This window comes from Brevundimonas sp. (assembly GCF_035626535.1).
In the GTDB taxonomy this organism is placed as follows: Bacteria; Pseudomonadota; Alphaproteobacteria; order Caulobacterales; family Caulobacteraceae; genus Brevundimonas.
In genome coordinates this window covers 55377-111301 of sequence record NZ_DASPNO010000058.1, presented here as the reverse complement: position 1 = coordinate 111301, position 55925 = coordinate 55377, and the positions used below count along the sequence as shown (strand labels likewise).

General features: G+C 71.1%; 52 protein-coding genes and 1 riboswitch (1 of these 53 only partly in view). Of the genes, 26 read left to right on the top strand and 26 right to left on the bottom strand.

The window, feature by feature from the left end; all coding sequences use genetic code 11:
• Positions 1-398 precede the first annotated feature (398 nt).
• On the bottom strand, positions 399-1538 hold the full coding sequence (locus VEC04_RS09020) for an MltA domain-containing protein (RefSeq protein WP_324775993.1): 1140 nt from the start codon (positions 1536-1538) through the stop codon (positions 399-401).
• Complete coding sequence (timA, locus tag VEC04_RS09015; protein ID WP_324775992.1) at positions 1535-2173, bottom strand: TIM44-related membrane protein TimA; 639 nt, start codon at positions 2171-2173, stop codon at positions 1535-1537. The genes VEC04_RS09020 and timA overlap by 4 nt, the downstream gene beginning before the upstream one ends.
• Before the next feature lie 237 nt (positions 2174-2410).
• Here timA and secB point away from each other — a divergent pair, with 237 nt between their 5' ends.
• The gene (gene secB, locus VEC04_RS09010; RefSeq protein WP_324775990.1) at positions 2411-2920 is read left to right on the top strand and encodes a protein-export chaperone SecB; all 510 of its coding nucleotides are present in this window, start codon (positions 2411-2413) and stop codon (positions 2918-2920) included.
• 15 nt (positions 2921-2935) lie between these two features.
• On the opposite strand, the gene dnaQ is transcribed toward secB, so the two are convergent.
• Genes dnaQ through VEC04_RS08985 form a run of 5 tightly spaced genes read right to left on the bottom strand, consistent with a single transcriptional unit; the run spans position 2936 to position 6567 of the window.
• Positions 2936-3667 (bottom strand): DNA polymerase III subunit epsilon, encoded by a 732-nt coding sequence (gene dnaQ, locus VEC04_RS09005; RefSeq protein WP_324775988.1) that lies wholly within the window; start codon positions 3665-3667, stop codon positions 2936-2938.
• Positions 3668-3672: 5 nt separating this feature from the next.
• Positions 3673-4314, bottom strand: coding sequence for a dephospho-CoA kinase (gene coaE, locus VEC04_RS09000; RefSeq protein WP_324775986.1), 642 nt, complete (start codon positions 4312-4314; stop codon positions 3673-3675).
• Positions 4311-5108, bottom strand: a complete 798-nt coding sequence (locus tag VEC04_RS08995; RefSeq protein ID WP_324775984.1) for a shikimate dehydrogenase — start codon at positions 5106-5108, stop codon at positions 4311-4313. Before VEC04_RS08995 ends, coaE begins: the two co-directional genes overlap by 4 nt.
• A complete protein-coding gene (locus tag VEC04_RS08990) occupies positions 5105-5701 on the bottom strand; it encodes a Maf family protein (RefSeq protein WP_324775982.1) in 597 nt (198 codons plus the stop codon). The genes VEC04_RS08995 and VEC04_RS08990 overlap by 4 nt, the downstream gene beginning before the upstream one ends.
• Positions 5698-6567, bottom strand: coding sequence for a pyruvate, water dikinase regulatory protein (locus tag VEC04_RS08985; RefSeq protein WP_324775980.1), 870 nt, complete (start codon positions 6565-6567; stop codon positions 5698-5700). Before VEC04_RS08985 ends, VEC04_RS08990 begins: the two co-directional genes overlap by 4 nt.
• 515 nt (positions 6568-7082) lie before the next feature.
• Between VEC04_RS08985 and hemE the strand changes: the two genes are divergently transcribed.
• From hemE to VEC04_RS08925, 12 genes are all read left to right on the top strand, one after another.
• Positions 7083-8126, top strand: coding sequence for a uroporphyrinogen decarboxylase (gene hemE / locus VEC04_RS08980; protein ID WP_324775978.1), 1044 nt, complete (start codon positions 7083-7085; stop codon positions 8124-8126).
• Positions 8123-9181, top strand: a complete 1059-nt coding sequence (gene hemH / locus VEC04_RS08975; protein ID WP_324775976.1) for a ferrochelatase — start codon at positions 8123-8125, stop codon at positions 9179-9181. Before hemE ends, hemH begins: the two co-directional genes overlap by 4 nt.
• Positions 9178-9657: a CopD family protein gene (locus VEC04_RS08970; RefSeq protein ID WP_324775974.1), complete on the top strand. Its 480-nt coding sequence runs from the start codon at positions 9178-9180 to the stop codon at positions 9655-9657. The genes hemH and VEC04_RS08970 overlap by 4 nt, the downstream gene beginning before the upstream one ends.
• A 228-nt stretch (positions 9658-9885) precedes the next feature.
• Complete coding sequence (gene rho, locus VEC04_RS08965; RefSeq protein WP_324775972.1) at positions 9886-11304, top strand: transcription termination factor Rho; 1419 nt, start codon at positions 9886-9888, stop codon at positions 11302-11304.
• 42 nt (positions 11305-11346) lie between these two features.
• On the top strand, positions 11347-11586 hold the full coding sequence (locus VEC04_RS08960) for a DUF6489 family protein (RefSeq protein WP_324775970.1): 240 nt from the start codon (positions 11347-11349) through the stop codon (positions 11584-11586).
• A 136-nt stretch (positions 11587-11722) separates the two neighbouring features.
• Positions 11723-13027, top strand: a complete 1305-nt coding sequence (gene mnmE / locus VEC04_RS08955) for a tRNA uridine-5-carboxymethylaminomethyl(34) synthesis GTPase MnmE (protein ID WP_324775968.1) — start codon at positions 11723-11725, stop codon at positions 13025-13027.
• A gap of 69 nt (positions 13028-13096) precedes the next feature.
• Positions 13097-14953: a tRNA uridine-5-carboxymethylaminomethyl(34) synthesis enzyme MnmG gene (mnmG, locus tag VEC04_RS08950; protein WP_324775966.1), complete on the top strand. Its 1857-nt coding sequence runs from the start codon at positions 13097-13099 to the stop codon at positions 14951-14953.
• On the top strand, positions 14950-15579 hold the full coding sequence (gene rsmG / locus VEC04_RS08945) for a 16S rRNA (guanine(527)-N(7))-methyltransferase RsmG (protein WP_324775964.1): 630 nt from the start codon (positions 14950-14952) through the stop codon (positions 15577-15579). Before mnmG ends, rsmG begins: the two co-directional genes overlap by 4 nt.
• Positions 15569-16375 (top strand): ParA family protein, encoded by an 807-nt coding sequence (locus VEC04_RS08940; protein WP_324776027.1) that lies wholly within the window; start codon positions 15569-15571, stop codon positions 16373-16375. The genes rsmG and VEC04_RS08940 overlap by 11 nt, the downstream gene beginning before the upstream one ends.
• Before the next feature lie 28 nt (positions 16376-16403).
• A complete protein-coding gene (locus VEC04_RS08935) occupies positions 16404-17297 on the top strand; it encodes a ParB/RepB/Spo0J family partition protein (RefSeq protein ID WP_324775962.1) in 894 nt (297 codons plus the stop codon).
• A gap of 1 nt (position 17298) precedes the next feature.
• Complete coding sequence (locus VEC04_RS08930; RefSeq protein WP_324775960.1) at positions 17299-17931, top strand: class I SAM-dependent methyltransferase; 633 nt, start codon at positions 17299-17301, stop codon at positions 17929-17931.
• A 4-nt stretch (positions 17932-17935) separates the two neighbouring features.
• Positions 17936-18121, top strand: coding sequence for a hypothetical protein (locus VEC04_RS08925; protein WP_324775958.1), 186 nt, complete (start codon positions 17936-17938; stop codon positions 18119-18121).
• Positions 18122-18124: 3 nt separating this feature from the next.
• Here the strand turns inward: VEC04_RS08925 and holA are convergent, their stop codons facing one another.
• The 4 genes from holA to VEC04_RS08905 all read right to left on the bottom strand — a co-directional run bounded on the left by holA (position 18125) and on the right by VEC04_RS08905 (position 22745).
• Positions 18125-19177, bottom strand: a complete 1053-nt coding sequence (holA, locus tag VEC04_RS08920; RefSeq protein WP_324775956.1) for a DNA polymerase III subunit delta — start codon at positions 19175-19177, stop codon at positions 18125-18127.
• Between the two features lie 10 nt (positions 19178-19187).
• Positions 19188-19673, bottom strand: a complete 486-nt coding sequence (lptE, locus tag VEC04_RS08915; protein ID WP_324775954.1) for an LPS assembly lipoprotein LptE — start codon at positions 19671-19673, stop codon at positions 19188-19190.
• On the bottom strand, positions 19673-22240 hold the full coding sequence (gene leuS / locus VEC04_RS08910; RefSeq protein ID WP_324775952.1) for a leucine--tRNA ligase: 2568 nt from the start codon (positions 22238-22240) through the stop codon (positions 19673-19675). Before leuS ends, lptE begins: the two co-directional genes overlap by 1 nt.
• A gap of 64 nt (positions 22241-22304) precedes the next feature.
• Positions 22305-22745, bottom strand: a complete 441-nt coding sequence (locus VEC04_RS08905; RefSeq protein WP_324776025.1) for a DUF3576 domain-containing protein — start codon at positions 22743-22745, stop codon at positions 22305-22307.
• Between the two features lie 331 nt (positions 22746-23076).
• On the opposite strand from VEC04_RS08905, the gene VEC04_RS08900 reads away from it, so the two are divergent.
• Complete coding sequence (locus VEC04_RS08900) at positions 23077-23478, top strand: NtrZ family periplasmic regulatory protein (protein ID WP_324775950.1); 402 nt, start codon at positions 23077-23079, stop codon at positions 23476-23478.
• Between the two features lies 1 nt (position 23479).
• Here VEC04_RS08900 and VEC04_RS08895 read toward each other — a convergent pair whose 3' ends face one another.
• Positions 23480-24133: a thiamine phosphate synthase gene (locus VEC04_RS08895; RefSeq protein ID WP_324775948.1), complete on the bottom strand. Its 654-nt coding sequence runs from the start codon at positions 24131-24133 to the stop codon at positions 23480-23482.
• On the opposite strand from VEC04_RS08895, the gene VEC04_RS08890 reads away from it, so the two are divergent.
• Positions 24132-24851: a YggS family pyridoxal phosphate-dependent enzyme gene (locus tag VEC04_RS08890; protein WP_324775946.1), complete on the top strand. Its 720-nt coding sequence runs from the start codon at positions 24132-24134 to the stop codon at positions 24849-24851. The genes VEC04_RS08895 and VEC04_RS08890 overlap by 2 nt on opposite strands.
• Positions 24852-24913: 62 nt before the next feature.
• Entirely contained in the window at positions 24914-25600 is a 687-nt protein-coding gene (locus tag VEC04_RS08885; RefSeq protein ID WP_324775943.1) for a response regulator transcription factor, read from the top strand.
• Here the strand turns inward: VEC04_RS08885 and VEC04_RS08880 are convergent, their stop codons facing one another.
• A complete protein-coding gene (locus VEC04_RS08880) occupies positions 25601-26449 on the bottom strand; it encodes a hypothetical protein (RefSeq protein ID WP_324775941.1) in 849 nt (282 codons plus the stop codon). It lies immediately after the preceding gene.
• A 91-nt stretch (positions 26450-26540) separates the two neighbouring features.
• On the opposite strand from VEC04_RS08880, the gene VEC04_RS08875 reads away from it, so the two are divergent.
• Complete coding sequence (locus VEC04_RS08875) at positions 26541-27950, top strand: SLC13 family permease (RefSeq protein WP_324775939.1); 1410 nt, start codon at positions 26541-26543, stop codon at positions 27948-27950.
• 98 nt (positions 27951-28048) lie between these two features.
• Here the strand turns inward: VEC04_RS08875 and VEC04_RS08870 are convergent, their stop codons facing one another.
• The 3 genes from VEC04_RS08870 to VEC04_RS08860 all read right to left on the bottom strand — a co-directional run bounded on the left by VEC04_RS08870 (position 28049) and on the right by VEC04_RS08860 (position 32404).
• Positions 28049-28843 carry an exodeoxyribonuclease III gene (locus VEC04_RS08870; protein WP_324775937.1) on the bottom strand — a complete coding sequence of 265 codons (795 nt, stop codon included), beginning with the start codon at positions 28841-28843 and terminating at the stop codon, positions 28049-28051.
• 357 nt (positions 28844-29200) lie between these two features.
• Entirely contained in the window at positions 29201-29845 is a 645-nt protein-coding gene (locus VEC04_RS08865) for a LolA family protein (protein ID WP_324775935.1), read from the bottom strand.
• Positions 29846-30043: 198 nt separating this feature from the next.
• Positions 30044-32404, bottom strand: a complete 2361-nt coding sequence (locus VEC04_RS08860; protein ID WP_324775933.1) for an FtsK/SpoIIIE family DNA translocase — start codon at positions 32402-32404, stop codon at positions 30044-30046.
• Between the two features lie 123 nt (positions 32405-32527).
• On the opposite strand from VEC04_RS08860, the gene VEC04_RS08855 reads away from it, so the two are divergent.
• Positions 32528-33781, top strand: a complete 1254-nt coding sequence (locus VEC04_RS08855; protein WP_324775932.1) for a UbiH/UbiF/VisC/COQ6 family ubiquinone biosynthesis hydroxylase — start codon at positions 32528-32530, stop codon at positions 33779-33781.
• A gap of 7 nt (positions 33782-33788) precedes the next feature.
• Here VEC04_RS08855 and VEC04_RS08850 read toward each other — a convergent pair whose 3' ends face one another.
• The 5 genes from VEC04_RS08850 to rpe form a co-directional block, all read right to left on the bottom strand.
• A complete protein-coding gene (locus tag VEC04_RS08850; protein WP_324775930.1) occupies positions 33789-33983 on the bottom strand; it encodes a Trm112 family protein in 195 nt (64 codons plus the stop codon).
• A 7-nt stretch (positions 33984-33990) separates the two neighbouring features.
• Complete coding sequence (locus tag VEC04_RS08845; RefSeq protein WP_324775928.1) at positions 33991-34650, bottom strand: LON peptidase substrate-binding domain-containing protein; 660 nt, start codon at positions 34648-34650, stop codon at positions 33991-33993.
• Between the two features lie 10 nt (positions 34651-34660).
• Complete coding sequence (gene trxA / locus VEC04_RS08840) at positions 34661-35557, bottom strand: thioredoxin (RefSeq protein WP_324775926.1); 897 nt, start codon at positions 35555-35557, stop codon at positions 34661-34663.
• Between the two features lie 64 nt (positions 35558-35621).
• Positions 35622-37433: a heparinase II/III family protein gene (locus VEC04_RS08835; RefSeq protein WP_324775924.1), complete on the bottom strand. Its 1812-nt coding sequence runs from the start codon at positions 37431-37433 to the stop codon at positions 35622-35624.
• The gene (rpe, locus tag VEC04_RS08830) at positions 37430-38089 is read right to left on the bottom strand and encodes a ribulose-phosphate 3-epimerase (RefSeq protein ID WP_324775923.1); all 660 of its coding nucleotides are present in this window, start codon (positions 38087-38089) and stop codon (positions 37430-37432) included. Before rpe ends, VEC04_RS08835 begins: the two co-directional genes overlap by 4 nt.
• A 112-nt stretch (positions 38090-38201) precedes the next feature.
• Here rpe and VEC04_RS08825 point away from each other — a divergent pair, with 112 nt between their 5' ends.
• The 3 genes from VEC04_RS08825 to VEC04_RS08815 all read left to right on the top strand — a co-directional run bounded on the left by VEC04_RS08825 (position 38202) and on the right by VEC04_RS08815 (position 41570).
• A complete protein-coding gene (locus VEC04_RS08825) occupies positions 38202-38663 on the top strand; it encodes an OsmC family protein (RefSeq protein ID WP_324775921.1) in 462 nt (153 codons plus the stop codon).
• A gap of 44 nt (positions 38664-38707) precedes the next feature.
• Positions 38708-40576: a DNA helicase RecQ gene (gene recQ, locus VEC04_RS08820; protein WP_324775919.1), complete on the top strand. Its 1869-nt coding sequence runs from the start codon at positions 38708-38710 to the stop codon at positions 40574-40576.
• Positions 40577-40664: 88 nt separating this feature from the next.
• Positions 40665-41570, top strand: a complete 906-nt coding sequence (locus tag VEC04_RS08815; RefSeq protein ID WP_324775917.1) for an aldo/keto reductase — start codon at positions 40665-40667, stop codon at positions 41568-41570.
• Here the strand turns inward: VEC04_RS08815 and VEC04_RS08810 are convergent.
• Both VEC04_RS08810 and VEC04_RS08805 read right to left on the bottom strand, forming a co-directional pair.
• The gene (locus VEC04_RS08810; protein ID WP_324775915.1) at positions 41554-43389 is read right to left on the bottom strand and encodes a TonB-dependent receptor plug domain-containing protein; all 1836 of its coding nucleotides are present in this window, start codon (positions 43387-43389) and stop codon (positions 41554-41556) included. The genes VEC04_RS08815 and VEC04_RS08810 overlap by 17 nt on opposite strands.
• 136 nt (positions 43390-43525) lie before the next feature.
• Positions 43526-43723, bottom strand: a riboswitch (cobalamin riboswitch).
• Between the two features lie 27 nt (positions 43724-43750).
• On the bottom strand, positions 43751-44431 hold the full coding sequence (locus VEC04_RS08805; RefSeq protein ID WP_324775913.1) for a DUF4328 domain-containing protein: 681 nt from the start codon (positions 44429-44431) through the stop codon (positions 43751-43753).
• Between the two features lie 130 nt (positions 44432-44561).
• On the opposite strand from VEC04_RS08805, the gene mutS reads away from it, so the two are divergent.
• A complete protein-coding gene (gene mutS, locus VEC04_RS08800; protein ID WP_324775911.1) occupies positions 44562-47252 on the top strand; it encodes a DNA mismatch repair protein MutS in 2691 nt (896 codons plus the stop codon).
• Here the strand turns inward: mutS and VEC04_RS08795 are convergent.
• Positions 47249-47896 carry a CAP domain-containing protein gene (locus VEC04_RS08795; RefSeq protein WP_324775909.1) on the bottom strand — a complete coding sequence of 216 codons (648 nt, stop codon included), beginning with the start codon at positions 47894-47896 and terminating at the stop codon, positions 47249-47251. The genes mutS and VEC04_RS08795 overlap by 4 nt on opposite strands.
• 66 nt (positions 47897-47962) lie before the next feature.
• Here VEC04_RS08795 and glnD point away from each other — a divergent pair, with 66 nt between their 5' ends.
• The 4 genes from glnD to VEC04_RS08775 all read left to right on the top strand — a co-directional run bounded on the left by glnD (position 47963) and on the right by VEC04_RS08775 (position 54381).
• On the top strand, positions 47963-50704 hold the full coding sequence (gene glnD, locus VEC04_RS08790; protein WP_324775907.1) for a [protein-PII] uridylyltransferase: 2742 nt from the start codon (positions 47963-47965) through the stop codon (positions 50702-50704).
• 9 nt (positions 50705-50713) lie between these two features.
• Positions 50714-52420, top strand: a complete 1707-nt coding sequence (gene murJ, locus VEC04_RS08785; protein ID WP_324775905.1) for a murein biosynthesis integral membrane protein MurJ — start codon at positions 50714-50716, stop codon at positions 52418-52420.
• Positions 52421-52571: 151 nt separating this feature from the next.
• On the top strand, positions 52572-53609 hold the full coding sequence (gene trpS / locus VEC04_RS08780; RefSeq protein ID WP_324775903.1) for a tryptophan--tRNA ligase: 1038 nt from the start codon (positions 52572-52574) through the stop codon (positions 53607-53609).
• 70 nt (positions 53610-53679) lie between these two features.
• The gene (locus VEC04_RS08775) at positions 53680-54381 is read left to right on the top strand and encodes a GNAT family N-acetyltransferase (protein ID WP_324775901.1); all 702 of its coding nucleotides are present in this window, start codon (positions 53680-53682) and stop codon (positions 54379-54381) included.
• Here VEC04_RS08775 and VEC04_RS08770 read toward each other — a convergent pair.
• Complete coding sequence (locus tag VEC04_RS08770) at positions 54378-55715, bottom strand: RsmB/NOP family class I SAM-dependent RNA methyltransferase (RefSeq protein WP_324775899.1); 1338 nt, start codon at positions 55713-55715, stop codon at positions 54378-54380. The two genes, VEC04_RS08775 and VEC04_RS08770, sit on opposite strands and share 4 nt — an antisense overlap.
• Before the next feature lie 47 nt (positions 55716-55762).
• Positions 55763-55925 carry the final stretch of a potassium transporter Kup gene (locus VEC04_RS08765; RefSeq protein ID WP_324775897.1) on the bottom strand. It continues 1823 nt past the right edge of the window, so 163 of the gene's 1986 nt are visible here — the last part of the coding sequence; its start codon lies beyond the right edge, outside the window; it ends in the stop codon at positions 55763-55765.

Below are 55925 nucleotides of genomic sequence, written 5' to 3'. Positions count from 1 at the left end.
GATGGGCCGTCGGCCAGTTTGCGTCCGACATCCCCCTCATCCGTCTCGCTTCGCGAGCCACCTTCTCCCCCGGAGGGAAGAAGGAAACCGTGACGCTCTGCTGGCAATCCGCGGAATTATAGTCCGATAGCGCGGAAAACTTCCCGCCTTCTCGGCCACATCGCCTTTTCTCAAACCGATCTTCCCGCCGCACAAACCAGCGGGCGCATAATGCCGCTTGTCCCGCCGCTCCGGCAGGGCGCCGGTCTTTGCCAACCGAATCCCCGCCGCACCGTCGCAGGCGCGCCGATGTAGACTCTGCCGACTCTGCCACTGCGAATTTCTGCAGACGGGCGCCGACTCTGCCGACGGCGCCACACTGATTTTCCAGATTTCACCCGGGTAAAACCCGGCAGCCGCTACGGCCGCGGAACCAGCCGCCACATCCTCAGCGGGTGGCGCACCGCCCCGGCTTCCTCGCCCGCCGCCGCGCCGCGGCCCATGTAGAGGTCGGCCCGCACCGGTCCGCGGATGGCCGAGCCGGTGTCCAGCGCCACGACCAGCCCCTGATAGCTGCCGCGCGCGCCGACCAGGTCGCCGCCGTCCGCGCTGATCCACACCAGATCGCCATAGCGCCAGTGGCCCGGGTCGACGGCGATGGCACGCCGGGCGGGCAAGGGAATCCCCGCCGCCCCGTTCGGATCGCCGCCGTCGTCCGGGTCCAGTTCGAAGAAGATGTAGCGCGGGTTCAGCGCCATCACCGCCCGCGCCTCCGGCCCGCGATGCGCCGCCAGCCACGCCCGGATGGCCTCGCCGGAGGTGCCGTTCGGCGGCAGCAGCCCCTGTTCCGTCATCGGTCGGGCGATGCCGGTGAACGGCCGCCCGTTGTCGGCGGCGTAGGCGGCTCGCGCCTTCGACCCGTCCTCGAAGGTCAGATAGCCCGACCCCTGGATCTGCATGAAGAACAGGTCCTCGGCCCGCATCCACGCCAGCGGAGCGGCGCCCGACACCGCCTCCGGGTTGGCTTCGATCTCCGCCCGCTCCGGCAGGACCTGGCCGCGCGTCCATCCGGCCGGCGGCGCCAGCACCGGCATGTCGAAGTCGCCGCCGGGGCTGCGCCGGGCCGCGTACTCCGGCGCGAAATAGGCGGTGAGCAGCCCCGGACGGCCGTCCGGCGTCTCCGCCTGCAGCACCAAAAAGCCGCTTTCGAAGAACGCCCGCGCCAGCGACGGCGTTACCGGTTTCGAGGTCCGCCGGATCTGCATCGCCCGGGCGCACTGCACCTGCGCCGCCGGCTCGCGGGCGACGTGGCAGCTGTCGGTCCAGGCGTTGAAGGCCGCCAGATGATCCTCATGATCCCAGCCCTGCAGGGCCGTCGGGCTCAGTCCGGCGGGCGGGGCGGGCGTCGGAGGGACGGGGACGGCCGGGCCCGGCCGGGGCGCCGGCGGCTGCGAGGGGAAGGGCGCAGGCGAGGGCGGGGTGGCGCAGGCGGCCGCGAACAGCGTCAGGCCGAGAGCGAGGATCGCGCCGCCGGCCCGGACGCGAAACCCGCGGCTCATGCGGTCGCCGGCTCCGTGCGGGCCAGCAGCCAGTTGGGATCGCTGGCCCCGAGGGTGCGCTCGAAGGTCCACACCTCGGCGACGCGGCGCTCCTCGACCTGTTCCTCGGCCGTGGCGTCGGCGGGCTTCACCCGGTTGCGCAGCTCGGCGAGGAAGCGGACCTTGGCCACGGCGCGGTTCTCCTCGGCGGTGGCCAGCTCCAGGTCGGCCCGGGCCGGATGCAGGAACTCAGCCTCCTCGGTCTCGCCCCGCGCCTCGCGCGCGGCGATGCCGGCCTCGAACGAGGCCATGACGTGCGGCGTGAGCAGCGGCTTCAGGGTCTCGCGGTCGCCGGCGGCGTAGGCGCGGACGATGGTCTCGTGCGCCTGGCGCGCGCCCTCGAGGAAGCGGACCGGATCGAAATTCGGGTCTCTCGCTCGCAGTCCGGCGATGGAGGACAGGGTCACGGCGTCGAGCGCGCCGGGCCGCTGGGCGCCGCCGTCCGCGGCGGGGGCGGCCGGAGCCGGCGGCTGGGCGCGGGCATCCTCCTCGGGCTGCCTCCCGACCTTCTTGCCCAGCACATTGTAGAGCTGGAACAGCACGATGGCCGCGATCACGGCGAAGATGACGATCTGGACCTGGACCGGCACGGGCATTCCCTGACTGGCGCCCATGAACGCCGGGCGCGGCGAAACGACGATTAGGGGCTGATATGGGGGCGCGCAAGGCGAACGGCGCCCCGGGTTCGCTGCGGCCGATCGCCCTCCGGTCCGGGCGACGGCCTCCGCCCCTTGGGCGAGCGTCGTTGCCGCAACCGGCGGTGCATGCTAGTCGCCGCGCCTTCCGGGCCGGACGCCGCGCCCCTCACGCCATTCCAGACAAGACGACCCGCCATGACCGACGCCACGCCGCCCGCCGACGCCAACGCCGCCGCGCCCGCCGAAAACGGCGCCGCCGGCCCCGGCTTCCGCATCCTGGCCCAGTACGTCCGCGACCTGTCCTTCGAGAACCCCAAGGCGCCGGACTCGCTGCGCGTCGACGGCAAGCCGGCCATCGACCTCGGCGTCGAGATGAACGCCCAGGGCCGCAAGGACGGCCTGTTCGAGGTCGAGCTGCGACTGACCGTCAAGGCCTCGACCGACGCCATGACGGTGTTCAACGTCGAGCTGCTCTACGGCGGCCTGTTCGCCCTGCACGGCGTGCCCGAGCAGGACATCGAGCCGATGCTGCTGATCGAGTGCCCGCGCTACCTGTTCCCCTACGCCCGCGAGATTATCTCCCGCGCCACGGCCGACGGCGGCTTCTACCCCCCCTTCATGCTCGACCCGATCGACTTCGCCGGCATCTACATGTCGCGCCAGCAGCAGATCGCCCGCGGCCCTGCCGAGCCGGCCCAGGCCTGATCCGCAGAGGCGGCCTCAGGCCGCCTCCGACGTCCCCTCGACGTCCAGCCCGTAGGCCGCCCACAGCGAGCGGTCCTTCAGCGTCTCGCGCAGGAAGGCCCGGTGCGCCGCCTGCTCGGCCTCGGTCGAGCGCGGCGCCAGCGGCCGCGGGCGAGGGCCGTATCCGCCCGCCGCGGCGTCGCCGGCGACCTGCGCCTTGACCGTTCGCGCCAACGACAGATCCAGCCGCCGCTCCTTTCCGCCCTTCAGCTCCAGATAGACCTCGGCCAGCAGCCGGGCGTCGATCAGGGCGCCGTGCAGGGTGCGCTCGACCAGGCTGATCTTGAACCGCTTGCACAGGGCGTCCAGCGAGTTGGCCATGCCCGGGAACCGGCTCTGGGCCAGCTTCAGCGTGTCGATCCAGCGCGTCTCCTCGAGCAGCGGATGGCTGCACAGGCCGCACTCGTGGTCGATGAACGAGCGGTCGAAAGCGGCGTTGTGGGCGATCACCGGCGCATCCCCGATGAAGCCCATCAAGTCCTTGACCACCTCGCGGAATTTCGGCGCGTCCCGCACCTTTTCGTCAGTGATGCCGTGCACCCGGATCGCGTCCGGCGGGATCAGCCGCTCGGGATTGACCAGGGTGTGGAAGGTCCGCCCGGTCGGCAGAAGATCCTCGATCTCGATACAGCCGACCTCAATCAGCCGGTCGCCGGTCTTCGGGTCGAAGCCGGTGGTTTCGGTGTCGAGAACGATTTCGCGGGCCATGGCCCTTATTGAATCGGTTTGCCGTCCGGCGAAAGCCCGCGCCGGGGAGATGTCCAGCCCGGGGCCAGAACCGTCCCCACGATTTCGCGCACCCGCGCCCGCGCCGCCTCCAGCCCGTGGCCGGTGTCGACGATGAAGTCGGCCCGGCGCCGCTTCTCCGCGTCGGGCAGCTGCCGCGCCTGAATGGCCTCGAACCGCTCCCGCGTCATGCCCGGCCGGGCCAGCACCCGCGCCGCCTGCACCTCCGGATCGGCCGTGACCACGACCACCGCATCGACCGCCGCCTCTCCCCCGGTCTCGAACAGCAGGGGAATGTCCAGCACCGCCAGCCGCACCCCGCGCCGCTCCGCCTCGGCCAGATCCTGCAGCCGCCCCCTCACCACCAGCGGGTGCACGATCGCCTCCAGCCGCCGGAACGCCGCCTCGTCCTGCCCAAGCGCCCCGGCCAGCCGCGTCCGGTCGACGGCGCCGTCCACGACCACGCCCGGAAAGGCCCCGCCCACCGGACCGACCGCGGCCCCGCCCCTCGCGTAGAGCCGGTGCACCGCCTCGTCGGCGTTCCAGACCAGCGCGCCCTCGTCGGCGAACATCGCCGTGGTGGTCGTCTTGCCCATGCCAATCGAGCCGGTCAGTCCGAGGACGATCATGACGTCTCTCCCAGCGCGGCGAGGGCGAGGGCCCGCACATCGATCTCCGGCGGCTCGACACCGAACAGCGCCTCGAACGACGGTCGCGCCTGCCCGATCAGCATGGCCAGGCCGTCGACGGTCGTCAGACCCCGCGCCCGGCCGGCGGCGAGGAAGGGCGTCAGCAACGGCCGATAGGTCATGTCCATCAGCACGGCGTCGGGCCGCAGCCTTCCGACTTCGATCTCGGGCGCCACGCTCAGGGCGTTGACCACCAGAGCGGCCTCCGGGAGAGCAGCGGGTCCCGCCACATGGACGCCGAGATCGGCGGCCAGCGCCTCCGCCCGCGCCGGCGTCCGGTTGAGCACGCCGGCCTCCGCGCCCGCCGCCTTCAGCGCCGCCGCCGCCGCCCGCGCCGCGCCGCCCGCGCCGAGGATCAGCACCGGCCGCCCGGCCACGGCGAGACCCGGCGCCTGCTCCGCCAGAGCCGCCATCAGCCCTTCGCCGTCGGTGCTGTCGGCCCTCGCCCGTCCGTTCTCGAACACCAGCAGATTGGCCGACCCGCACGACCGCGCGGTCTCGCTGACCTCGTCCGCCATCCCCAGCGCCGCCGCCTTAAACGGCGCGGTGACGTTCAGCCCGCGCAGGGCGCCGGTCCGTCCTTCATTCACCAGCGCCTCGAACCCCGCCTCGTCCGCCGGCCCGAAGGCGCGGTAGTCGGCGGCCAGTCCGGCGGAGGCGATCCAGGCCCTGTGGATCAGCGGGCTCAGTGAATGCGCGATCGGCTGGCCCGCCACGCCCGCCACCACGGTCATGTCGACAGCACTCCCGCCCGCCGCAGTTCGGCCAGCACCGGCCATAGCGGCAGGCCCAGCACGGTGAAATAGTCGCCCTCGACCGCCTCGAAGAGCTGCGATCCCATCCCCTCGAGCCGATAGGAGCCGACGGACGCCAGCAACCCCTCGCCCTCCGCGGCCAGATAGGCGTCGAGAAAGGCGTCGGAGAAATCGCGAACCTTCATCGTCACCGTATCGACCCCGGACCAGACCACCTGCCCGTTGCGCGCCAGCGCGGCGCCCGAATGCAGTTGGTGGCTCCGCCCGCGCATGGCCGCCAGCCGGGCCCGGGCCGCGCCCAGCGAGGGCGCCTTGGACACCAGGCCGCCGGCGAAGGCGAGGGTCTGATCCGCGCCCAGCACCCAGGCCTCAGGGTCGTGGCGCGACACGGCCAACGCCTTGACCTGGGCCAGTTCGACGGCAAGCCCCGCCGCGTCGGCCGGATCGTGGGTCGCCTTGACGGCGTCCTCGTCGACGTCGGCGACCTGCACCGAAAAGGGCACGCCCGCGCCGGCCAGCATGGCTCGCCGGGCGGCGCTCTTCGACGCCAGGATGAGCCGTTCGCAGGTCACCAGCTCGCCCCCACCCGATGGGTCCGGCGTTCGTTGAGCACGTTGATGATCGCCGCCGCGGTCTCCTCGACCGAACGGCGGGTCACGTCGATGACCGGCCAGCCCCGCCGTTCGAAGGCCCGGCGCGCCTTGACCGTCTCCTCGCGCACCGCCTCGTGATCGGTATAGGCCGAGGCCCGGCTGGCGTTCAGCCCGTCCAGCCGGTTGCGGCGGATCTGCACCAGCCGGTCCGGCGAAACCGTCAGGCCGATGATCAGCGGGTTCTTCAGCCCGACCAGCCGCTCGCCGTCTTCCTGTCCCGGCACCAGCGGCACGTTCGCGGCGCGGATGCCTCGATGGGCCAGATAGATGCACGTAGGAGTCTTGGACGTCCGGCTGACCCCGCACAGCACCACGTCGGCGCTCTCCAGCTGCTCCGTCGTGCCCTGACCGTCGTCGTGGGCCATGGCGTAGTCGAGGGCCGCGATGCGATTGAAATAGTCGGTGTCCAGGGCGTGCTGAGCGCCCACCCGCGTCGACAGGGCGGCTCCGAGATAGCGCGACAGGGCGCCGACCAGAGGGTCCAGCGCCGCAATCTGCGGCATGTCCAGCCGCCGGCAGCCCTCTTCCAGCTGCTCGCGCAACTCGCGATCGACGAGGGTGTGCAGCACCACGCCCGGCGAGGCGGCGATTTCTTCCAGCACCCGGTCCATCTGCTTGGCCGAACGGACGAGGGCGTAGATGTGCTCGATCGGAATGACGCCGTCGAAGCGCGCCACCACCGCCTTGGCCATGGCGTTCAGGGTCTCGCCGGTCGAATCCGACACGAGGTGGACGTGAAAATAGGTCGCCAGGCGGGAAGCGCCGGCGGGGCGGGCCGGACTCATCGGGCGCACCCGGTGGATCGGCTCATCGGAAGCTGTCCATGACGGTGAGACTCCTGTGGACCGGGCCGGGCGCCGATCAGGGCGGATCGGGGCGCCGATCTCTATAGCCGGACGACGGGAAGGCGGCGAGCGGGGATGAAGGTGGATGCCGGCCCCGGCGACAGGGCGAGTCGTCCCGGGTTCGCGAGCCCCGATCCGATCGGGTGTGGACAGGCTTAACAAGAGATTAACGGCCCCCAGCCACTCACCCCGCCTGATGCGCCGGAACCGCCGTCCTGAAGGCCCCGTTAGCAACTGTCCCCGTTTTCACCAGCCCGGTGGAGCATGTGGGATGGCCCGGCGCCCGATTGCGGAAAACCGCGTCGTTCGCCTGTGCCGAGACTGTCTTATCCCCGTCATCCCCGGCCCTGCTTCCTTCCTCCATTCTTCTCGATTCTCTTTCATTGAAGGATTGGGGGGTGCGACATCGGCCCGGGGTTGAGCGGGACCCGGCCCCCCGGTAAGCCCGACATCCGATGACCGTCTCCGACACTCCCCTGCTGCTCAAGGTTCTCGCCGGCGAGGCGACGGAGCGCCCACCCGTCTGGTTCATGCGTCAGGCGGGACGGTATCTGCCGGAATATCGGGCGCTCCGGGCGACGACGCCGGACTTCATCTCATTCTGCCTCGACCCCGAGAAGGCCGCCGAGGCGACGCTGCAGCCGATGCGGCGCTTCGGCTTCGACGCCGCCATCGTCTTCGCCGACATCCTGCTGATCCCGAAGGCTCTCGGCCAGGATGTCTGGTTCGAGGCGGGGGAGGGGCCCCGGCTCGGCGCCCTGCCGTCGGCGGATTCGATGTGGGCGCTGGCCTCCGGGGCGGGGGAGGCGCTGAACCCGGTCGGCCAGACCCTGTCGATCGTCAGGCGCGAGCTGGAGCCGCACCGCGCCCTGATCGGGTTCGCCGGCGCGCCGTGGACGGTCGCCACCTATATGCTGGACGGCGAGGCGCGGAGCATCGGCAAGGGCGAGCGGGCCCAGGCGCGGACCTACGCCTATGCCGAGCCGGACAAGGTGGCGGCCCTGCTCGAGGTGCTGGTCGAGGCCACGGCGTATTATCTGAAGATGCAGGCCGACGCCGGGGCCCAGGTGCTGAAGATCTTCGAGAGCTGGGCCGAGGGCCTGCCCGACGATCTGTTCGAAACCCTCGTGCTTCGGCCGCATCAGGCCTTGGTGAAACGGGTTCGCGAGTTGGGCGTCACCGTGCCCCTGATCGGCTTCCCGCGTGGCTCGGCGGCGCTGGCGGAGCGCTATGCCGCCGAGTGCGAGGTGCAGGCCGTGGCGCTCGACACCGCCTGTCCGCTCGAGGTCGGCCGCCGGGTGCAGGCTACCAAGCCCATCCAGGGGGCGTTGGACCCCCTGTTGCTGCGCGCCGGCGGAGCGTTGCTGGATCGACGTGTCGACCAACTGCTCGAGGCCTGGGGGCGGGGGCCGTGGATCTTCAACCTCGGCCACGGAATCCTGCCCGACGTGCCGATCGCCCATGTCGAGCAGATGCTGAAGCGGATCGGCGCCCAATGAGGTCGATCACCGGTCGTCGCATCGCCGTGGTCCTGTTCAACCTTGGGGGGCCGGACGACCAGGCTTCGGTGAAGCCGTTTCTGTTCAACCTGTTCAACGACCCGGCCATCATCGGCCTGCCGGCCATCCTGCGCCGCCCGCTGGCGCGCCGCATCTCCAGCCGTCGCGAGAAGACCGCCCAGGCGAACTACGCCCTGATGGGCGGCGGTTCGCCCCTGCTGCCGGAAACCCGCAAACAGGCGGCGGCGCTCGCGGCGGCGCTCGCTCCACGCCTTCCCGACGACGAGGTGCGCGCCTTCGTCGCCATGCGCTACTGGTCGCCGCTGACGGAGCAGACCGCGGCCGAGGTCGCCGCCTTCGGTCCCGACGAGATCGTGTTGCTGCCGCTGTATCCGCAGTTCTCGACCACCACGACGGAGTCCTCGCTGCAACGTTGGAGCGCCGTCTACGCAGGCCCGGGAGAAAGCCGCACGGTGTGCTGCTGGCCCGAGGCCTACGGCTGGATCGAGGCCCAGGCGGAGGCCATCCGTGAGAAGCTGGAAAAGGCGGGAAACCAACCGCTGAGAGTGCTGTTCTCGGCCCATGGCATCCCCGAGCGTTTGATCCGCCGAAAGGGTGATCCGTATCAGGAGCAGGTCGAAAGCACCGTAGCCGCCGTCGTGGCGAAGCTCGCCGACATGGGCCGGACGGTGGATCACGCCCTCTGCTATCAAAGCCGAGTCGGCCCGCTGAAGTGGCTCGGCCCGTCCACTCCCGAGGCACTGGAACAGGCGGCCGCCGACGGCGTCGGCGCGGTGGTCGTCCCCATCGCCTTCGTCTCCGAGCACGTGGAGACCCTCGTCGAGCTGGATATTGAATACGGCGAACTGGCGAATACGCTCGGCGTCACCCCCTACCTGAGAGTTCCGGCCGTGGGGACGTCGGCGCCGTTCATCGCAACGCTGGCCGAGGCTGCGCTCCACGCCCTGTCGCGCACGGGCGTGGCGCCCTATGGTCCGGGCTGCCGGGGCGACTGGAAGGCCTGCCCCTGTCAGGCGGAAAACCGGGCCGCATGAGCTTCGAGATCTTCAACGTCGTGCGCGGCCTGCACATTTTGGCGGTGATCGCCTGGATGGCCGGAATGCTCTTTCTGCCCCGCCTGTTCGCCTACGACGCCGAACAGCAAGGCAAGGCCGAGCCGCTGCGATCGGAGATGCAGGGCTTGCTGCGGATCTGGCAGCGCCGTCTGCTCAAGATCATCATCAATCCGGCGCTGACCGCCACCTGGGTGTTCGGCGTCTGGATGATCCTGATCCACGTCTACGGCTTCGGTGAGGGCTGGGAATTCGTCGTTCGGCCGTGGATGGCGACCAAGCTGCTGGCGGTGGTGGCGCTCAGCGGCTGGCACGGCATGCTCGCCCGCGAGTTCAAGCGCATCCAGACCGGGACTTCGACCCGCACCGGCCGCTTCTGGCGCATGACCAACGAGATTCCGTTCCTGATCGCGGTCGTCGCCGTACTGTCCGTGACGACCGAATGGACGCTCGGCTGAGCGCCGGCGCTTGACCTCGCCGGCCCGGCGTGGTTTCGCTGGTCGCGAACCGATCCTGGCCAGAGGCTTCCGCCTTCCGGACGGTCCCTCTCCTGTAGCGACGCCTGCCGGATCGACCCTGCGGGACCCCCGTCGCCCTCCCTGCCGGCCTCCGGGCCCACATCGCCAGCCGCTCCGACCCCGCTGTTTCGCGGGCGTCCTTGCGCGCACGCCTGAAGAAGATTTCCCATGACCGACGTCCGTGACACCGACCCCACCGTCCCCGAGACCGAAAACCTCGATGGCGAGCAGCCGTCCAACGAGGTCGCTGCCGCCGATCTGCCCATGGTCGATCAGGAAGCCGACGAGGAAGACGAGGACGACGGCGAACCGATCGTCCCCAATGGCCGCATCACCCTCGCCGAGCTGAACGAGAAGACGCCGGCCGACCTGGTCGCCTTCGCCGAAGGACTCGAGATCGAGAACGCCTCCAACCTGCGCAAGCAGGACCTGCTGTTCGCCATCCTCAAGGCGCTGGCGGACGAAGAGGTGGAGATCATCGCCGATGGCGTTCTGGAGATACTGCCGGACGGCTTTGGCTTCCTGCGCAGCCCGGACGCGAATTATCTTCCGGGTCCGGACGATGTTTACGTCTCGCCGTCGCAGATCCGCCGCTTCGGCCTGCGCTCGGGCGACACCATTCACGGCGCCGTGCGTGGCCCGCGCGAGGGCGAGCGCTACTTCGCCCTGCTGAAGGTCGACACGATCAATCTGGAAGACCCCGAGACGGTCAAGACCAAGGTCCTGTTCGACAATCTGACACCGCTCTACCCGGAAGAGCGGCTGCACATGGAAATCCAGGACCCGACGCTGAAGGACCGCTCGGGCCGGGTCATCGACATCGTCGCCCCGCTCGGCAAGGGCCAGCGCTGCCTGATCGTCGCCCCGCCGCGGGTGGGCAAGACGGTGATGTTGCAGAACATCGCCAAGTCGATCGAGAAGAACCATCCGGAGGTGTTCCTGATCGTCCTGCTGATCGACGAGCGCCCGGAAGAAGTGACGGACATGCAGCGGACGGTGAAAGGCGAGGTCATCGCCTCGACGTTCGACGAGCCGGCCACCCGCCACGTCGCCGTCGCCGAAATGGTCATCGAGAAGGCCAAGCGCCTCGTCGAGCACAAGAAGGACGTGGTCATCCTGCTCGACTCGATCACCCGCCTCGGCCGCGCCTACAACGCCACCGTCCCGTCATCGGGCAAGGTCCTGACCGGCGGCGTCGACGCCAACGCCCTGCAGCGGCCCAAGCGCTTCTTTGGCGCGGCGCGCAACGTGGAGCAGGGTGGTTCGCTGACCATCATCGCCACCGCCCTGATCGACACCGGCTCGCGGATGGACGAGGTGATCTTCGAAGAGTTCAAGGGCACCGGCAACTCGGAAATCGTGCTCGACCGCAAGGTCGCGGACAAGCGCATCTTCCCGGCCATTGACGTGCTCAAGTCTGGCACCCGCAAGGAAGAGCTCACCACGCCGAAGGACCAGCTGGCCAAGACCTACGTCCTGCGCCGCATCCTCAACCCGATGGGTCCGCAGGACGCGATCGAGTTCCTCATCGACAAGCTGCGGCAGTCGAAGAACAATGCGGACTTCTTCCAGTCGATGAACACCTGACGGCGGCGCGGCCGCTGTTTCACGTGAAACAGGAGCGACGCGATGAAGGTCAACGTCGAGATCGACTGCACGCCGGCCGAGGCGAGGGCCTTCCTCGGCCTGCCCGACGTTGCGCCGCTCAACGAGGCCATGGTCGCCGAAATGCAGAAGCGGATGGCCGACAACGTCGCCGCCATGCAGCCCGACGAACTGATGAAGACCTGGACCAGCTTCGGCCTGCAGGCCCAAGATCAGTTCCGCAAGCTGATGGAAACCGCGGTAGGGAGCGCGCCGAAGCCGTGAGGAACCGTCTCCTCCCCACGGAATGGGGAGGGGGACCGCGTAGCGGTGGAGGCGCTCTGTCCGTGTCCGCCGTCGCCGGCCCCTCCGTCACGCCTCTTGCGCGGCGCGCCACCTCCCCATTCCGTGGGGAGGAAACATGAGCACCATCTTCGCCCTCGCCACGCCGCCGGGTCGTGGAGCCATTGCGATCGTCCGGCTTTCCGGGCCCGGCGTGAATCAGGCGCTGGCAGCACTCGGGGCCGGTGGTCTGAAGCCGCGTATGGCCTCGCTTCGCGACCTGTCGCTTGACGGCCGCGCTCTCGACCAGGCGCTGGTGCTGCGCTTTCCGGCGCCGAACTCCTACACCGGCGAGGACTGCGCCGAGCTCCACCTGCACGGCGGCCGGGCCGTGGTCGAGGCGGTCAGCGACGCTCTGCTGACGCTCGATCTGCGGCTCGCCGAGCCCGGTGAGTTCACGCGCCGCGCCTTCGAGAACGGCCGCATGGATCTGGCCCAGGCCGAGGCGGTGGCCGACCTGATCGACGCCGAAACCACGGCGCAGGCCGCTCAGGCGCTGGGCCAGCTCGACGGCGCCCTGTCGCAAACCTACGCCGGCTTCCGTCGTGACCTGCTCAAGGCGCTGGCGCTCGTCGAGGCCGAGATCGATTTTCCGGACGAGGAGGTTCCGGACAATCTGGCGCGCACCGCCGGTCCGGTACTGGACGGGCTGATCGCCGATCTGCAGGCGGCCCTGGCCGACGCCCGGCGCGGCGAGCGGGTCCGCGAGGGCTACCGCATCGTTCTGATCGGCGAGACCAACGCCGGCAAGTCGTCGCTGTTCAACGCATTGGTGGCCCGCGAGGCAGCCATCGTCACGCCGATCGCCGGCACCACCCGGGACGTACTCGACGCGGACCTGATCATCGGCGGCTATGCGGTCACCCTATCCGATACCGCCGGCCTGCGCGACAGCACCGACCCGATCGAGGCCGAGGGCGTCCGGCGGGCCCGGGCCCGGGCCGAACAGGCCGATCTCCGCCTGTGGGTCCGCGCGCCGGGTGACCCGGACGGTCCGGCGACCGCGTTCGTGCGAACCGACGACCTGCTGGTCCTGACCAAGGCCGACATCGACCGTGCGGCGCCTCCATCGGACCGCGAGGCGCTGGTGGTCAGCACAGAGACGGGGGAGGGGCTGGGCGCGCTCCACGACTGGCTCGCCGCGCGGCTGGCCCACGATTTGTCCGGGGCCGATTTTCCGGCGGTCACGCGAGAGAGACATCGCCGTCGGCTTACGGAGGCGCTGGAATCTGTCGAGGCCGGGCGGCGGGCGCTGGATGTCGCACCGGAAATGGCCGGCGACGATCTGCGCCGCGCGGCGGAGAGCCTGGCCCGTGTCACGGGGGCGATCGGGGTCGAGGACATCCTCGGCGAGGTGTTCTCGACCTTCTGCATCGGCAAGTGAGCTGTTTCACGTGAAACGGCCATACGGCGCCGGTGGCGAAAGCCGCCGTTTTCCCGTATGTCCGCGCCCATGAAGCGTTTCGACGTCATCGTCATCGGAGGCGGACACGCCGGCTGCGAAGCCGCGGCGGCTTCCGCGCGCGTCGGCGCCGCCACCCTGCTGCTTACCCAGAAGCTCGAGACCATCGGCGAGATGTCGTGCAACCCGGCCATCGGCGGTCTGGGCAAGGGGCATCTGGTGCGCGAGATCGACGCCCTGGACGGCGTCATGGGCCGGCTCGGCGACGTGTCGGGCATCCAGTTCCGCCTGCTCAACCGCTCCAAGGGCGCAGCGGTGCAGGGCCCGCGGAGCCAGATCGACCGCCGGCTGTACCGGGAGGCCATGCAGGCCGAACTGGCCCGGACACCGAACCTTACCCTGATGCCCGGCACGGCCGAGACCCTGATCCTGGACGGCGACCGGGTCGTCGGCGTTGTTACGGGCGAGGGGACTGAGGTCCGCGCCGGCGCCGTCGTCCTGACGACGGGCACCTTCCTCAACGGCGTCATCCACAAGGGCGCCCAGCGCATCCCGGCCGGCCGTCACGGCGAGGCGCCGTCGACGGGTCTGGCCGTCGACCTCTACGGCGCCGGCCTGTCGATGGGACGGCTCAAGACCGGCACGCCCGCGCGGCTGGACGGCCGCACCATCGGCTGGGACCGGCTGGAGATGCAGGCGGCCGACGACGAGCCCGTGCCGTTCAGCTTCCTGACCGACCGCATCGACGTGCCGCAGATCGCCTGCGGCGTGACCCATACGACGGCCGAAACGCACCGGATCATCGCCGGGAACCTCGGCGACAGCGCCGTCTATGGCGGCCACCTGTCCGGCCGGGGGCCGCGCTACTGCCCCTCGATCGAGGACAAGGTGGTGCGGTTCGCCGACAAGACCTCGCACCAGATCTTCCTCGAACCCGAGGGGCTCGACGATCCGACCGTCTATCCCAACGGCATCTCGACCTCCGTGTCCGACGCCACCCAGGCCGCCTTCCTGCGCACCATTCCGGGACTGGAGGCGGTGGAGGTGTTCCGCTTCGGCTACGCCATCGAGTACGACTACGTCGACCCGCGCGAACTGACCCCGGCGCTCGAGGTCAAGAGGCGGCCGGGCCTGTATCTGGCCGGCCAGATCAACGGCACCACGGGCTATGAGGAGGCAGGCGCCCAAGGGCTGATCGCCGGGCTGAACGCCGCCCGCGCGGCCGCCGGCTCCGACCCGATCGTTCTGGGCCGTGACCAAGCCTATATCGGCGTGATGATCGACGATCTGGTCACACGCGGCGTGACCGAGCCCTACCGGATGTTCACCAGCCGGGCCGAGTACAGGTTGACGCTGCGGGCCGACAATGCCGATCAACGGTTGACCCCCCTCGGCATCGCCGCCGGCCTCGTTTCGCCGCAGCGGCAAGCCGCATTCGAAGCCAAGGCCGCCCTGCTGGCCGAAGCGTCGGCTCTGGTTCGGAGCACGACCTACACGCCGAAGGAGGCCGGGGCGCTGGGCATCGCGGTCAACGCCGACGGTCAGCGCCGTTCAGTCCGCGACCTGCTCGCCTTCCCGGGCGTCGACCTGAAGACCTTCGAGGCTGCGCATCCGGAGATCGCCCGCTGGCCGCGCCAGGTGCGGGAGCAGGTCGAGATCGACGCGGGCTATGCCGGCTACCTCGACCGGCAGGCGTCGGACGCCGAGGCGCTGCGCCGGGAGGAGGCGCTGGCCATACCGCACGATCTCGACTACGCTGCCATCGGCAGCCTCTCGAACGAGGTGCGCGAGAAGCTCACGCTGGTCCAGCCGCGCACGCTGGGCCAGGCGGGCCGGATCGAGGGCATGACGCCCGGCGCGCTGACGGCCCTGCTGTCACACGTGAAGCGGACCCGGGTGGACGCGTGACGATCAGCAGCGCGGCCGACTTCGAGGCCCTGACCGGCGCCACGGACGGACAGATTGCGGACCTTCAGGCCTTCATCGGCCGGCTGACCGAAGCCAACGCCGTGATGAACCTCGTCGGTCCCGACACCCTCCCCGACGTCTGGAACCGGCACATATGGGATTCGGCCCAGCTGCTGGGTCTCGTCCCGGCGGCGCGGACCTGGGCCGATCTCGGCGCCGGGGCGGGGTTCCCCGGCGTGGTGCTGGCGATCCTGCTCAAGGGTCGGCCCGACGCCCATGTCTGGCTCATCGACAGCCTCGGCAAGCGTTGCCGCTTCCTCCAGGAGGCGGTCGACGTCCTTGCCCTGCCGGCGACCGTGATCAACGGCCGGGCGGAGGAGCAGGCGCTCAAGGTCGATGTCGTCACCGCCCGCGCCGTCGCGCCGATGGAGAAGCTGCTCGGCTATGCACAGCCTTATCTACAGCGCGGCGCACAGGGGCTGTTTCTCAAGGGGGAAAAGGCCGAGGCTGAGTTGATCGAAGCCCGTAAGGTCTGGCATTTCGAGAGCGACCTCTCCGTCTCGCGCAGCAATCCGCGCGGCCGTATCGTTTCCGTCCGGAGCCTCCGCCGTGTCCATAGCCGGTAAGACTCGCGTCCTCGCCGTTTCCAACCAGAAGGGCGGCGTGGGCAAGACCACCACGGCGATCAACCTCGGCACGGCGCTGGCCGCGATCGGCGAGAAGGTGCTGATCGTCGACATGGATCCGCAGGGCAATGCCTCGACGGGCCTCGGTGTTCCACGTGAAACACGGCGGGTGACCATCTACGACGTCATTGTCGACGGACGCTCGGTCGACGACTCCGCAGTGCAGACGGCGGTGCCCGGACTGCACATCATTCCCGCCGACGCCGACATGTCCGGTGTCGAGATCGAACTGAGCCAGGCCGACCGCCGCTCGTTCCGTCTCCGCGATGCGCTCGCGGGGCAGGGGGCCGAGGGCCAGACCCGGTATGACTATGTCTTGATCGACTGCCCGCCGTCGCTGAACCTGCTGACCCTGAACGCCATGGCCGCGGCGGACGCGGTGCTGGTGCCGCTGCAGTGCGAGTTCTTCGCGCTGGAGGGCCTGACCCAGCTGATGAAGACCATCGACATGGTCCGCCAGAGCCTGAACCCGACGCTGGAGATCCAGGGTCTGGTCCTAACCATGTACGATCGCCGCAACGCCCTGTCCGGGCAGGTCGCGGCCGATGTGCGGGCCCATTTCGGCGACAAGGTCTATGAGGCGGTGATCCCCCGCAATGTGCGGGTGTCGGAGGCGCCGTCGTTCGGCAAGCCGGCCCTGATCTACGACCTGAAATGCGCCGGCAGCCAAGCCTATCTGCGCCTCGCCCGCGAGGTCGTGGCGCGCGAGAAGACCCGGCGACTGCAGGCCGCCTGATGCAAATTCATAGAACGGGATCAATCAGTTGAGCGAACGTCAGCGCGGCCTTGGCCGGGGATTGTCGGCCCTTCTGGGCGAACAGGCAGGCGAGGCGGTGCCGGTCGACGGCTCGGCGGCGCCGGCCGGCGTGCGCATGGCCCCGATCGAGTCGCTGAAGCCGAATCCGGATCAGCCGCGCAAGATTTTCGGTCAGGCGGAACTGGCTGAACTGGGCGAGTCGATCCGCGACAAGGGCGTGCTGCAGCCGATCCTCGTTCGCGCCCATCCGAAGGAGGACGGCGTCTGGCAGATCATCGCCGGCGAGCGCCGCTGGCGGGCCGCCCAACTGGCGCGGCTGACGCAGGTTCCGGTCATCGTCCGCGAGATGGACGACGTGGCGGTGTTCGAGGTCGCGATCATCGAGAACGTCCAGCGCGCCGACCTCAATCCGCTGGAAGAGGCGGAGGCCTACCGCCTGCTGATGGAACGCTTCGGCCGAACCCAGGACGCGGTCGCCGGCGTCGTCGGCAAGAGCCGCAGCCACGTCGCCAACACCCTGCGCCTGCTGCAGTTGCCCGAAGAGGTGCTGTGGTACGTGCGGACCGGCAAGATGAGCGCGGGTCACGCCCGGGCCCTGATCACCGCGCCAGACCCCGCGGCGCTGGCCGGGCAGATCGTCAACGAAGGCCTTAACGTGCGGCAGGCGGAGGCCTTGGCGCGGCGCGCCGCGGAGGGCCCGAAGCCGGGCAGGGCCAGGGTGGGCGCCAAGGCTCCGGCGGGCGAAGGCGGCGCCGACATCGCCGCACTGGAGCAGGATCTGACCGACGCCCTCGGACTGCAGGTGTCGCTGGCCGACCGGGGCGGCAAGGGTGAGCTGACCCTGCGCTACGGCACGCTGGAGCAGCTGGACGACCTGTGCCGGCGCCTGATGCGCGGCTGAGATGACCGATCCGGTCGAGGCGGCGGCCGAGGCGATCATCGGCCTCTACAGCCGGCACGCCGACGATTGGGCACGGATGCGCGACGGGCCACTGAACGCCGACGAGCGACCGCATCTGGACCGCTTCGCCGCGGCCCTGCCCAAGGGAGCGGAGGTGCTGGACCTCGGTTGCGGTTCCGGGCGCCCGATTGCCGACTGGCTGATCCGGCGGGGGTTCCGCCTTACGGGCGTGGACGCCTCACCGGGCCTGCTCGCGCGTTGCCGGGCCGCCTTTCCCGGGCATGAGTGGCGTCTGGACGATATGCGCGGGCTGGATCTGGGCCGCCGCTTCGACGGCGTTCTGGCTTGGTACAGCAGCTTTCACCTGACGGAGGAGGAGCAGGCGGGGATGGCGGCGGCCTACGCCCGGCATCTGCGGCCCGGCGGCACGCTGATGTTCATCGGCGGCCCCGCGCGCGGCGTGGCCATGGGGACATGGATGGGTCAGCCCCTGTATCACGCCAGTCTGGACCCCTCCGAGTACCGCGCCGGACTGGAAGCGGCCGGGCTGGTCGATATCGAGGAGGTGGTTTTCAGGCCGGGAACGGACGCCGCCGCGAGGGTCTGGACGGCGCGGCGAAGCGTGTCAGACTGAGGCCATGACCGAGAAACCGAGCAATCCGACCGCCGAAGCGATGAAGAAGGCGCTGGCCGCCAAGAAGGCCGGCGGCGGCCCCGCCCACACCGGCCTGCAGGGCGCCGCCCGGGCCGAGGAAAAGGCGCAGAAGGCGCGCAACGTGGCGCTGGCCAAGCCCGCGTTCCGCAAGGCCTCGAAGCGGGGCTAGCTCCTACAGACCCAGCCGTCGGGCCCGCGCCGAAATCTCCAGCAGCAGGCGTTCGGCGATCAGCTGATCGGGCGAGCCGGTGGTCTTGGTGGCGATGTCGGCGGCGTTGACGCTGTCCAGCACCCGGTCGAGATCCTCGAGCCGCCAGCTGCGCGCCTGACGCAGCATCTCGGCCTCCTGTTTCCAGAACACGCCGGCGGCCCTGGCGGCTTCCTTGGCCCCGGCGCCATTGGCCTGAAGCACATTGATGCGGCGCAGCTTGCCGAGGTGGATCGAAGCCTGGCGCACCGCCATGACCGGGCTCTCGCCCTCGGCCAGGGCGCGGCGCAGGCCTGACTGGGCCGGAGCCGGGCGGCCTCCGAACGCCTGCAGCGCCGCGTCCTGCAGCGAGGCGTCCGGCTCGACCCCGAGATGCTGTTCCAGCTCGGCGACGTCGATGGTCTTGCCCGAGCCGGGGCCGATGTAGAGCACCAGCCGCTCGATCTCCTGCCGCATCAGGCCGCGCTCGCGGGGCAGGCGGCCGACGAAGCGGTCCAGCGCGTCCTGGGTCAGGCCGACCTTGTCTTCGGCGAGGGCTTCGCGCGTCATCCGGGCCACGTCGCCGGTCTCGTCCTCGTAGCAGGCGATGGCCACCGCGCCCTGCGCCGCCTCGGCCGCCTTGCGCAGGGCGGAGTCCCGGCCGAGCGCGCCCGCCTCGATGACCAGCATGGCGTCAGGATTATAGGCGCCGTCGGCGTGGCTCTTCAGCGCCGCGGCCAGCAGCTTGTCGATCGACGCCTTCTCACCGCCAAGCCGCACCCGCACGAGCCGGCGGCCGCCGATCATCGACAGGGCGGTCAGGGCCTCATCCAGCCGCGCCTCGTCGCCGTCGATATCGCTGTCAGTCAGGACGGTGACGTTGAAGGGGTCGTTGAGGTCGGGGGTGATCGCCCTGCACAGGAGGGTGGCGCGTTCAGCCACCCCTGAGCGGTCCTTGCCATGGATGAGGGCGGCGCGCACCGAGCGGTCCGGCGCCGTCAGGAACCGATCGACCTCGGGCCGTTTCGCCAGGATCATCGGGAGCCGGTCATGGCTGGTCGGGCAGGGCCCGCATCAAGTCGAGCCGGATCTGGCGGGCCAATTCGGCGGCGGCGCGTTCCTCGCCGTCCTGCTGGGCCGCGATGGCGGCGTAGGGCTGGTCGGCGGCGGCGTAGGTCGTGGTCACCGTCTCTACGCCCGACAGCGGAAGGCCGCCCCCGACGGGCGTCAGGGTCCATGCGCCGCGGACGGTCAGCTCATAGCGGGTGGCGGTGTCGTCGATGCGCCGTCCGAGCGGGCGGCGCGACTGCTCGACCGTCGTCTGCAGCCGCCACAGAGGAGCTTGGGAAGCGTCGCGGCCGAGGGCGTCTTCCAGCTGTTCACGTACTCGATAGCCGAGGCGGTCGTCCTGGGTGGTGACTGTGATGCGCGACAGGCTGGAGCCGACGCCCGCCTCGCCGTAGAGCGGCGTGAATCCGCAGCCGGCGAGCGCCAGTCCCATGAGCGCGACAGCGCCGGCAGCCGGGACGCGCATCAGCCGACCACCAGATTGACGATGCGATCCTTGACCACCACGATCTTCCTCACCGTCTGACCCTCCAGCCGCGCCCGAACGTCCGCGTCGGCCAGAACGATGGCCTCGACCTCGGCCGGCTCCAGACCGCGGACGACTCGGATCTCGCCGCGACGCTTGCCGTTGACCTGGATCGGCAGGGTTACCTCGTCGTCCGCCGCCAGCGCCGGATCGTAGACCGGCCACGGCGCGTCGAGGATCATCCCCGCTTCGCCGAGCCGCGTCCAGCCTTCCTCGGCCAGGTGGGGGGTGAAGGGGGCGACCAGCCGCAGCAAGGCCGACAGCGCCTGCCGCCTGGCCTCGCCGCCGGCCTTGCCGTGATCCCGCACCGTCGCGACGAAGGCGTAGAGCTTGGCGATGGCCGAGTTGAAGCGGAAGCCGGAGATGCCCTCGGACACCGCCTTGATGGCCTTGTGCGTCTCGCGGACCAGAGAGGCGTTGGCCTGCTCGTCGCCCGGAAACGAGGGATCGAAGCCGTCGACCTCGGCCCAGACGCGTTGCACGAAGCGGCTGGCGCCCTCGACGCCGCCGGGGGTCCACTGCACGTCGCGCTCCGGGGGGCTGTCGGAGAGGACGAACAGGCGGCCGGCGTCGACGCCGTAGGTATCGACGATCTCCTGAGGGGCGACGACGTTCTTCTTCGACTTCGACATCTTCTCGATGTCGCCGATGGTGAGCTTCGCGCCATTGGACAGGCGCCGAGCGATGCGAACGCCATCCACCGTCTCGATCCGAACGTCAGTGGGCTCGACCCAGACCGGCCGGCCGACCTCGTCAACGCCGTCGGAATAGGTCTCGTGAACCACCATCCCTTGCGTGAACAGGCCGGCGAACGGCTCGCGGACATTCATCAGGCCGGCGTCGGACAGGGCGCGCGAGACGAAGCGGGCGTAGAGCAGGTGCAGCACGGCGTGCTCGACGCCGCCGATATACTGGTCGACCGGCAGCCATCTGTCGGCGGCTGCCTTCGAGATCGGTTCGGCCGCGGTCGGGTCGGCGAAGCGGGCGAAATACCAGCTGGAATCAACGAAGGTGTCGAGCGTGTCGGTCTCGCGCTCGGCCGCGCCGCCGCACGACGGGCAGCTGACATGCTTCCATGTCGGATGGCGGTCCAACGGATTGCCCGGCGTGTCGAATGACACGTCCTTCGGCAACTCGACCGGCAGGTCGGCGGCCGGGACCGCGCCGCACGACGGACAGTGGACGATCGGAATCGGGCAGCCCCAGTAGCGCTGACGGCTGACGCCCCAGTCGCGCAGCCGATAAATGGTCGCGCCCTCGCCCTGGCCGGCCGCCTCGACGCGGGCGATGGCGGCCGCCTTGGCCCGTTCGATCTCCAGCCCGTCGAGGAAACCGGAATGGAAGATCGTCCCGGGGCCGACGTAAGCCTCTGTTCCGATATCAAAATCATCACCCGCGCCATCAGGTCTCACGACCGGGATAACGGGCAGATCGTATTTGCGGGCGAAGTCAAGATCGCGCTGGTCATGGGCGGGACACCCGAAGATCGCTCCGGTCCCGTATTCCGACAGGATGAAGTTGGCGATCCAGACGCTGACTTCGCGGCCGTCAAACGGGTGCAGAACCTTCAGGCCGGTGTCGAAGCCGATCTTCTCGGCCTGTTCGATCTCGGCCTGGGTCGAGCCGCCCTTGCGGCACTCGGCGACGAAGGCGGCGGCGTCCGGGTTCGTTTCGGCCAGCGCGCGGGCCACCGGGTGATCCGGCGCGATGCCCATGAAAGACGCGCCGAACAGGGTGTCCGGCCGGGTGGTGTAGATATCCAGGCCATCCGGGGCGACGTCCGGTGCGGGGCCGGCCCAGCGCCAGGTCATCTGCAGCCCCTTCGAGCGGCCGATCCAGTTCTCCTGCATCAGCCGGACCTTGTCGGGCCAGCGGCCTTCCAGCTCCTTCAGCCCCTCGATCAGGTCGTCGGCGTAGTCGGTGATGCGCAGGAACCACTGGTTCAGCTTGCGCTTCTCGACGATCGCGCCGGAGCGCCAGCCGCGGCCGTCGACGACCTGTTCATTGGCCAGGACGGTGTTGTCGACGGGGTCCCAGTTGACCACCGAGTCCTTGCGGTAGACCAGGCCGCGCCTGAACAGCTCCAGAAACCACGCCTGCTGCTGGCCATAGTAGGCCGGGTCGCAGGTGGCGAACTCGCGCGACCAGTCCAGCGACAGGCCGAGCAGCTTCAGCTGTTCGCGCATCGTGGCGATGTTGGACCAAGTCCAGTCGCCGGGGTGAATTCCGCGCTCGATGGCGGCGTTCTCGGCGGGCAGGCCGAAGGCGTCCCAGCCCATCGGATGCAGCACGTCGAAGCCCTGCGCCCGCTTCGAACGCGCGACGACGTCGCCCATCACATAGTTTCGGGCGTGTCCCATGTGGATGTTCCCGGATGGATAGGGGAACATCTCGAGCACGTAGTATTTCGGCCGGCCGGTCTCGCCCGTCGGCGTGCGGAAGGCGTCGGCGGCCGCCCAGCGGGCCTGCTGGCGGGGTTCGGCGGTCTTGGGCTCGTAGCGGGCCACGATAGTCCTTCAGGCTGCTCCTGAAGGACGCGGCCTTGAGGAGGCTATGGTCGGGAGGTGAGGATCAGCCGGCGTTCTGCAGGTTGAGCTGGCGCGCCTTGGTCAGGATGGCGTTTTCCAGGTCGGTCTCGGTCTGGGCCGCCACGGGGGCGCCGACCCAGCCGCCGGTCGCGTCGCGCACTTCCTTCGTCACCGTGACGTTCAGCGCGTCGGCGCGGAGCCGGGTGTCGAGGATGAACACCGTCGCCTTGAAGCGCTCGTTCGGCGTCTGGGGATCGGTGTACCAGTCGTAGTTGATGACCCCGCCCCACGGATCGGCGTTGGCCAGCGGCATGAAGCTGAGTGTGTCCAGCGTGGCGCGCCACAGGAAGGCGTTGACGCCGATGCCGGCCTGGGCCGCCGTCGCGGGCTTGGCCCCGCCGCCGAAGCCCGGAATCCCGCCGCATCCGCCCAGCATCAGACCCGAGGCGATCAGGGCGATCGCTGCGCCGCGAACCAGCACCATCGAGAAACTCCATTCCATCGAGACGTGCGGCGGGCCTTCCCGCGCACGCGCCGGCCCGCCCTGAGGGTCGAAGCCGAAGCGAAGCTCTATAACACGGCGAAAAGGGGCGATGACAAGGCGAAGTCGCATCAGCGGGGCGGCTTGAGGGCGAACGGGCGTGCGAACCCGTCCCGGGCGACTTCCGACCCGTGACGCTCCCGCCACAGGAGTCCCGCCGAGTCGCCCGGAACCATCGACCAATGGCCACGTTTCGTTGACCGGGCTGACCAGCGGTGTCTAATCGCTGGCGAGAACCGTGGCGGAGGCTCCGTCGCGGCGCGAAGGGCAGGACATGCGCAGAAATGGCGCCGTCATCGCTGGACTGGCCGCGGGGCTCACGCTCCTCGCCGCGGCCGATGTCGCCTCGGCCCAGACGGCTGCGCCGCGCAGCCGCGCCCCCGCCGTCAGCCTCTCCGAAGCCCAGGCCGCGCGCTCGGCCGCCACCCCCGGTCAGTCGCGCTTGCGCTTCACGGAACGCGGTCGCTGGGGCCTGGATCTGAATCTCAGCCAACCGGTCGGCCGCGAGAGCAATCTCGGCGACGTCGAGGCGGGCGCCTACTACCGCGTCAATCCGCGTCTGCGGGTGGGCGCGACCGCCGGCCTGGCCGAGCCCGAGGCGGACCCGGCCCGTCCGCCGCAGACCGACCGCCGGACCGCGCCGCGCTTCCGGCTGGAATCGATCTTCCGCTTCTAGGTCAGTCCGGGCCGAACGCCGCCTGGATCGCCGACACCCCCGCCAGTCCACACGCGCCCGAGCCGATGAGCCCGCAAGCCTTGCCGGCGTCGATTCCGCCCAGGGCGTAGACGGGGACGGGCGACCCGCGCACCAGATCGCCGAACGCCTGCGCGCCGAGCGCCGGCCGTACGGCGGACGCCCCGCCGGCGGGGAACACTGGCGACAGCACCGCCGCGTCGAGCCTGCCAGCGCCGGTCAACGCCGCGGCCGAGTGAACGGCCCCGGTGATCCGCCAGTCGGGCCGAAGCGCCGCCAGTTCCGTCGCCCGGTTCAGCCCCCGCTCCGGCAGGTGAACCCCGTCCGCCTCGATCGTTTCCGCCAGCTCCGCGTCGAGCCCGACCAGCAGCAGCCCGTCCCTTCGACGCGTCGCCTCACGCAGCCGCAGGCCGGTCTCGCGGGCGTCCGCCGCTCCGAAGGCCCGGAACACCACGCCCGACCCGGCCGGCAGCCGCGCGGCCGTCTCCCACGGCCGGAGCGTCCGTTCAGGGTCGGTGAAGAACAGCAGGGGTGGCAGGTTCGGAGCCGGACGGCCGTTCGCGCGGCTGACATCGGCCGCGTCCCGTGCGAGGACGCTGGCGACCTCCCACAGGATCTCCGCGTCGGACCGGTTCATGGCCCCCTCTTCTCCCGATCCCGTTCGCACGTCCAGCACCGTGGCCGATCGCATCGCCGCGGTGCGGCGCAGGGTGGCCGAGGCCGCCCGGACCGCGGTGCGGGAACCGGACGATGTGGTCCTGACCGCCGTCACCAAGACACAGCCGGACGAGGCGCTTCTGGAGGCCCTCGCCGCGGGCCAGAGGGTGTTCGGCGAGAACCGCGTCCAGGAGGCGCAGGCGCACTGGACCGGCCGCCGGGGCGATCACCCGGATCTCGAGCTGCGTCTGATCGGCCCCCTGCAGACCAACAAGGCCGCGGACGCCGTCGCCCTGTTCGAAGTCATCGAGACGCTGGATCGGCCGAAACTCGCCGAGGCCCTCGCCGCGGCGGCGGACAAGGCGGGTCGGGCGGTGCGCGTGCTGATCCAGGTCAACACCGGGGCCGAGCCGCAGAAGGCCGGGATTCTTCCGGAGCAGGCCGACGCCCTGATCCGCCATGCCCGGGACAGGGGCCTGATCGTCGAGGGCTTGATGTGCATTCCGCCGGCGGACGAGGCCGCCGGGCCGCATTTCGCCCTGCTGCGCAAGATCGCCCGGCGCAACGGCCTGAAGGTGCTATCGATGGGGATGAGCGGCGACTTCGAGACCGCCATCCGCTTCGGCGCCACCCATGTGCGGGTCGGATCGGCGCTGTTCGGGGAACGAAAACGCCCTGAAACGTCCTCTAGAGACTGAAAACCGCTCCGCTTCGGCTCCAACCCTTGGCGGAACGGCCGACGCCCGCCATTCTGGTACCCATGCCCACGCCCAAGACGATCCTGATCATCGACGACGACGACGACCTGCGCGAGGCGCTCGCCGAGCAGCTGGCCCTGCACGAAGCCTTCCGGCCGGTGCAGGCGGCGACGGCGGCCGAGGGCGTCAGGCTGGGGCGCGAGACCCGCGCCGACCTCATCCTGCTGGACGTCGACCTGCCGGACATGGACGGGCGCGAGGCCTGCCGGCTGCTGCGCAAGGACGGAGTCTCGACTCCGATCATCATGCTGACCGGCCAGTCGTCGGACGCCGACACCGTGCTGGGACTGGAGTCCGGAGCCAACGACTACGTCACCAAACCCTTCCGCTTCGCCGTGCTGCTGGCCCGCATCCGCGCCCATCTGCGCAGTCATGAGCAGTCCGAGGACGCGGTCTTCCGCATCGGCCCCTACGAGTTCCGCCCGGCCGCCAAGGTGCTGGTCGACGACAAGGGCCGGAAGGTGCGGCTGACCGAGAAGGAAACCAGCATCCTCAAATACCTGTATCGCGCCGGGGCCAAGGCGGTGTCGCGCGAGGAGCTGTTGACCGAGGTCTGGGGCTACAACGCCGGGGTCACCACCCACACGCTGGAAACCCACATCTACCGGCTGCGCCAGAAGATCGAGCCGGAGCCCGGCCAGGCGCGGTTGCTGCTGACCGACGCCGGCGGATACCGGCTGCAGCCCTGATCAGCCCGGCCGCCACTCGCTGAGCGTCTCGCCCGTCGCGCCATCCTCATAGGCGAGCCGATCGAGCACCACCCCGACGGCGCAGGCCGGGCGGCTGTCGGCCCGGGCGACCCGGCAGCGGATCACCCGCCCCTCCGCCCACGGGATCAGCCGCCCCTCGAGAACAAGACGGTAGCCCCGGACCGGATTCGGCGCCGGCGCATCGCCTTGACCGCGGACCGTGAAGGTGAAGGCCCGGTCGTCGGCGCGGCCCAGACGGGAGGCGCCCTCCCCACGGAGCAGGGCCAGGCCTACCTTGGGCGAAGCGGGCAGGGCGAAGGTGTCCATGACTGGCAGCCCCGGCGCCGGGCAGCCCCCGGTTCGCATCCACGGCTGGTTGATCCAGACGCCGCCCACCCGCTCGAAGCCCTCGACCGCCGGACCGGTGGCGTCGCCCGCGGTCCAGTCGGCGGGCGTGAATCGCAGCCGTATAACCCGGCCGTCGGCGCTACGGCTCCAGCGTGGCGCGCCGGCGTCGGACACGCCCTCGGGCGGCGGCGCTTCGGGGCCGAGGCAGCCGAAGGCGATGCGCATCCTGAAGCGGCGATTGGCGAGCGGGTCGCTGGCCGGGGGCGCCAGGCCGGCCGCGGCTCGGGAGGCCTCGCTGTCGACCGCCGACAGGATGGCGCCCCGATCGAGGATCGGATCGGCCAGGGGCGCTGTGGATTGCGGAGCGGGTTCCGGCGGCGCCGGCGGCGCGGACGGCTGACGGTCGCCGCAGGCGGCGAGGGCCAGTCCGGCGGCGCAGGCGAGCCCGGGAAGACCCGTCCGTCGGGGGCCGATGCTGGCGTTCACGGCTCTGTCAGACATGGAACGAGGCTAGCACGTCGGGCGCTGAAATCTCGACCTTCGCTGTGGGGCGGGGGGTTGACGGGCGCGGCCGGGGAGGGTCGGGAAGGGCATGACCTTCGATCAGATCGCCGCCCTGCTGGTGCTCGTCGCCGTGGTCGGGGTGCTGATACACGGACGGGTCCGGGCCGACGTCGTGGCCCTGACGGGAGCCGCGGCCCTGCTGCTGCTGGGCGTGGTGCGGCCGGTCGAGGTCCAGGCCGCCTTCGCCAGTCCGGCCGTCATCGCGCTCGCCGGCCTGTTCGTCATCGCCTACGCCATCGAGCTGTCCGGTCTGCTCGGCCTTATGATCCGGCAGGCGACGCGGCTGGCCTCGCGGATGGGCGCGCTGGGCATCTGGGCGGTGATCGGCATGTGCGGCGCGCTCGGCGGCTTCCTCAACAATACGCCGGTGGTGGTGCTGGCCGCGCCGGTGATTCGTGACGTGGCCCAGTCGCTGAAGCTGTCGCCCAAGCGCTTCCTGATGCCGCTCAGCCACGTGACGGTGCTCGGCGGCCTGCTGACCCTGATCGGCACATCGACCAACCTGCTGGTCAACGACATGGCGCGCAACGCCGGCCAGCCGCTGTTCAGCCTGTTCGAGATCACCCCTGTGGGCCTCTCGATCGCGGTCGTCGGCGCGCTGTGGCTGTATTTCGTCGGGGCGGGCCAGCTCGGGCGCAGCGTGGCGGCGGACGAGGCAGAACAGGCCAGGCTGGCCGAACTGGAGGAGTCGCGCCGCAAGGCCGAGGCGGAGGCCGCGGCCCGGCGGCGGCGAATCCTGCCGTTCAACCTGCCGCGGCTGGGCGAGGCCCGCACCCATGAAGACGGCTCCGGCGACGCCCATCTCGGCGACGTGGCCCTGTTCGGCGCGGCGGACCTGCCGTTCGACCTGAGGCGGTCGCTGATCGCGCTGGGCGTCTTCATGGTCGTCGTGGCCGCGGCGGGGCTGGGATGGGCGCCCATCGCCGCCTCGGCCTTCGCCGGGGCTGTCGCCCTGATCCTGCTCAGGGTGATCACGCCGGAGGAGGCCTACGCCGGCCTGCGTCCGGAGATCCTGCTGCTCATCGCCGGCATGGTCGTGGTCGGCATCTCGATCGAGGTGACGGGACTGGCGGCCGCGGGTGCGGGGATGCTGATCGAGGTGCTGCGCCCGTTCGGGCCGCTGGTCGGACTGATCATCCTCTATGGCGTGACCCTGTTCGCTACCGAGCTGCTGTCCAACGCAACGGTGGCGGTGTTGATCACGCCGATCGCGGTGGCGCTGGCGGAAAGTTTCGGCGTCGATCCGCGACCGTTCCTCGTGGGCGTGATGATGGCCGCCTCGGCCGCCTTCGCCACCCCGTTTGGCTACCAGACCAATGTGCTGGTCTATCAGATGGGCGGCTACAGCTACCTCGACTTCGTGCGCGTCGGCGTGCCGCTGAACCTGGTGACCTGGGTGGCGGCGATGATCGCCATCCCGATCTTCTTTCCGTTCTAGCCGAAAAAACAGCGTGGCAGAGTCGGCAGAGTCTGCATCCCCGATCTTCTTTCCGTTCCAGGCCGTAGTCGAAATGCCGGCACAAGGCCGCCCCGGTCCTAGACGTCGAGGTCCATCGTCACCGGAGCATGGTCGCTGGGCTGGGTCCATTCGCGGACGGTGTCGTGGATACGGGCCGTTCCGGGCTTCACCGCCGGCGTCAGGCCCGGCGAGGTCCACAGGTGGTCGAGGCGCAGGCCGCGGTTGGACTTGCGGAAGTCGGCGGCGCGATAGCTCCACCAGCTGGCCAGCTTCACCGGCTCGGGAATCTGGGCGCGGACCACGTCGGCGAAGCCGCCGGCCGCCTGCAGTCGGCGCAGGGTCTCGACCTCGACCGGCGTGTGGCTGACGATCTTCGACATATAGCGGTGGTTCCAGACGTCGTTCTCGCCCGGCGCGATGTTGAAATCGCCGGCCAGCACCAGCGGACGCTGCCAGTCGCGCACGGCCATCTCGGCGGTCAGCCGCTCGTAGAAGTCCAGCTTGTGATCGAATTTCGGGTTCAGCGTGCGGTCGGCGACATCGCCGCCGGCCGGGATGTAGAAATTCTGGATCTCGATCCCGTCGACGGTGACGGCGACGCAGCGGGCGTGGCCTTCCCGGCAGACATCGAGTTTCGGCGCCTCCCCGATCGGTTTGCGGCTGGCGATGGCGACGCCGTGCCAGCCCTTCTGGCCGCCGATCTTCAGGTGGGGCATCCCCATGGCCTCGAAGGCGGCGCGGGGGAACTGGTCCTCGAGGCATTTGATCTCCTGCAGGCACAGGACGTCGGTCCCGCTTTCGGCGACGAAGCGGGCGACCTGGTCGATGCGCAGGCGGACGGAGTTGATGTTCCAGGTGGCGATGCGAAGCATGGGAGGTTCTTAGAGGTCGGGCGCTACCGCTCGCAACGCGGTTGCTCGCTGCTTGAGCGCGCCCCTCCACCGCTTCGCGGTCCCCCTCCCCAGCATGGGGAGGAAACAGGCCGCGTCGGGTCGGGAGGTCTCGTAGGGCCGACGACCGCGGCCCGGCAAAAAGAGACGCCCGGTCCTCGCGGGCCGGGCGTTTGAAGGTTCGTCTCTCTCGCCGCCGGGAAGGGGATGAAATCCGTAGCGGGTCAGATCAGCTCCCGCCGATCTGTGGCCAAAACAACACGCACGACAGAAAAAGTCAAGACGACCGTCCCGGATAGCGAGGAGCGATTTCGCCTGGCAGGCGAACCGCGTTGCGGTCTAGTTGCGGCGCGGCCGCTGGGTTGGGTCGCGCAGCTGGAACAGGCTGGCGGCGAGGCCGGAGGCCGGGCGCAGCGTGGTCAGCTGGGTGCGGGTGCGGCCGCCCTGGGCGTCGATGATGGTCCACTCCTGCAGCCGGATCGGATTGCCGGCGAAGGCCAGGACCACGGAGCCGTCGTTGGGCCGACGGGCGTCGCGGGCGGTGATGGCGAAGGCGCCGGAGTCCATCCGGGTGACGCGGTCGATGCGCACGCCCTGGTCGAGCCGGACGGTGCGGGCGAGGAAGGTCGACAGCGGCGTCTGGCCCAACGGCACCTGGCGGAAGACGTTGAGACGCGGATCGTAGCGCTTCACGTTGGAACCGTCCGAGACGACCAGCAGGCCGGCCGGGTTGGTGTATTCGAAGCGCATCTTGCCCGGACGCTGCAGATAGAAGCGGCCTTCGCGGCGCTGGCCGCCGGAAGTCTCGACAAACGTCCCCTGGGCCGAGGTCAGGCCCTGCAGATAGGTCTGGGCGCGGGCGAGGACGGCGCGATCCTCGGCCGACAGGTTCGACTGGGCGTGGGCCGGCAGGGCGGCGCCGAGGGTCGAAAGTCCGGCGAGGGCGGCGGATCCGAGCGCGAAAGCGCGGCGTGAGACGGTCATGATGTCTTCTCCCGTTCGGGATGGTTGGAGCTTGCCGTCTTGCGCAACGGGTCTGGCGGGGGCGTGACCCCAGCCTGACCATATTCAGGCGCTCCGATGAAGCCCTGTTCAGCATCGCGCGGCCGACGGCGGCCCTGACGAACGCCGACGGAGCCGGTTCGTTGCCTCGAAAGTCCGGTCGGAGGGGCGGAAAGGCGGTCAGACCATCGGCGGCGGGCCGGCGAGGATGTCGCGCTTGCCGGCATGGTTGGCGGGGCTGACCACCCCCTCCTGCTCCATCCGTTCGATCAGGGAGGCGGCGCGGTTGTAGCCGATCTGCAGGCGGCGCTGGATGTAGCTGGTCGAGGCCTTGCGGTCGCGGGTGACCACGGCCACGGCGCGGTCGTAGAGATCGTCGCCCGAGCCGCCGCCCTCGTCCTCGAAGGCCGCGTCGCCGTCGCCGTCCGGATCGTCGGTGATCAGATCGAGATAGTCCGGCTCGGCCTGCGAGCGCAGGTGTTTGCAGACCTCGTCGACCTCCTGGTCGGTCACGAACGGGCCGTGCAGGCGGGTGATGCGGCCGCCGCCGGCCATGTAGAGCATGTCGCCCTGGCCCAGCAGCTGCTCGCCGCCCTGCTCGCCGAGGATGGTGCGGCTGTCGATCTTGGAGGTGACCTGGAAGCTGATTCGGGTCGGGAAGTTGGCCTTGATGGTGCCGGTGATGACGTCGACCGACGGGCGCTGGGTGGCCATGATCAGGTGGATGCCGGCGGCGCGGGCCATCTGGGCCAGACGCTGCACCGCGCCCTCGACGTCCTTGCCGGCGACCAGCATCAGGTCGGCCATCTCGTCCATGACCACGACCAGATAGGGCATGGGCTCGGGGCGGATCTTCTCGGATTCGTAGACGGGGCGGCCCTGATCGTCGAAGCCGGTCTGGACGGTGCGTTCGAAATGCTCGCCCTTGGCCTGGGCCTCACGGGCCCGTTCGTTGTAGCTGGCGATGTTGCGGACGCCGAGCTTGGACATCCGGCGGTAGCGGTCCTCCATCTCGCGGACGGTCCACTTCAGGGCGACTACGGCCTTCTTCGGATCGGTGACGACCGGGGCCAGCAGGTGCGGGATGCCGTCGTAGACCGACAGCTCCAGCATCTTGGGGTCGATCATGATGAAGCGGCACTCCGCCGGACTGTGCCGGTAGAGGATCGACAGGATCATGGCGTTGACCCCGACCGACTTGCCGGAGCCGGTGGTGCCGGCGATCAGCAGGTGGGGCATGCGCGCCAGGTCGGCGACATAGGGCTCGCCGCCGATGGTCTCGCCCAGCGCCAGCGGCAGCAGATGCGCCGGCTTGTCGTATTCGGCCGAGGCCAGCAGGTCGCGCAGATAGACGGTCTCGCGCTTCGCATTGGGCAGTTCGATGCCGATGGCGTTGCGGCCGGGCACGACGCTGATCCGGCAGGCGCGGGCGCTCATCGAGCGGGCGATGTCGTCGCTGAGGGCCACGACGCGGCCATGCTTCACGCCCGGGGCCGGGACCAGTTCATACAGGGTGACGACCGGGCCGGGGCGGATCTGGTCGATGACGCCGCGCACGCCGAACTCCTGCAGCACGCCCTCCAGCATCCTGGCGTTCTGCTTCAGCGCCTCCTCGTCGACCAAGGCGACGCGCTTGGCCGGCTTGGTCAGCATGCCGAGCGGCGGCAGGTCGAAACCGGTGGAGGGGCGGGCGAAGTCGAAGGCGGCCTGGCTGTCGTCGATCTCGCGGCGCGAGGCCTTGGGAGCCCTGGTGGCGGCGACCCTGGGCTCGGGGGCGTTGCGGGCGGGGAGCGGTTCCTGCCACGGCGGGCCGTCGTCGGCGTCGAGCGAAACGGGAGCGTAGTCGTCCGGTTCGGGCGCGGGCCGGGGCCGGGGCGGGGCCTTGGCGGGGTTGCGGCGGGAGGCCGACGGCGGACCGGTCCGGCGCGAGCCGCGCGCCCAGTCGACGCCGTCGCGCAGATCGGAGACGCGCAGGCCGATGGCGTAGCCGAGACTCCACAGGCTCAGCGGCAGGAACAGGACGGCCGCGCCGATGGCGGCTCCGGGCAGACGCAGCGCCTCGAAGGCCATGCGCACGAGACCCACAAGGGCGTCGCCCCACAGTCCGCCCAGCGCGGCCGCCAGCGGCCAGGCGGCGGGCGGCGCCAGGGCGGACAGCGCCGCCGACAGGGCCAGCACGCCGACGGTGGCCGACAGGGCCTTGAACGGCGTCGGCTTCAGCCGCTGCTGGACGGCGTCGCCGATGGCTCCCGCCAGCCCGAAAGCGATCAGCAACAGGGCGGCGGGCCAGGCGGCCAGACCCAGCGACTGCATGAACAGGTCGGCGAACAGGGCCCCGTTCAGCCCCAGCCAGTTGGTCGGGGCGGCGGAGGAGGCGGCGTTGAGGCTGGGGTCGGCCGGATTCCACGAGATCAGCGCGGCCAGCAGCAGGGCGGCGAGCAGGGCCTGCAGCACGCCGCGGAACCGCACCACGAAGGGCGCGGCCCAGACGATGCGGGCGCTCTCGAAGGCGCGGTGGCCGAGGGCGAGGGCGGCGGACATGCGGCGGCGGGCTCCGGGAAGCGGGACTCGGTCCGTTGTCGCCCGGGCAGGGTTAAGAGGCTGTTTACCCACCGCGACGTCACGGCGCTGGACGGGCGCTCCCGGCGGCGCGAAACAGGACCCATGAGCCAGACCGACCGTCACGACGTGATCATCGCCGGAGCCGGCATGGCGGGCGCGACCTTCGCCCTCGCCGCGGCGCAGGGCGGGCTGAAGGCGGTGCTGGTCGATCCGCAGCCGTTCCTGGCCCAGCTGGCGCCGACCTTCGACGGCCGGTCGACGGCGATCGCCTTTTCCACCTTCCGCATGCTGGACGCGCTCGGCGTGGGCGAGGGCCTTCGCCCGCACGCCTGCCGCATGGATCGCATCCTCGTCACCGACGGGCGGCGGCCGGGCGCTGCGTCGCGGGCGGCCTCGTCCGCCTTCCTGCGTTTCGACGCGGACGAGATCGGCGACCGCACCGAGGGCGAGCCGCTCGGCTATATGGTCGAGAACCGGCGCATCCGCTCGGCGCTGGCCGAGGCCGTGACGGCGGCGGGGATCGAGGTGCGCGCGCCGGCTTCGGTCGCCTCGGTGGTCGCCGGGCCGGGCCGGGCGGCGGTCAGGCTGGAGGATGGATCGACGCTGCAGGCCCCGCTGGTGGTCGGGGCCGAGGGCCGCGGCTCACGGGTGCGTCGCGAGGCCGGGATCGACACGGTCGGCTGGAGCTACGGGCAGAGCGGGGTCGTGGCGACGGTGCAGATGGGCCGTGACCACGGCAATGTGGCGCACGAATATTTCCTGCCGTCCGGGCCGTTCGCCATCCTGCCGCTGACGGATCGCCGCGCCAGCCTGGTGTGGACCGAAACCACCCGCCGCGCCGAGGCGCTGAAGGCCTGTTCCGACGAGGCCTTCCACGCCCATCTGATGCGGCGCTTCGGGGAGTTCCTCGACGAGGTCTCGGTGCTCGGGCCGCGCTTCGTCTATCCGCTGTCGCTGCAGCTGGCCGAGCAGCTGACCGCGCCGCGCACCGCCCTGATCGGCGACGCCGCCCATGCGGTGCACCCGGTCGCCGGACAGGGGCTGAACATGGGACTGAAGGACGCTGCGGCCCTGGCCGACGTGCTGGTCGAGGCCCTGCGTCTGGGCGAGGACATCGGCTCTGAGACGGTGCTGGACCGCTACGCCCGGTGGCGGCGGTTCGACAACGCCGCTCTGGCGGCCGGCTTCGACGGCTTCGTGCGGCTGTTCTCCAACGACATCGCCCCGGTGCGTCTGGCGCGCGATCTCGGCATCGCCGCCGTCAACCGCATCGCCCCCCTGCGCCGGGCCTTCATGCACGAGGCCGGCGGCGCGACCGGCGACCTGCCGCGGCTGCTCAGGGGGATGAGCTTCTAGCGGGTGCTCAGTCCAGCTTGCGCGCCTCGTCCGCCAGCATGATCGGCACGCCGTCCCGGATCGGGAAGGCCAGCTTCGCCCCCCTGGAGACCAGTTCCTGGCGCTCGCGATCGTAGGTCAGCCGGCCGCGCGTGACCGGACAGACCAGCACTTCAAGCAGGCGGGGGTCGACGGAAACGGGGGTGTTGAAGGTGTCGCTCATGCCCGCACTATTGCATCGACGGGGCGTCGCCGTCGCCTGATTCCGCCGCGTCGATGGTCATCAGGGCGGTGAGGACGGTGGAGCGGTCGGTAAGGCTGGCCGCCTCCAGCAGCGCCTGCTTCTCGGGCGGCTCGAACGGCAGGGCCATGGACAGGCTGTTGATGAGAGCCTCGGGCGGGGCGGTCTCGGCGGTGTCCCAGTCGATATCCAGCCCGCGCGTCTCGAGATAGGCGCGCAGGGCCTCCAGCAGGCCGTCGCGGTCAAGGCCGACGTCGTCCACCGGCGGGGCGGCGAGATCCGCCTCAAACGGCGTGAAGTCGGCGCGGACCTGCCGGTAGGGCGTCTGCGTCGGCAACTCGCTGGCGAGGCGGAAGCGGGCGCAGCCGGTCAGGGTGATCAGATAGCGGCCGTCGGAGGTTTCGGCGAAGCTGGTGATGCGGCCCGCGCAGCCGACCGGTGACAGCTTGGGCGTGACGCGCGAGCCGGCCTGCGGCTGGACCATGCCGATGATCCGGTCCCCGGCCATGGCGTCGTCGATCATGTTGAGATAGCGCGGCTCGAAGATGTTCAGCGGCAGCTGGCCGCGCGGCAGCAGGATGGCGCCGGGCAGGGGAAAGACCGGAATGACCTGCGGCAGGTCGGCCGCCCTGACATAGCCCTGCGCCATGCGTGGTCCCCTAGGCGAACAGGATGGAGGACAGACGGCGGCGGCCGTCCCGGGCGACGTCAGAGGCGGGGCCAGCGGCCTCGAACACGGTCAGCAGCTGCTTGCGGGCGGCCTGGTCGTTCCACTCGCGGTCGGCGGCGACGATCTTGAGCAGACTGTCGACCGCCCCGCCCAGATCACCCGCGGCGGCCTGGGCCAGCGACAGATCGTAGCGGGCCTGGTGGTCCGACGGGTCGGCGGCGACGCGCGCCTCAAGCTCGGCGCTCGGGCCCGCCGGAGCGGCCGAGGCCAGCGACAACTGGGCCCGGATCGACTGGACCTGGGCGTTCTTCGAGTCGGCGGGGGCCATGGAGATGGTCTGGCGGGCCTGATCGACGTCGCCGTCGGCGAGATAGACGCGCGCCATGCCGGCGATGGCGCCCTCGTGCCCGGGCTCGAGCGTCATCACCTGGGCGAAGGCCTGGGCGGCGCCGCCGAGATCGTTGAGCGACAGGGACTCCTCGCCCATCGACATCAGCTGCTCGATGTCGGAGCTGGCGCTCTCCCCACCGGTCAGCTTGTCGATGAAGGCCTTGAGCTGGCTTTCCGGGACCGCGCCCTGGAAGCCGTCGACCGGCTGGCCGTTGACGAAGGCGTAGACGGTGGGGATCGACTGCACGCGCAGCTGGCTGGCGTAGGCGGGGTTCCTGTCGACGTCGATCTTGACCAGCTTGACCGCTCCGCCGGCGGCGCGGACGGCCTTCTCCAGCATCGGCGTCAGGGTCCGGCAGGGCCCGCACCAGGTGGCCCAGAAGTCGACCAGCACCGGCTGACTCTTCGACGCCTCGACCACGTCGGCCATGAAGCCGGCGTCGGACCCCTCCTTGATGAGGTCGTCAGGCAGGGTGGTGGGATCGGCGAAGCTCATGGCGGTCCTGTGTCGGATCAGTCGTAACGCGGAAGACAGCAGATGGTCCCGAACGAGCCTGCACTCAAGTCGGATCGCCGCCCGCACCCGCGGGACTGAGCTTCCAGCGGATCTTGGTTTCGGAATCGGTGCGGGCCGAGCCGCGCACGACGATCTGCAGCGAGCGCCGGGTCAGGCCCTCGTCGATATGCACCGATGGCTCGATGGCCACGTCCGGTCCGTCGGTGCGGAACCACCAGCCTCGTCCCGAATGGCCGCGCAGCAGGATCGAACGGCGGTCCCGGGCCAGTGACGCCTGCACCCCGGGCTCGAGCTGGAAGCGCACCGCGTAGGGGGCGGCGATGGCGCGGACGACGTCTTTCTGGCCCGGCGCGGGGTGCAGCCGCTCCTCGGCCCGGACCTCGTCCAGCCGCTGGTCCAGATAGAGGCGGCGCTGGTGCAGCAGACCGAAATCCTGGACCCAGCCGTCGTGTTCGGCCTCGAGCCAGACCGCGCCCTCGCCGTCGCGGCGGTGGACCTCGACGTGCAGGGGGCGGCCGATCAGGCGATGCCCGAGCAGCTCGCCCTTCCAGCCGCCGAGCGGGGCGCCGGTCGAGATTTCGCCGAGGGACAGGGTCGAATGGCCCGGGCCGAGACGCAGCCCCTGCCGGTCGGCCGCGCGCGGAGTCCAGCCGCAGCCGGTGACCAGCCGGTCGCGGCCGCAGACGATTTCCAGCGCCAGAGGCTGGGCGCAGGCGGCCGACGACCAGCCCGCGCGGGCGGGAGGCGCGACGTCGGCGGCGACGGTCAGCAGGGGGCTGCGGATGCGGGCGACCCCGGCCACCGTCCCGGACGGCGCCGTGGTCTCCTCGACCTCGTCATGAGCGACCGCGGCCGCCACCCGGGCGGGCGTGGAGGGACCGCCGCCCTGCAGGGTCACCAGCCGGCCATCAGGCAGGGTATGGAAACGCACGGCGGCGGTCAGGCGCCGGATCGCGGCGCGCATCGCGTCGGGGGCCGGCTCCGACAGCTGCGCCAGGGCGTCTTCGAGGGTCAGCAGGTCGAGCAGCAGCTCCAGCCCGGCCTCGGGGCTGCGCGAGGCGTGACCCCCGTCCTCGCCGATGGTCCGGGCCAGCGCCCCGGGCAGGGCGCGCAGGGCTTTGCGGCGCAGGCCCAGTCCCGACGGACCGGCGAGCGCGCAGCCGGCCACGGCCGCGGCGATCAGGCGTTCGGCCTTGCCGGCGACGCCGCCGGGCGGACGCAGCAGCTGGCGCGCCTGGCGCCCCAGCACATCGGCGAGCCGCAGACGTTCGGCCTCGGTGGCCACCTGACCCATGCGGCGGGCGGCGCAGGCCAGGTTGAAGGTGCGGCGTGCGAGAATTCCCGGGTCCCAGGCGAATGGCGACCAGCGGGCGAAAACGGTCGCCCAGGTCAGGCTCAGGCGCAGCGCCTCGCGCGCGCCGCGCTCGCCCTGCAGCATCAGCGACGGCAGCCAGGCGAAGGCGTGCAGTTCGACGGCGAAGCCGCGGGTCGGGCTGGGGCGGTTCCACGGGTCCTCGGGCGCGGCGGCCTCCAGGCTGGCGCCGGCGAGCACGAACTTGCCGCCCAGCGTGGTCTTGCCGGGGAGGGGATCGACGGGGCGGAAGTCGCGCGGCGTGGCGGCGAAGCCCAGCGCGGTCCGGCCCTTGAGGGTCAGGGTGTAGCCGGGCAGGCCATACAGCTCGATCCACATCTGGCGGGTCAGCAGCCGGCCGACGACGGCGGGCCACAGGCCCGGTCCCGTAGAGGCCTCCGTGGTGCGGACCGGCGTCCGCATCGGCGCCCCGCGCAGGCCGGGAATCTCGCCCGGTGCGGGGGTGTCGGCCTCGGCGCGGCTGAAGGGACCGAGAGGACTCACGCCGCCTTCAGCGCCCGGATGTTGTCGCCGTAGGCCGACGGGCCGCCGCGGAACACCGCCGTGCCCGCGACCAGGGCGTCGGCCCCGGCGGCCACGCAGGCGCCGGCGTTGGCCGCCGTCACCCCGCCGTCGACCTGCAGGTGCGCCTTCGACCCGGCGACGTCGAGCAGGGCCCGGGCACGCTCGATCTTGCGCAAGGTGGACGGGATGAAGGACTGGCCGCCGAAGCCCGGATTGACCGACATCAGCAGCACCAGATCGACGAGCTCGATGACCTCCTCAAGCACCGTCAGCGGCGTGCCGGGATTCAGCACCACACCCGCCTTCGCCCCCAGCTGGCGGATCCGGCCGAGAGTGCGGTGCAGATGCGGCCCGCTTTCCGGGTGGACGGTGAGATAGTCCGCCCCGGCCTCGCGATAGGCCTCCAGCCACGGATCGACGGGGGCGACCATCAGGTGCACGTCGAACGGCAGGTTCGTGTGCGGACGCAGCGCCTTCACCACCTCGGGACCGATGGTGATGTTCGGCACGAAATGGCCGTCCATTACGTCGACGTGGACCCAGTCGGCGCCGGCCGCCTCGAGGGCGGCGACCTCCTCGCCGAGGCGGGCGAAGTCGCTGGCGAGGATCGACGGGCAGATCAGGGGCGCGGGCATGGTCCGGGGATAAGGCGGGTCGCCGGCCGTATCAAGGCGCGGACTGGGTTTCCGGCGTTCGTGCAGCTACACGGTTCGGTCATCGCACCGGAACAGCGCACGGAGTGCCGCCATGAGCGAATACGTCGCCACCGTCGAATGGAGCCGCGACGGCCAGAGTTTCTCCGACAACCACTACAGCCGGGCGCACGACTGGCGCTTCGACGGCGGGGCGGTGGTGCGCGGCTCGTCGGCGCCGTCGAGCGTGCCGGAGCCGATGTCCGACCCGGCGGCGGTCGATCCCGAGGAGGCGCTGGTCGCCGCCGTGTCCAGTTGCCACATGCTGTTCTTCCTCGCCTTCGCGGCGAAAGCCGGCTTCGTGGTCGACCGCTATCGGGACGAGGCGTCGGGCGTCATGGGCCGCGACGACCGGGGCAGGATGTCGATCACCCGTGTGACCCTGCGCCCCGCCGTCGACTTTTCGGGCGAGCGGCGGCCCGACGCGGCGGCGCTCGACGATCTGCACCACCGCGCCCACGACGCCTGCTACATCGCCAACTCGATCCGGGCCGAGGTCGCCGTCGAGCCCCGCTGAAACCGGCCGTTCACACGCCGGAACAAATGAGGCACAAGGCGGCGATGCCCGCCGACTCAATCCACCCTGCCGCCTCGCCGTCGCTGGCGGAGGCGCGCGCGACGCTGGAGCGGGTCTGGGGCCACGCGGATTTCCGCGGCCGGCAGGCCGAGGTGGTCGAGGAGGTGCTGGCCGGCCGCGACGTGCTCGCCGTGCTGCCCACCGGCGGCGGCAAGAGCGTCTGCTACCAGGTCCCCGCCATGCTGCGCTCGGGGCTCGGGCTGGTCGTCTCGCCGCTGATCGCCCTGATGACCGATCAGGTCGAGGCGTTGAAGCAGCAGGGGGTGGCCGCGGCCCGGCTCGATTCCGGCGTGTCGCTGGACGACCGGTCGGAGATCTGGCGCGCGGCGCGGGCCGGAGAGCTGGACCTGCTCTATGTCTCGCCTGAGGGACTGGCCCAGCCGCATCTGATCGACCGGCTGCACGACCTGCCGCTGTCGCTGATCGCCATCGACGAGGCGCACTGCGTCTCGCAATGGGGACATGACTTCCGACCGGACTACCGCAGCCTCGGCCGTCTGGCCGAGTTGTTCCCCGGCGTGCCGAGGATCGCCGTCACCGCCACCGCCGACGCCCGCACCCGCGACGACATCGTCCGCTCCTTGCGGCTCGGCGACGCCCGTATCGTGGTCGACAGCTTCGCCCGTCCGAACCTGCAGCTCTCGGCGGTGCGCAAGGACAACGGCTCGCGCGCCCGCACCGACGCCGCCGTCATTGAACTGGTGCGTCAGCGGCGCGGCAAGTCGGGGGTGGTCTATTGCGGCTCGCGCGACGGCTGCGAGCGAGTGGCCCAGGCTCTCAGGGACGCCGGGACCAACGCCATCGCCTACCACGCCGGCATGGAGGCGCGGGACCGCGACCGCCGCCTGGAACGGTTCCTGGCCGAGGAAGGCGCCGTGATGGTGGCGACCATCGCCTTCGGCATGGGGGTGGACAAGGCCGACGTGCGCTTTGTCATCCACGCCGATCCGCCGGGTTCGCTGGAGGCCTACTGGCAGGAGATCGGCCGGGCGGGACGCGACGGCGACCCGGCCGAGGGCGTCACCCTGTACGGCCCGTCCGACATCGCCTGGACGCTGCGCCGCCTCGACGGCCGGCCCATGGCGGAAGAGGTCAAGGCCGTGCAGGTGCGCAAGGCCCGCCAGCTGTTCGCCATGCTGGACGGCGCGGTCTGCCGCCCGCAGGCCGTGCGGCGCTATTTCGGCGAGGGCGACGCCGAGGCCTGCGGCGTCTGCGACATCTGCCAGGACCCGCCGGCCCTGTTCGACGCCACCGTCCAGGCCCAGAAGGCGCTGGCGGCCGTGCAGCGGCTGGGCGAGCGGTTCGGCCGGGGGCGGGTCATCGACCATCTGCTCGGCAAGACCAGGGACGCCCAGCCGTGGGAAACGGCGTTGTCGACCTGGGCCATCGGCGCCGACACGGCGCTGCACACATGGCGCGACGTGCTCGACCACCTGATGTTCGAGGGCCTGCTGGTCGAGGACCCGAACGAGGGCAAACCGCTGGTCAGACTGGGCGAACCGGAGGCGGTGCGCGCCGTCTACCGCGGCGAGCGGACCATCGAGGTGCGTCTGGCCCCGGCCCGGGCCACGGCGTCGCGGGAACGGGTCCGCACAGGACGCAACGCCGCGCTGGAATCGATGGACGCCGACGTGCGCGCCCGCTTCGAGACGCTGCGGGCCTGGCGGCGCGACCGGGCGGCCGAGCAGCGGGTGCCGCCCTATGTGATATTCCAGGACAAGACTCTGCTGGAAATCGCCATGGCGGAGCCGGGGGATCTGGAGCGGCTGGCCCATATTCCCGGGGTCGGTCAGACCAAATTGGACCGGTATGGCGCGGGCGTACTGAAGGCGCTCTCGCAACAGGCCGCCTGACCCAAATCGGGGAACCGCCGTTCCGGCGGTAAGATTCGGTCAAGGTCTCGGAAGGGGGGCCTTAAACTTTCACCGTCACAGTCCGAAGGTGCTCCCCAATCGCGCCCCTTCCCTGATCGACAAACTGGCCGTGGCGGTCGTCCACGAGCCCGTGCGGGCGGTGAATTCCTACGCTCCCCTTCCCGCGGGCGCGCGCGAGGAGGCCCTGCGCTTCCTGCTGCAGACGGCGGCGGACGCCGGGGTCACCCTGGTGGCGACCAAGCCGGACGGCGACGGCGAGCGCCGGCTGGGCCAGGCCTGGCCCTTCCCTTCACCCTTCCAGGTCACCGTCCGGACCATTTCGATCACCGACGGCGTCGACCGGGTCGAGGCCCGCGCCCGCCGCTCGCTGGAGCGGCTCGGCCTGCCGCGCGGGGATGCGCTGCTGGTCTCCAGCGCCGGCGACCTCGCCGGGGCCGAGGGCCGCGCCCTGTGGGACCGGCTCGAGGCGCTGAAGGCGCGCGGCCTGTTCCGCCGCATCGGCTTCCGGGCCGAGATCGAGGACGGTCCGGCCCTGCTGGCGCGACGCTTCCAGCCCGACATCGTCGAACTGCCGATCAATCTGCTCGACCAGCGCATCCAGCACGCCGGCGTCCTCCCGGAGCTGGCCTCGCTGAAGGTCGACGTCCACGCCACCTCGGTGTTCGCCGACGGCCTGCTGTTCATCAGCGGCGAGCCGCTGCCGCCGGAGATGGCCGGTCACGCCCACGCCTTGTCGCGTATCCGCCGCCGCCTCGCCGAGGCGCGCATCGACCCTATGCAGGCGACGCTCGCCTACGCCATGGGGCTGCCGGAAGTCTCGGCGGTGATCGCCAGCGTCGCCTCGGCCGCCGAGCTGCGGGCGGTGGTGGCGGCCGCCAACGCGCCGACGCCGGCGCTCGACTGGGCCGCCCTGCAGCTGGAGCCGGCGACGGTCGCCGCCGCCGGCTTCCGCCGCGTCAGTAGCGCAGCCTGACTCCGACATAGCCGGATCGCCCCGGCTCGCCGTAGCCGAACACCTGCTGATAGCGTTCGTCCGCCAGGTTCTCGATCCGCGCGGTCAGCGAGACCCGATCCGTCAGCGCGTACGAGCCGTTGAGGTTGGCGGTGACGAAGGCCTCGCGCACGCCGCCCGCGTCGTCCTGGTCGCTCTCGCCGCGCACGGTCAGGGCCGCCGAGAACCGCTCGCCCGTCCAGCCAAGCGTCGCCGATCCCGCCTGCTCCGGCACGCGCAACAGCCGCGCCCCGGTGGTCTCGTCCCGCGCGTCGGTCCACGCCCAGGCGAGGCTGAGATCGAAGCCGCCGCCGAGCCGGGCGCGGCCCTCCAGCTCGAGCCCCTCCGTCGCCGTCTCGGCCACGTTGACGTAATAGCTGTCGAAGGTGGCGGGATCGAAGACGTAGGTGATCTGGTCCTCGACCTCGAGCCGGTAGGCTGTGAGCCGACCCTCGATCCGCCCGTCCGCCGAGGCCCAGCCGACCGCCGCCTCATAGCCGGTCGCCGTCTCGGGGCGCAGCACCGGGAAGGGCTGCGACGAGAAGCAGAAGTCGCACACCGCCTGGCTGATCGACGGCGCCTTGAAGCCCGTGCCCCAGGCCGCGGACAGGGTGACGCCCGCGCCGGCGTCGAACGCCGCGGACGCCCGGCCGGTCGTCTTCGAGCCGAAGTCGTCGGTATCGTCGAGGCGCAGGGCGCCGGAGAGGCTCAGCCGGTCCGTGGGCTCGATGCGGGCGGTGGCGAAGGCGGAGGTGGTTCCGAGCTCCTCGCTCAGGCCGGTCGACAGGCTGCCTTCGGTATCCTCCCGTTCAGCGCCGACCGCGAAGGCCACGCCCGCCGCCGCGCCGTCGGCCTGCCAGCGCCAGATCTGACGCTCCGCCTCGAAGGCGGACGGGAAGGCCGAGACGGTCTCGCGAGCGATGTCCGAGGCCGAGACGCTGAACTGGTGCGACAGGCCCAGGGCGTCGAAGCGCAGCCGCCCGAAGCCGGACCACTGCTCGCTGGTCTGGGTGTCCGAGGTGTCGGCGAGAACGAAGGCGGGGGCCGGATAGCCGTCGAGATCGGCGTCGCCCTCCGTCCAGCGGATCGAGCCGTCCACCGACAGCCCGTAGCGGAAAGCGTAGCGGCCGCGCGCCCCCGCGGTGGCCGAGGTGAAGCCGTCCGCCTCCGGATTGCCGTCCGCCTCGTCGGCGGCCGAGACGCCGTCCGTGTCGAAGGCTGAGACCCACGCCGCGAAGCCGTAGCGGTCGGTCGAGACGCCGCCCGCAAGCCGGCCCTGCACCGTTCCGAACGACCCGGCCTCGGTCTCGACCGCCAGCCCGTCCGGTTCGCGGGTGGTGAAGGCGATCACCCCGCCGATGGCGTCCGAGCCCCACAGGGAGGACTGCGGCCCCGACAGCACCTCGATCCGCTCGATGTCGGACAGTTCGAGGCCGGAGAAGTCGAAGGCGCCGTTGACCTCGGCCGGGTCGTTGACCGGCACGCCGTCGATCAGCACCAGCGTCTTGCCGGGCGAGGCGCCGCGCATCCGCACCTGGGCGACGCCGCCGAAGGCGCCGGAACGGACCACGGACAGGCCCGGCACGTCGGTCAGAATGTCGGCGGCGAAGACGGCGCCGCGCTGGTCGATGGTCCGGCGGTCGATGACCCGCGCGCCGGGCGTCTCGGCGACGATGGCCCGCAGGCGGGTGGCGGTGACCACCACCTCGGGCAGCGCGTCGTCCGGGTCATCCGCGGCCCGGGCGTGGGCGGACAGGGGGAGGAACACGGCCGCGGCTGTGGCGAGAAGCAGGGATCGCATCAGCGATGTCTCCGTCGTCCCCGCGCGAGCGCATCGCGGCGACGTGGGAAGGGCGACCGACCCGTCCCCGGAAGGACGGCGCAGGTGTCGGGTCGCCTCGACGGATCACCGCGCCTCTGCCTGGTCCCGGACAGCGGACGTGCGACGTCGGCGGCCAGGTCTCCTGGCTTGCGGGTCAAAAACGGAGGATCGCGCCTTCCCGGCCTTCCCCGAAGGATTTGGCCAGTGACGCCGGAGCCGAAGCCCCGGAATGATCGACCGTCTCGCCGCCTACAGTTGCGGGCACAGCCGCGGTGTTGGACCGCGTTCCCTTAACCGCCTGCCGCGTTTGTCGCAGGCCGGATGGATGGGGGCAAGAGGCTCAGGCCGCCCAGCCCGGCTGTTGCGGAGACGGTGCGATCCGGCCGGCTGCGATCAGGTCAGTCTGTCGCTTCGAGATGGGACCGCCGATCCGCAGGAACAGGACTCCGGCCGTCATGTGCAGGATGTGGCCTGCGATCACGACCGAGTCGGCGATGGCGACCTGGCCCGCCGTTTCCGCCGTCCGGCTGAGTATGTTGCTGGCGCTGAAGACGAAGCCTCCAAAGAGCACGAAGGCCCACCACCATCTCAGCAGGGCGGGATCCGGCAGCCCCTTCCACTTGTCAGGCGCCTTGCTCGAGCGCCACAGTTCGCTGGCCATGCTGTACGGTTTCCAGAAGGACACCAGCGGAATGATGAACCACCAGATCACCCACGCCGGCGAGGTCTCCACGCCATTGCTCAGGGCGTGGGCGTTTCTGATCGACCGGAGGAACCACATCAGGACGAGGATGGCCGCGATCACATAGGTCGGGACGTAGAGCAGGCCCGCCAGACCCGACACCCATATCTCGGCCTCAGCCCCGGGGAGATAGTCCGACAGGAAACTCAGCTCCGTCATCCAGGTGTCGGACGGGAGCTGGTTCAGCAGCCAGAGCCGATAGCCGTAAGCCGCAACATTGGCGGCGGAGAAGATCAGGAACAGAAGGGTCCAGACCCGGATCGCGCCCCACAGGCGCACGCTCGGCCTGGCTGGATGTGATTTTCTCGCCAAGGGGGAACCCTCCCAACTCCATCTCGCACCCCGGATGCGATTGCCGCAAGGGAGTGCTTGAGAGCCCTCGCGCATTCCGTCACCTTGCGGCGCTCATATGAACGCGCCCCTCGCCCATCCGCCGAAAGCCGCCGAGATGCCGTCCGCCGAGGGCGTGACGCCGGTGATGGCCCAGTTCCTCGCCGCCAAGGCGCAGGCGCCGGATGCGATCCTGTTCTTCCGGATGGGCGATTTCTACGAGCTGTTCTTCAGGGACGCCGAGATCGCCGCGGCGGCGCTGGGCATCACCCTGACCAGGCGCGGCAAGCACCAGGGCGAGGACATCCCGATGGCCGGAGTGCCGGTGCATGCGCTGGATGGCTATCTGGCCCGGCTGATCCGGCAGGGCTTCAAGGCCGCGATCTGCGAACAGCTGGAGGCCCCGGCGGAGGCGCGCAAGCGCGGCTCCAAGGCGGTGGTGCGGCGCGACATCGTCCGGGTGGTCACGCCGGGCACCCTGACCGAGGACTCCCTGCTGGACGCGCGCGGAGCCAACCGGCTCGCCGCCGTGGCGATCCGCAAGGGCCGTGCGGCCGTGGCCGTGGTCGAGCTGTCGGCCGGGTCGGTCGACGTGGTCGCCTGTGCGCTGGAGGACCTCGCCGCCAACCTCGCCTCGTTCCGGCCGTCGGAAGTGCTGGTCCCCGACCGGCTGTTCTCCGACGAGGCGGCGAGGGCGGGCCTCGATGGGTCGGGCGGCGTGGTCCAGGCCCTGCCGCAGGCCTTGGCCGAACCTGTCGGCGCCCGGGTCCGCGTCGAACGGCTGTACGGCGTCGCCTCGCTGGACGGCTACGGCGCCTTCGAGGAGGCCGAGGTCTCGGCGCTCGGCCTGATCGCCGCCTATCTGGAGACGACCCAGGCCGGCAAGATTCCGGCCCTGTCGCCGCCGCGCCGCTCGGGCGACAGCGGCTTCCTCGCCATCGATCCGGCCACGCGGCTGAGCCTCGAGATCGACCGGACCCAGCGCGGCGAGCGCGACGGGTCGCTGCTGGCCTGTATCGACCGGACGGTGACCGCCGGCGGGGCCCGGGCCCTGGCCGAGCGCATCGCCCGGCCGCTGCGGGACACCGCCTCCATAAATCATGGCCTCGACGCCGTCGAATGGATGCTGGAGCGCCGCGACCTGCGCCGCGACCTGCGCGACGGGCTGAGGGGGGCGCCGGACGTGGCCCGCGCCGTGTCGCGGCTGGCGCTGGGGCGCGGCGGCCCCCGCGATCTGGCGGCGATCCGCACCGGCCTGTCGGTGGCCGAAAGCATCGCCGGCCTGTTCCCGCCGGAGCGCGACCCGCTGACCGGCCCGCCCGCGCGGCTGGCGGCCTGTCTCGAGCGCCTCACCCTGTCGCCCGAGACCGGGCGGCTGCTGGTCGATCTGGCCGAGGGGCTGGTCGCCGAGCCGCCGCACCTGGCCCGCGACGGCGGCTTCGTGGCGCCCGGCTACCGGCCCGAACTGGAAGAAGCCCGGCAGCTGCGCGACGACAGCCGCCGGGTTGTGGCCGATCTGGAGGCGCGGGCGGCGGCCGCCTCGGGCGTGCCCTTCAAGATCCGCCACAACGCGGTGCTCGGCTATTTCCTCGAAACCTCGGCCAAGGCCGCCGAGCCGCTGCTGCGGCCGAGCGAGGACAGCCCCTTCATCCATCGCCAGACGCTGGCCAATCAGGTCCGCTTCACCACCGTCGAATTGTCGGAGCTGGACGCGAAGATCAGTCAGGCCGGCCACCGCGCCCTGGCCATCGAGGGCGAGATCTTCGAGGTCTGGCGGCGCACCGTCCAGTCTCTGGCCCAGCCGCTGCAGGCGGTGGCCGAGGCGCTGGCCGAACTGGACGCCCACGCCGCGCTGGCCGAGTGGGCCGAGGAGGTCGGGGCGGTGCGGCCCGTCGTCGACGACACCGCCTGTTTCGAGGTCGCCGCCGGGCGCCACCCGGTGGTCGAGGCGGCGGTCAAGTCGGCCGGCGATCCCTATACCCCCAACGACTGCCGGCTGGACGGCTCCGGCGCCGGCTGCGCCCGTCTGTCGATCGTCACCGGCCCGAACATGGCCGGCAAGTCGACCTTCCTGCGCCAGAACGCCTTGCTGGTGGTGCTGGCCCAGGCCGGCGCCTTCGTGCCCGCCAGGAGCATGCGGCTGGGCGTGGTCGACCGGCTGTTCAGCCGGGTCGGGGCGGGGGACGATCTCGCCCGCGGCCGTTCGACCTTCATGATGGAGATGGTGGAGACCGCCGCCATCCTGACCCAGGCCACCGACCGCAGCTTCGTGGTGCTCGACGAGATCGGGCGCGGCACGGCGACCTACGACGGTCTCGCCATCGCCTGGGCGGTGGCGGAGGCGCTGCACGACCGCAATCGCGCCCGCACCCTGTTCGCCACCCACTATCACGAGCTCGCCGGTCTGGAGACGCGGCTGGCCCACGTCTGCAATCTGTCGATGAAGGCGAAGGAGTGGAACGGCGACCTCGTCTTCCTGCACGAGGCCGCGCCGGGCGCCGCCGACCGCTCCTACGGCGTGCAGGTGGCCAAACTGGCGGGGGTGCCGGCGGCGGTGGTCAGCCGCGCCCGCGAGGTGCTCGATCGCCTCGAGGGCGAGAAATCGGCAGCGATCAGCCTCGACGATCTCCCTCTCTTCGCCATGGCCGAGCCGCCCTCCCCGCCGCCGTCTTCTGCGCTGAAGGACGCGTTGGCGGCCATCGAGCCGGACGAACTGTCACCGCGCGAGGCGCTGGAGGCGCTCTACCGGCTGAAGGCGATCAGGACCTAGGCCGCGCGGGCGAAGTCCAGCACGCAGACCTCGCGCCAGACCGGATGCGGCGCGCAGGCGACGCCGATCAGTTCATAGACCGGATTGAACAGGATGCGGCGGTGGCCGCGGTCCGGCACGCCGTCGTCGATGATCAGCTGCAGGATGACGTCCTCGGCCCGGTGCGGCCCGTAGGCGATGGCCTCCCCGGTCGCCGTCCAGCGGCCCTGACGGCGCATCCGGTCCGACGGGCTGGAGCCGTCGGCGCTGGCGTGGGCCACGGCGCCGGTCCGGGACTGTTCCCTCGCATGATCGGCGGCGGCCCGGTTCAGACCCGGGTTCTCGCGCAGCACCGGCAGCGGGGTTTGGGCTTCGAGGAAGGCGATGGCCTCGTCGGCCGCCGCCGGACCTTCCCGGGTCAGCAAGGCGGTCTCGCCGGGCCGTTCGATCCGGTCGCCGCGGAACAGCGCGCGCAATGCCCGGGCCTTGCGGGCATAGGCGCCGGGATCGGTGCGGGCGGCGTTCAGCTCGGCGACGATGTCGGCCCGAAAGACCGCCGCCTCGCCGGCCGCGGAACGGGCCGCGTCCTGCACGGGCGAAGAAGCCGCGACCGGGGCGCAACTGGCCAGCAGCGCGGCGAGCAACAGCCCCGGGGTCCTGAACATGCCGCGCTCTCCACAAGGTCGTGACGCACTGTCGCGCAGGCCCGCGCGCCGGTCTATACCGCCTGCATGAGCCCCCGCAGCCGCCGCCCGGCAGACACCGCAGACGCCCGCGGCATGGACGGCGACGGCTGGGCCGAGGCGGCCGCGGCGGCGGACCCGCGCGCCGCCGTCACCGCCCTGCTCCGGCAGTCGTGGGATGCGGCGAGAGCCCGGGCGGCCCAGCGGCTCGAATACGGGGCGGGCGGCGTCGAGGTGGCCCGGCTGCACGCGGCGGCGGCCGACGAGATGCTCACGGCTCTGTGGCGCTTCGCGACGGAGACCCTCTATCCGGCGCCCAATCCCACCGAGGCCGAGCGGCTCAGCCTGATCGCCGTCGGCGGCTACGGGCGCGGCGTGCTGGCTCCCTTCTCCGATCTCGACCTGCTGTTCCTGCGGCCGTGGAAATCGATCCCGCGCACCGAACAGGTCATCGAGTTCATGCTCTACGTCCTGTGGGATCTCGGCGTGAAGGTCGGGCAGTCGGCGCGCTCCGTCGACGAATGTCTGGCGCTGGCGAAGTCGGACATGACGGTCCGCACCGCCCTTCTGGAGGCGCGGCCGCTGGCCGGGGACGAGGCGCTGGCCGAGGATTTCATCGCCCGCTTCCGCGCCTTCGTCGTCAAGACCGATCCCCGCCCGTTCATCGCGGCCAAGCTGGAGGAACGCAATGCGCGTCACCAGAAGGCCGGCGCCGTGCGCTACCGCGTCGAGCCCAACGTCAAGGACGGCAAGGGCGGGTTGCGCGATCTCAACACCCTGTTCTGGATCGCCCGGTCGCTGGCCCCCGACAGCCCGCTCGGCGCCCGGGTCATGGACGACCTGCTGACCTCGCGCGAGCGTCGCACCTTCGAGGAGGCCTTCGACTTCCTGTGGCGCACCCGGGCTCACCTGCACCTCGTGGCTGGGCGGGCCGAGGAGAAGCTGACCTTCGACCTGCAGCCCGAGGTGGCGCGGCGGATGGGCTGGCGCGGTCGCGGCGACGAACCGGCGGTCGAGCGCTTCATGCGCCGCTATTTTCTCGTCGCCCGCGACGTGGGCGGACTGACCCGCGCCCTGTCGGCCAAGCTGGAGGCGCGCCAGCAGAAGCCGACGCTGAGCCTGTCGCGGCTGATCCCCGGGCGAAAGCGCAAGCTTGGCGTCGAGGGGTTCATCGAGGACGGCGGGCGGCTGTCGGTGACCGGGCCGGAGGTGTTCGCCGCCGCGCCGGAGAAGCTGCTGCTGCTGTTCCGCTGCGCCGACGCCCACGATCTGGACCTGCATCCCGACGCCTTCTCGGCGGTCAGCCGCTCGCTGTCTCTGGTGACGCCGTCGCTGCGCCGCGACCCGGAGGCGACGCGGGCCTTCCTCGACATCCTCGCCCAGGGCCAGCGGCCCTACCGGGTTCTGACGCTGATGAACGAGACCGGATTGCTCGGACGGTTCCTTCCGGAATGGGGGCGGATCGTCGGCCAGACCCAGTTCAACATGTACCACGCCTATACGGTCGACGAGCACACCCTGCAGGCCATCGGCATCATCAACGACATCTGGCGCGGCAAGCTGAAGGCCGAGCATCCCAACGCCAGCGAGGTCGTCCACCGCATCGACGACTTCGAGGCCCTGATGCTGGCCATGCTGCTGCACGACGTCGGCAAGGGGGGCGACAGGGGCCAGCTGGAGGACGGCGCCATCGCCGCGCGCCGCGCCTGCGACCGGCTCGGCCTCGATCCCCGCCGCACCGAATTCGTGGTCTGGCTGGTGCGCAACCACCTCGCGCTGAGCGACTACGCCCAGAAGCGCGACGTCTCGGATCCGGAAACGGTCCGCGCCTTCACCGAACTGGTCGGCGATCCGGAGCGGCTGCGCACCCTGCTGATCCTAACCGTCGCCGACATCCGCGCCGTCGGACCGGGCGTCTGGAACGGCTGGAAGGGCCAGCTGATCCGCGAGCTCTACCAGCGCACCGAAAGCGCCTTCCGGGGCGAGGACATCCGCCAGACCGATCCTCTGGCCGACTACCCGCAGCTGGTCGCTCGCGGCCGGGCCGAGGGGGCGGTGGCCGACGTGCTCGAGGCCGGCGCCGCCGAGCCGGGCGAGGGGTCGGCGACCCGGGTGGCGGTGGCGGCGCGGGACCGGCCGGGCCTGTTCGCCGATCTGGCGGAGGCCCTGGCGGCGGCCGGGGCGGATGTCGTCGGCGCGCGGGTGGCGACGGCGGAGGACGGCGCGGCGCTGGACGTGTTCGAGCTCCAGGACGGCGCCGGCGCGCCCTACGGCCAGGCCGAGCCCCGGCGGCTCGACCGTCTGCTCAAGGCGCTGGAGGCGGCCGCGCGCGGTCAGGCGGGCCGGGCCCGGCCTTCGCCCGCGCCGTTCAATCCGCGCCGCGCCGCCTTCGACGTGCGGCCGACGACCATCATCGATCTCGAGCAGAGCCCCACCGCCGCCGTCGTCGAGGTGTCCGGGGCCGACCGGCCCGGGCTGCTGGCCGACCTGGCGCGGGTACTGGCGGAGCATCGCCTGTCGATCCGTTCGGCCCACATCGCCGGCTTCGGTGAGCGCGCCGTCGACAGCTTCTACGTCACCGACGCCAACGGGCGAAAGCCGAAGTCGGGACCCGCGCTCGAACGCCTGAGGGCTGATCTGGAGGCGGTGCTGGACCACAAGGAGCCGGGCGGTCCACGCCACTCCGCCCCGGTCCGCGCCAGTCTGCGAGACGTGTCCGAGGTCGGGCGGCTGCGCCCCGCCCGGCGCCCTCCATCGCGACCCGTATCGCGCGCGCCGGAAGCAGGCTAAGGCGCTGGCATGGCCGACAAGTCCCCGCCCGGAGCCGAACCCATGGAAGCCGCGCCGCCGGTGCCCTCGGCGTCGGGGACCTCGGAGCCGCTCGTGCAGCCGCCGGCCTCGGCCAGCACGGTCCGCAAGGGCGGCGGCATGATGCGCTCGTCGGCCATCTTCAGCGGCCTGACCCTGGTCAGCCGCCTGGCCGGCTTCGCGCGCGACGTGGTCATCTCGGCGGCGCTGGGCGCCTCGGCGGGCCCGGCGGCGGACGCCTACAACACCGCCCTGAACTTCCCCAACCTGTTCCGCCGCATCTTCGCCGAAGGGGCCTTCGCCGCCGCCTTCGTGCCGGCCTATGCGCGCACGCTTCAGACGGAGGGCGAGGAGGTCGCGGACAAGGTCGCCACCGACGCCCTCGCCGCCGTCGCCTTCGCCACCGTGATCCTGACCGTCATCGCCCAGCTGACCATGCCGTGGCTGATGACCGTCATCAACGTCGGCTTCCTCGACGATCCGGCGCGCTTCAAGCTGGCGGTGATCCTGACCCAGATCACCATGCCCTATCTGCCGTGCATGGCCATCGCGGCCCTGCTGTCGGGCGTGCTCAACGCCCGCGGCCGGTTCATCGTGTCCGGCGCCTATCCGATCCTGCTCAACGTGATCATGCTGGCCGCCGTCATCCCGGCGCAGGGAAACCAGATCGGCGCCGCCTATGCGGCCTCGTGGGCGGTGCTGGCGGCGGGCGTGTCGCAGGCCGGCCTGTGCTGGTGGGCCGCTCGCCGGGCGGGGGCCAACATCCGCCTCGCCCTCCCGAAGCTGTCGCCGCCGGTCAAGGCCATCATCATCACCGCCATCCCGGCCGCGATCGGCAATTCGGCGACCCAGATCAACGTCTTCATCTCGGGCAACCTGTCCAGCTTCGTGGCCGGGGGGCGGACCTGGCTGGCCACCGCTGACCGGCTCTACCAGCTGCCGCTCGGCCTCGTCGGCGTAGCCATCGGCATCGCCCTGCTGCCGCGCCTGTCGCGGGCCGTGGCGTCCGAGAACCACGAGCAGCAACAGGCCTCGATGGACGAGGCCCTGACCCTGTCCATGGCCCTGACGCTTCCCGCTGCGGCGGCGTTGATGGCCATGCCCTATTTCCTGATCGACGCCCTGTTCACGCGAGGGGCCTTCCTCGAGTTCGACGCGGTCAACACGGCCCAGGCCCTGTTCCAGTTCGGCTGGGGCGTGCCGGCCTTCGTGCTGATCCGCATCCTCGCCCCGGCCTTCTTCGCCAGAGGCGACACCCGCACGCCGATGAAATTCGCCCTCGTGTCGGTGGTGGTGAACGCGGTTCTCGCGATCGGCCTGTTCAATCTGGGCCTGGGCGTCTCGGGCATCGCGGCGGCGGTGTCGGGCGCGGCCTGGACAAACGTGCTGCTGCTGGGCGGGGCGCTGTGGCGGCGCGGCCTCTACCGGCCGAGCCTGCCGGCCCTGTCGCGGCTCGCCCGGATCGCCGCGGCCTCGGCCGGGCTGGCGGTGGTCGTCGGCGTCGCCGCCGCCTTCCGGTCCAGCTACGAGGCGCCGGTCGCGGACCTGCTGGCCCGTCTCGGAACCAGCCACGGGGCCAAGGAGGCGGCGCTGCTGCTGGTCACGGCGGCGGGCGGCCTGACCTATGTCGCGCTGGCCTTCGCCACCCGTGCCGTCACCCTCGCCGAGGTGCGCGGCCTGATCCGGCGGAGCCGCTGACCGCCTTGCCCTTCCCGCGTTGAGGCGATAAGCGCGAGGCATGGCTCATTCGGGACATTTCCTCGCCGCCCGGCGATGGCGCGGCTGATCGCATCGCACCGTTCCGCGCCCGTCCGCGCGATCCCTCCTGCCTTCTCCCGAGACCCCGACCATGACTGACCAGACCCCGGCCCCCAACGCTGGACCGCGCCGCATCCTGTCCGGCATCCAGGCTTCCGGCGCCCTGCACCTCGGCAACTACCTCGGCGCCCTGAAGCGCTTCACCCAGTTGCAGGAGACGGGCGCGCCCTGCTTCCTGTTCGTGGCCGACCTGCACGCCATCACCGTCTGGCAGGACCCGGCCCTGCTGACCGCTCAGACGCGCGAGATCGCCGCCGCCTACCTCGCCTCGGGCCTCGACCCGGCGCGCTCGGTGATCTTCCCGCAGTCGGCGGTGCGGGCGCATTCGGAGCTGGCGTGGATCCTCAACTGCGTGGCCCGGCTCGGCTGGCTCGACCGGATGACCCAGTTCAAGGAGAAGTCCGGCAAGCACAAGGAACGCTCGTCGGTCGGCCTCTACACCTATCCGGTGCTGCAGGCGGCCGACATCCTGCTCTACAAGGCCACCGAGGTGCCGACCGGCGAGGACCAGAAGCAGCACCTGGAACTGACCCGCGACATCGCCGCCAAATTCAACAACGACTTCGGCGTCCCCGGCTTCTTCCCTCTGCCCGAGCCGCTGACCCAGGGCCCCGCGCCGCGGGTGATGAGCCTGCGCGACGGCATGGCCAAGATGAGCAAGTCCGATCCGTCGGACCTGTCGCGCATCAACCTGACCGACGACGCCGACTCCATCGTCGCCAAGATCCGCAAGGCCAAGACCGACCCCGAGCCGCTGCCGGAAACCGTCGAGGATCTGGACGCCCGCCCCGAGGCGAAGAACCTCGTGACCATCTACGCCGCCCTCGCCGACGAGACCCGTGAAAAGGTGCTGCGCGAATGGGGCGGGAAGGGCTTCGGCGCCTTCAAGCCGGCGCTGGCCGAACTGGCCGTGGCGTCCATGGCCCCGGTCACCGCCGAGATGCGCCGCCTGATGGACGACCCGTCCGAGATCGACCGGGTGCTCAAGGACGGCGCCCACCGCGCGGCCGCCATCGCCGACCCGGTGGTCGACGAGGTGAAGAAGATCGTCGGGTTCTGGAGGGCCTAGAAGCGGTTTCCGGACGTCACTTTCCTCGCCCGCACTGGCGAACGGCCGCGCTTCGCCCCAGCTAGGGGCCATGACCCTGAATCACCCCCTCGACCGCCCCGTCTGGAGCGCGCTCACCACCCGTCTCGCGCCTCTGGCGATCCGGGCGGAACACGGTGACGGCGCGGCGGTCCGTCTCGACCCTGACATCGGCGTCTTCGCCGCCGCCGCCGATACGTCTCCCGACAGCCGGGCGGCGCTGGACGCGCTCTGCCGCCGCTATCCGGGCGCGGGGCTGGTCGAGCCCGAGGAAACGCCCATCGCGGCGGTCCTGCCCGACCTCCCGGCCGTCTCCCGCGCGGCCTGCGTGCAGATGACCGCCGCCGCCCTGACTCCCGATACGCCCGGCGACCTCGACGTCCTGACCCTGTCCGAAGCCGACGCCGAGGAGATGCTGGCGCTGGCGACCCTGACCCGCCCGGGTCCGTTCCGGAAGGGCACGCTGCGGCTCGGCGGCTTCGTCGGCGTGCGCCGCGAGGGCCGGCTGATCGCCATGGCCGGCGAGCGGATGAAGGTCGACGGCTTCAGCGAACTCAGCGGCGTCTGCACCCACCCCGACTTTCGCGGACAGGGGCTGGCCGGCGCCCTCAGCCGCATCGTCGTCGGCCGCATTCTGGAGCGCGGCGAACAGGCCTTCCTGCACGCCTACGCCGATCATGCGGCGACCATCGCCTTCTATGAGGGGCTCGGTTTCAGCGTCCGCAGGCGCGTGACCTACACCGTCCTGCCCTAGGGCGCGCGGTCCAGCCGGGCGATGAAGAAGCCGTCGAGACCGCCCTTCTCCGCCCACATCGACGGCAGGATGCGCAGCCAGCCTTCGGGCGTCAGCGCCTCTTCAGGAGCGCCCAGATCGGTGGGCGCGGCGGCGACGGTCCTGAACGCCGGGTTGCGGCGCAGGAAGGCGATCACCTGGGTCTCGCCCTCCTCGCGCTCCAGCGAACAGACGCAATAGACGAGGCGGCCGCCCGGCTTCACCCGGACCGCGGCTGCATCCAACAGCCTGTGCTGCACGTCGGCCAGCTTGGCGACATCGGCGGGCCTGGTGGCGCGCAGCACCTCCGGATTGCGGCGGAAGGTGCCGGTGGCGGTGCACGGGGCGTCCAGCAGCACGGCGTCGAAGGTGCGCGGGTCCTCCCACTCCTCGGCCGGGGTGACCACGACCTCGGCGCTCAGCCGGGTGCGGGCCAGATTGGCGCGCAGCCGGTCGAGCCGCTTGTCCGAGCGGTCCAGGGCCACGACCGAGGCGCCGGCGGCGGCCAGCTGCAGGGTCTTGCCGCCGGGCGCGGCGCAGAAGTCGACGATGCTTTCGCCGGCCTTCGGGGCCAGCAGGCGGGCCGGAACGGCGGCGGCGGCGTCCTGCACCCACCAGGTTCCGTCCTCGAAGCCGGGCCAGCCGGCCAGATCGCCGCGACGGCCGGTGCGCACCGTGCCGCCGGGCAGGATCCCGCCGTCGACGGCCTCGGCCACGGCCGCGGGATCGGTCCCCGGCTTGAGGCTGAGATCGGTGGCCGGCTCCTCGCGGGCGGCCAGCGCCAGCCCGGCCAGCGCGGGTTCGCCCCAGGTGGCGCGCCAGCGGGCGGCGAGCCAGTCGGGCAGGTTGGACTCCGCCGTGGTCAGGCCGGGCCCTTCGCGCTCGATGCCGCGCAGGACGGCGTTGACGAGGTTCTTGTAGGGGCGGGTCTTCGGATCGCGCTCGGCCAGTTTCACCGCCGTCGACACGGCGGCGAAGGCGGGCGTCTCCAGCACCAGCGTCTGGGCCAGGGCGACGCGCAGGATGGTGCGCACCGCCAGCGGCGGGCCTTTCTGCAGGCGCCTGTCGAGGATCTGGTCGATCTCGCCGAGCCGGCGCAGCGCGGCCATGGCCACGGCGCGGGCGAAAGCACGGTCGGGGCCGGGCAGGGCGGAGACCTCGCGGAACGACAGGGCGGCGTCGAGCCCGCCGCGGCCTTCCAGCGCGGCGTTCAGCAGCACGCCGGCCGCCAGACGGGCCTCGACGCCGATGTCGGCGGCCTCGTCGCGGGGCTGTTCGTCCTTCGGCGGGCGCGGCCCGCGCGACCTGTCGGCCATGCGCCGTCCCCGGGCGGCCGAATTCCGTCCCTGCGTCGGTTCCCGGCTCATACGGCCACCTGCGCGCCCAGTTCGACGACCCGTCCGGGCGGAATGTGGAAGAAGTCGGTCGGGTTGGTCGCGTTGCGCATCAGGAAGATGAACAGCCGGTCCTGCCACATCGGCATGCCTTGCGCCGCCGATGCGACGACGGAGCGCCGGCCGAGGAAA

Bases quoted from the DNA above. Each gene is read 5' to 3' on its own strand.
- VEC04_RS09020 (WP_324775993.1), bottom strand. From the start codon at position 1,538: ATGAGCCGCGGGTTTCGCGTCCGGGCCGGCGGCGCGATCCTCGCTCTC.
- timA (WP_324775992.1), bottom strand. From the start codon at position 2,173: ATGCCCGTGCCGGTCCAGGTCCAGATCGTCATCTTCGCCGTGATCGCG.
- secB (WP_324775990.1), top strand. From the start codon at position 2,411: ATGACCGACGCCACGCCGCCCGCCGACGCCAACGCCGCCGCGCCCGCC.
- dnaQ (WP_324775988.1), bottom strand. From the start codon at position 3,667: ATGGCCCGCGAAATCGTTCTCGACACCGAAACCACCGGCTTCGACCCG.
- coaE (WP_324775986.1), bottom strand. From the start codon at position 4,314: ATGATCGTCCTCGGACTGACCGGCTCGATTGGCATGGGCAAGACGACC.
- VEC04_RS08995 (WP_324775984.1), bottom strand. From the start codon at position 5,108: ATGACCGTGGTGGCGGGCGTGGCGGGCCAGCCGATCGCGCATTCACTG.
- VEC04_RS08985 (WP_324775980.1), bottom strand. From the start codon at position 6,567: ATGAGTCCGGCCCGCCCCGCCGGCGCTTCCCGCCTGGCGACCTATTTT.
- hemE (WP_324775978.1), top strand. From the start codon at position 7,083: ATGACCGTCTCCGACACTCCCCTGCTGCTCAAGGTTCTCGCCGGCGAG.
- hemH (WP_324775976.1), top strand. From the start codon at position 8,123: ATGAGGTCGATCACCGGTCGTCGCATCGCCGTGGTCCTGTTCAACCTT.
- VEC04_RS08970 (WP_324775974.1), top strand. From the start codon at position 9,178: ATGAGCTTCGAGATCTTCAACGTCGTGCGCGGCCTGCACATTTTGGCG.
- rho (WP_324775972.1), top strand. From the start codon at position 9,886: ATGACCGACGTCCGTGACACCGACCCCACCGTCCCCGAGACCGAAAAC.
- VEC04_RS08960 (WP_324775970.1), top strand. From the start codon at position 11,347: ATGAAGGTCAACGTCGAGATCGACTGCACGCCGGCCGAGGCGAGGGCC.
- mnmE (WP_324775968.1), top strand. From the start codon at position 11,723: ATGAGCACCATCTTCGCCCTCGCCACGCCGCCGGGTCGTGGAGCCATT.
- mnmG (WP_324775966.1), top strand. From the start codon at position 13,097: ATGAAGCGTTTCGACGTCATCGTCATCGGAGGCGGACACGCCGGCTGC.
- VEC04_RS08930 (WP_324775960.1), top strand. From the start codon at position 17,299: ATGACCGATCCGGTCGAGGCGGCGGCCGAGGCGATCATCGGCCTCTAC.
- VEC04_RS08925 (WP_324775958.1), top strand. From the start codon at position 17,936: ATGACCGAGAAACCGAGCAATCCGACCGCCGAAGCGATGAAGAAGGCG.
- holA (WP_324775956.1), bottom strand. From the start codon at position 19,177: ATGATCCTGGCGAAACGGCCCGAGGTCGATCGGTTCCTGACGGCGCCG.
- lptE (WP_324775954.1), bottom strand. From the start codon at position 19,673: ATGCGCGTCCCGGCTGCCGGCGCTGTCGCGCTCATGGGACTGGCGCTC.
- VEC04_RS08905 (WP_324776025.1), bottom strand. From the start codon at position 22,745: ATGGTGCTGGTTCGCGGCGCAGCGATCGCCCTGATCGCCTCGGGTCTG.
- VEC04_RS08900 (WP_324775950.1), top strand. From the start codon at position 23,077: ATGCGCAGAAATGGCGCCGTCATCGCTGGACTGGCCGCGGGGCTCACG.
- VEC04_RS08890 (WP_324775946.1), top strand. From the start codon at position 24,132: ATGGCCCCCTCTTCTCCCGATCCCGTTCGCACGTCCAGCACCGTGGCC.
- VEC04_RS08895 (WP_324775948.1), bottom strand. From the start codon at position 24,133: ATGAACCGGTCCGACGCGGAGATCCTGTGGGAGGTCGCCAGCGTCCTC.
- VEC04_RS08885 (WP_324775943.1), top strand. From the start codon at position 24,914: ATGCCCACGCCCAAGACGATCCTGATCATCGACGACGACGACGACCTG.
- VEC04_RS08880 (WP_324775941.1), bottom strand. From the start codon at position 26,449: ATGTCTGACAGAGCCGTGAACGCCAGCATCGGCCCCCGACGGACGGGT.
- VEC04_RS08875 (WP_324775939.1), top strand. From the start codon at position 26,541: ATGACCTTCGATCAGATCGCCGCCCTGCTGGTGCTCGTCGCCGTGGTC.
- VEC04_RS08870 (WP_324775937.1), bottom strand. From the start codon at position 28,843: ATGCTTCGCATCGCCACCTGGAACATCAACTCCGTCCGCCTGCGCATC.
- VEC04_RS08865 (WP_324775935.1), bottom strand. From the start codon at position 29,845: ATGACCGTCTCACGCCGCGCTTTCGCGCTCGGATCCGCCGCCCTCGCC.
- VEC04_RS08860 (WP_324775933.1), bottom strand. From the start codon at position 32,404: ATGTCCGCCGCCCTCGCCCTCGGCCACCGCGCCTTCGAGAGCGCCCGC.
- VEC04_RS08855 (WP_324775932.1), top strand. From the start codon at position 32,528: ATGAGCCAGACCGACCGTCACGACGTGATCATCGCCGGAGCCGGCATG.
- VEC04_RS08850 (WP_324775930.1), bottom strand. From the start codon at position 33,983: ATGAGCGACACCTTCAACACCCCCGTTTCCGTCGACCCCCGCCTGCTT.
- VEC04_RS08845 (WP_324775928.1), bottom strand. From the start codon at position 34,650: ATGGCGCAGGGCTATGTCAGGGCGGCCGACCTGCCGCAGGTCATTCCG.
- trxA (WP_324775926.1), bottom strand. From the start codon at position 35,557: ATGAGCTTCGCCGATCCCACCACCCTGCCTGACGACCTCATCAAGGAG.
- rpe (WP_324775923.1), bottom strand. From the start codon at position 38,089: ATGCCCGCGCCCCTGATCTGCCCGTCGATCCTCGCCAGCGACTTCGCC.
- VEC04_RS08825 (WP_324775921.1), top strand. From the start codon at position 38,202: ATGAGCGAATACGTCGCCACCGTCGAATGGAGCCGCGACGGCCAGAGT.
- recQ (WP_324775919.1), top strand. From the start codon at position 38,708: ATGCCCGCCGACTCAATCCACCCTGCCGCCTCGCCGTCGCTGGCGGAG.
- VEC04_RS08810 (WP_324775915.1), bottom strand. From the start codon at position 43,389: ATGCGATCCCTGCTTCTCGCCACAGCCGCGGCCGTGTTCCTCCCCCTG.
- mutS (WP_324775911.1), top strand. From the start codon at position 44,562: ATGAACGCGCCCCTCGCCCATCCGCCGAAAGCCGCCGAGATGCCGTCC.
- VEC04_RS08795 (WP_324775909.1), bottom strand. From the start codon at position 47,896: ATGTTCAGGACCCCGGGGCTGTTGCTCGCCGCGCTGCTGGCCAGTTGC.
- glnD (WP_324775907.1), top strand. From the start codon at position 47,963: ATGAGCCCCCGCAGCCGCCGCCCGGCAGACACCGCAGACGCCCGCGGC.
- murJ (WP_324775905.1), top strand. From the start codon at position 50,714: ATGGCCGACAAGTCCCCGCCCGGAGCCGAACCCATGGAAGCCGCGCCG.
- trpS (WP_324775903.1), top strand. From the start codon at position 52,572: ATGACTGACCAGACCCCGGCCCCCAACGCTGGACCGCGCCGCATCCTG.
- VEC04_RS08775 (WP_324775901.1), top strand. From the start codon at position 53,680: ATGACCCTGAATCACCCCCTCGACCGCCCCGTCTGGAGCGCGCTCACC.
- VEC04_RS08770 (WP_324775899.1), bottom strand. From the start codon at position 55,715: ATGGCCGACAGGTCGCGCGGGCCGCGCCCGCCGAAGGACGAACAGCCC.